The sequence below is a fragment of the Chitinophaga agrisoli genome (assembly GCF_008386695.1).
GTDB classification, from domain to species: Bacteria; Bacteroidota; Bacteroidia; order Chitinophagales; family Chitinophagaceae; genus Chitinophaga; species Chitinophaga agrisoli.
Genome location: NZ_VUOC01000002.1, coordinates 364,481 through 422,151 on the forward strand (window position 1 = coordinate 364,481; position 57,671 = coordinate 422,151).

Sequence of the window (57,671 nt, forward strand, 5' to 3'; positions counted from 1 at the left end):
GGGTGTCTTCTAAAGTAGTTTGGGTATCACCTATACCAGTAGGCGCATCATTGACGGCGGTAACCGTTATGTTAACAGTTACGGTAGTAGTGCCGCCATGGCCATCGCTGATATCAATTGTAAACTGGTCAGAACCATTATAATCTGCTGCTGGAGTATAGATGTAGTCTCCATTTGAGGCTACCACCACGCTACCATGAGCAGGGTCGCTTGCTTTTGTGAAGGTCAGTGCGTCTCCGTCCGCGTCTGTACCAGTGACGGTACCACTCACCGGGGTATCTTCTGGCGTAGTTTTAGTATCGCCTGTACCCGTCGGTGCATCGTTAACTGAAGTTACGGTGATATTAACTGTTACGGTGGTGGTGACACCATGACCATCGCTGATATCTATTGTAAACTGGTCAGGGCCATTATAATCTGCTACCGGCGTGTAAGTATAATCACCATTTGAGGCTACTACTACGCTACCATGAGCAGGGTCAGTTGCTTTAGTAAATGTCAACGCATCACCATCCACATCGTTACCGGTGACATTGCCATTTACAGGCGTATCTTCTAAAGTAGTTTGGGTATCACCTGTACCAGTAGGCGCATCATTGACTGCAGTAACCGTGATATTAACTGTGACAGTGGTTATACCACCGTGACCATCGCTGATATCAATTGTAAACTGATCCGCACCATTATAATCCGCTGCCGGGGTATAAGTATAATCACCATTTGAGGCCACCACTACGCTACCATGGGCAGGGTCGGTTGCTTTGGTGAATGTCAGTGCATCACCGTCCGCGTCGTTACCGGTAACATTGCCATTTACCGGGGTGTCTTCTAAAGTAGTTTGTGTATCACCTGTACCAGTAGGCGCATCATTTACTGCGGTAACCGTTATGTTAACAGTTACGGTAGTAGTGCCACCATGACCATCACTGATATCTATGGTAAACTGGTCAGAGCCAGTATAGTCAGCTGCTGGCGTATAAGTGTAGTCTCCATTTGAGGCAACCACCACACTACCGTGGGCTGGGTCCGTTGCTTTTGTGAAGGTGAGTACATCACCGTCCACATCGTTACCGTTAACTGAGCCACTCACTGGGGTATCTTCCAGCGTAGTCTTAGTATCGCCTGTGCCAGTAGGCGCATCATTTACTGCGGTAACGGTGATATTAACAGTCACTGTAGTTGTGCCACCATGGCCATCACTAATATCAATCGTAAACTGGTCTGGGCCATTATAGTCCGCTGCCGGGGTGTAAGTGTAGTCTCCATTTGAGGCTACTACTACGCTACCATGGGTGGGGTCAGCGGCTTTGGTAAAGGTCAGCCCATCGCCGTCCACATCGCTACCGGTAACTGTTCCACTTACCGGGGTGTCTTCCGGTGTCGTCTTACTGTCACCTGTACCGGTAGGCGCATCATTGACTGCTGTAACGGTAATATTAACTGTGACAGTGGTGGTACCACCGTGGCCATCGCTAATATCTATCGTAAACTGGTCAGGGCCATTATAGTCCGCTGCGGGGGTATAGGTATAGTCTCCATTTGAGGCTACTACTACGCTGCCGTGGGCAGGGTCGGTTGCTTTGGTGAAAGTAAGTGCGTCTCCATCTGCGTCGGCACCAGTAACTGTACCACTTACCGGGGTATCTTCCGGTGTGGTCTTGGTATCTCCTGTACCAGTAGGCGCATCATTTACAGCAGTTACGGTGATATTAACGGTTACAGTGGTGGTGCCACCATGGCCATCGCTGATATCAATCGTAAACTGATCCGGACCATTATAATCTGTTGCGGGGGTATAAGTGTAGTCTCCATTTGAGGCTACTACTACGCTGCCGTGGGCAGGGTCGGTTGCTTTAGTAAAGGTCAGTGCGTCTCCGTCTGCGTCGGCACCTGTAACTGTACCACTTACCGGGGTATCTTCCGGTGTGGTCTTACTGTCACCTGTACCAGCTGGCACATCGTTAACTGCTGTAACGGTAATATTAACTGTGACAGTGGTGGTACCACCGTGACCATCGCTAATATCTATCGTAAACTGATCCGTACCATTATAATCTGCTGCCGGGGTGTAAGTGTAGTCTCCATTTGAGGCTACTACTACGCTACCATGGGCTGGGTCGGTTGCTTTGGTGAAAGTAAGTGCGTCACCGTCTGCGTCTGTACCAGTAACTGTACCACTTACCGGGGTATCTTCCGGTGTAGTCTTACTGTCACCTGTACCGGTAGGCGCATCATTGACTGCGGTAACGGTGATATTAACGGTTACGGTAGTTGTACCGCCATGGCCATCGCTGATATCAATCGTAAACTGATCCGGACCATTATAATCTGCGGCAGGAGTATAAGTATAGTCTCCATTTGAGGCTACTACCACACTACCATGGGCAGGGTCAGTTGCTTTAGTAAAAGTCAGCCCGTCGCCGTCCACATCGCTACCGGTAACTGTTCCACTTACCGGGGTGTCTTCCGGTGTGGTCTTGGTATCCCCTGTACCGGTAGGCGCATCGTTGACTGCGGTAACCGTGATATTAACAGTCACAGTAGTTGTGCCGCCATGGCCATCGCTGATATCAATCGTGAATTGGTCAGTACCATTATAATCTGCGGCAGGAGTATAAGTATAGTCTCCATTTGAGGCTACTACCACACTGCCGTGGGCAGGGTCAGTTGCTTTAGTAAAAGTCAGCCCGTCGCCGTCTACATCGCCACCGGTAACTGTTCCACTTACTGGGGTGTCTTCCGGCGTAGTCTTAGTATCGCCTGTGCCAGTAGGTGCATCGTTGACTGCGGTAACGGTGATATTAACAGTCACGGTAGTTGTGCCGCCGTGGCCATCACTAATATCTATCGTAAACTGATCCGGACCATTATAATCTGCGGCAGGAGTATAAGTATAGTCTCCATTTGAGGCTACTACCACACTGCCATGGGCAGGGTCAGTTGCTTTAGTAAAAGTCAGCCCGTCGCCGTCCACATCGTTACCGGTAACTGTACCACTTACCGGGGTATCTTCTGGCGTGGTCTTAGTATCGCCTGTGCCCGTCGGTGCATCGTTAACTGCCGTTACGGTGATATTAACCGTAACAGTGGTGGTGCCGCCGTGGCCATCGCTGATATCAATCGTGAATTGATCTGGGCCATTATAGTCGGCTGCTGGAGTGTAGGTGTAGTCTCCATTTGGGGCCACTACCACACTACCATGAGCAGGGTCAGTTGCTTTGGTGAAGGTCAGTGCATCACCATCTGCGTCTGTACCGGTAACTGTACCACTTACCGGGGTATCTTCCGGTGTGGTCTTAGTATCACCTGTACCAGTAGGCGCATCATTGACTGCCGTAACCGTAATATTAACGGTTACGGTAGTTGTACCACCATGGCCATCACTGATATCGATCGTAAACTGGTCAGGACCATTGTAGTCTGCTGCCGGGGTGTAAGTGTAGTCTCCATTTGAGGCTACTACTACACTGCCATGAGCAGGGTCAGTGGCTTTGGTAAAAGTCAGCGCATCGCCATCCGCGTCTGTACCAGTGACTGTGCCACTCACCGGGGTATCTTCCGGTGTGGTCTTAGCATCACCTGTACCAGTAGGTGCATCATTTACGGCGGTAACGGTGATATTGACAGTTACAGTGGTTGTACCACCATGGCCATCGCTGATATCAATCGTAAACTGATCCGTACCATTATAATCTGCTGCCGGGGTGTAAGTGTAGGTACCGTCCGGGTTTACTACTACCGTACCATGAGCAGGATCAGTGGCTTTGGTGAAGGTCAGTGCATCACCGTCCGCATCTGTACCGGTAACTGTGCCACTCACCGGGGTATCTTCCGGTGTGGTCTTAGTATCGCCTGCGCCGGTAGGCGTATCATTTACGGCAGTAACGGTGATATTAACAGTTACAGTGGTTGTGCCGCCGTGGCCATCACTAATATCTATCGTAAACTGGTCAGAACCGTTATAATCTGCTGCCGGGGTGTAAGTGTAATCTCCATTTGAGGCAACCACCACAGTACCGTGGGCAGGATCAGTTGCTTTAGTGAAGGTCAGCGCATCACCGTCTGCATCTGTACCGGTGACATTGCCAGTCACCGGGGTATCTTCCGGTGTGGTCTTGGTATCGCCTGTACCAGTTGGCGCATCGTTAACTGCGGTTACGGTGATATTAACTGTGACAGTGGTTGTACCACCGTGGCCATCGCTGATATCAATCGTAAACTGATCAGGGCCATTATAGTTTGCTGCGGGGGTATAAGTATATGTACCACCGGGGTTCACCACTACAGTACCATGAGCGGGATCTGTAGCCTTGGTAAACGTAAGCGCATCACCGTCTACATCGCTACCGCTGACGTTACCGTTAACAGGCGTGTCTTCTAAAGTAGTTTTAGTATCTCCCGTACCGGTAGGAGCGTCATTAACTGCTGTAACGGTAATATTAACTGTTACAGTAGTGCTTCCACCATGGCCATCACTAATACCAATCGTAAACTGGTCAGGACCGTTATAATCTGCAGCGGGGGTATAAGTATATGTACCACCGGGGTTCACCACTACAGTACCGTGAGCGGGATCTGTAGCCTTGGTAAATGTAAGCACATCGCCGTCCACATCGTTACCGGTAACTGTACTGCTAACCGGGGTATCTTCCAAAGTAGTCTTAGTATCACCCGTGCCGGTTGGCGCATCATTAACCGGTGTAATACCCAGGAGCACCGTCTTGGTATCCTGCAACGCACCGCCACCTGTGTTCCCATTATCTGAAATATTCACCGTCAGCACTACGGATGCCGGTGGGTTCTGGGAGGATGAATAAGTTACTTTATTGGAGCCTAAGAATGCATTAATGTCTGCTAAGGTACCAGTCAGCACAAGTGAACTGCCTGTACCGCTTACGGTAACGCCGGCTCCGGAAACCGCGCTCACTAAGCCGTTCGGAACGGAAAACGTAACCGTAACAGCGCCCGTACCGGCATCAATATCTGCAAAAGAAATATCCTTAAGGGAGGCCGGCACATCTTCTGTAACCGCTATGCTGGTGGGCACGGTGATCTGCGGGCCGTCATTTGCCGGCTGGATAATGATGGTAGTTTGCGCTGTACCGCCTGAATAGGATGTGCCGTCAGAGGCCTGCCAGTTAAAGCTGGTGCTTCCGTTCCAGTTCGCAGTAGGGATAAAGCTGATATTACCCAGTTGGGCAGCAGGAATTTCCTGACCAACTGTAATAACCGTTCCGTTTAACCGGAAGCTGCCATTAAGCGGCAGGCTGGTGATCTTTATCTTGTTCAACGGCGTGCCGTCGGGATCGCTGAAATGAGTGGTGAAGTCTGTGCCTGCAAAAGCCAGGGTATTATCTTCAATGCCTGTCACTGAGCCGTTACTTATAACCGGCGGATTGTTGACGGTAGCAGATACAGTGAACGTATAATCGGCCCTGCCCGGATCTGCATCATTATTCCGGATACGGATCACGGCGGTATAAGTGCCTACAGGATGCCCTGCCGGATTAAAGGTCACTACGAAGTCTGTGCCGCCACCGGCTATGATAGAGCTGGAAGATGGCTGCGTAGTGATGGTAAAACCTGCATCGCCGGACAGTCTGCTTACCTTGGGCGTACCTGTAAGGTTAATTACGCCGGTACCCACGTTATTGATGGTGAAGGTATGCGCGATCGTGCCGGTAGTGGTCAAGCCAAAATCAGTTCCATCTACGGTGTTGACTGTTGTGCTGGCATCAGCGATCAGCGTACCGTTACCGGTAACATTAATACGCGGGTTGGTAAGCATCACAATGGTAGTGGTGGAGGCGGGGCCTGTTTCCACGCCATCATTCAGCGTAGTGGTAATGATACGGTTAGCGGTGTTAGGCGCGCCATTGCTATTCCGGTACTCGATCATCTTTATTGCGGCAATGTAAGCCGCCTGCGAAGCTGATCCGGATATTGTAATGGCGCCAGTGCCATTGCCGGTAACCATAAAGGCCGGCGGTAAGGTACCGTTTATAAAAAGGCCTTCATTACCGGGGTTCAGGATATTTGTAAGGGTGATAGTGGCGCTATGTATGTTGCCGCCATCGGGATCAATAATGTTCAGGTCTGCATCTGCGATCTTTGCGCCGGCGCTGCCCGCGTTAAAATAGTTCAGGTAGTTATACTTACCGGTAGCGCCGGAGCTGTTGTCCGGATCCAGGTCTACTATCGGACAGTTGTTTACGTTTACTGTTTTGGTGACCAGGTTGTTATCGTAATAACATTCCTTATAGCCAGTGTTCTGGTTAGCGAGCGACGCCAGCGTAAAAGGCGTGCCTACGGCATGTCCCACGCCACCGGGCACAAAGCTGCCATTGTCGTTAATGATAATAGTCAGGTCAACATCCAGGCTGGAAAGGCTGCTCAGGTCTATATCATAGCTGAAGGTCTTACACTCTCCCTCATGGATATCCTGGTCAAATGTGCCCTTATAAACGAGTACCGCGGCGGGATCCGTGGTAGGATCGCCATGATAGAAACACACCGGCATACCGCCGCTGCTGTTACCTGATCCGGGGTTACATACGTTCACATTGGCTTTTATGGTATTGCAGTTGCTGCCTTTGCTGAATGTGATGTTGCTGGTATTAAATGCAATATCCGGCCGTGCCCCGTAGTAGTCCATGGATAAAAGGATCTGGTAGTCTGGGTTGGCCAGGTCTGTTTTATTGGTAACTGTCAGCTGTGTTTTATCGGCTGACAGGGAAAAGGTAATATCATAAATACTAGGGCTTTTAAAGCCTACCGTATTTGCATGGGCACGGCTACTGCTGTTATTCAGCGGAACGCCTTTGAAAGCAAAGTTGTCATCCCTTCTGGCAGCGCCGTTAAGGCCTACCTGCTGATAGAAATAACCGGTGGCTGTTTCCGTGGTAAGGTCTATATACGCGTAGGCGGCAATGGAGTTCTCGTTACTCTCCCGGTCTGTATTACAGGCATTACCCGTCTCGTTCAGGTACATGGCGCTGGTACCCGGAGGAATGGTAAATACCCGGGTAACGCCGGCCGTGGAGCTGATACCTTTTGGGATGATCTGAATGTCCGAATTGATAAATTCCGCGCTCATCCCCTGCCCTGTCCTTTTATAGAATTCGAGTACATAAGCGTCATCAAAATCGCGGGCGTAGTTAGCATCACGTTTGATGACCAGGTTTGTACCGCTCACGTACATACGGGGATTGAATACCCCCACGGCGCCGGGGCTGGTCAGCTTTCCGGAGTAATCGCCGGCGATGGCGGCAGACGAAAGAAAATCCATGGTGGAGGAACTGGCCAGGTTATTGATCACATAGGTGGACCGTCTGTCCACAGAGCCTCCATTCGCCAGGGTAATGAAACCGTCTGTCAGCCCGGCATCCAGATCGATGGTAAAGCGCAGGTTCGAATAACCCTCTTCCGTACCGCTGGATGTATTCAGGTCAGTGGCATTTGTATTGGTGCCTTTGCCGGAAATGGAGATCACATTTGCCCCTGCGGGGATGGGCACTACCAGGTCTGTATTGGCGGTACCTGCACCGTGCAGCAATGCTTTTACCTGCGGATCCAGCAGGTTGAACGAGTTATTATAAGGTGATAAATATTCCAGGTAATAGGATGAGTGCGTGGTGGTAACATTTTCGGTGATGGTAAGCGTGCTGCCGGAGATCGAGAAGTTAACGTTATTCAGGTCCGGCGTAGCATCCCCCACTTTACTGGCAGCCGGTATAGGTGCGCCCAGCGGCACTTTCTGCCATCCATACACGTTTGTGCCGGAACCATTGGTATTGGTGTTCTTAGCATAGTTCACATAACCAGAGGAAGTATTGGCGGAAAGATCGATAATGGCGTTTATGGTGATAAAATCCTCGTCTCCCTGCGGGTTATCACTACCGGTGGTGAGCCCTGTTTCAGAGGAGATAAATACGCTGATAGAACGCGTACCCGCAGGAATGTTAAAAACCGGCGCAGGCGCACCTGGCGCCCTATATTTGGATTCCACGCCCAACAAATCCGCCTTTTTTCCCCCGCTGGGACTACAAGGGCTAAAAGGCATTTGGCCAAATACCAATAGAGAGCTAAATATCAAGCTGATGCTTAATAAGCTCCTTACAATACTTATTTTCATAGATATAGGATAGTCGGCAAATAAAGTTGCCGGTAATCATGTCAGGCACAGGACGTAACTCATTGTCACTAATTGAGAGGAGGCAGGGAATGGATGCGCCTATAATTCTACTTTTACACGTTAAATTGTTCTAATGGATATTGATCCTGAATATCCGTCTAATGTGATAATACGTTCTCTCTGTGCCTATGGGATGCAAATATATATAATATTTTTTGTTATGTTATGCTTATTTGGAATGTAACGTTTGTGTAATATTGTATTCCGTCGCAACCGCTTCCATTTCGGAATCATTCCGGAAATTGTTATATTGAAGCATCATTTAACCCGTTTTACTATCGTCCTATCCCCTGTTATCTAAGGATCTATTTTGTAATATAAACCCTCGTATATGCTAGTTACCAACAAGCACTTTACGCCGGTGATAGGACTGGATATTCACATTGTATTGTTGCTGGGTTTCCCTATCCCACTTCCTCATCCGTATATAGGTTTTGTAGTTGATCCAATGGATTATATTCCCTTTATAGGGGCTACTACCAAGATCAATCATGTACCGCGGGGTAAGAGTGATACCAGCGGCATTATTATTATCCTGTTCCACATTCCTATGGGTGGGCCTTTTCTGCTGGCGCCCATGATAGGCCATGATTCCGTTAACTTTTTTGGCAGTAAAACGGTAAAGGTGGAGGGTAATCTCATGAGCCCTTCCGGTCATATGTTAATGACCTGCAACGATATTGGCATTCCGCTTTCCCTGCAGCCTGGTAAGAAGTTCAAACCCATTCCCAGCATGTACCTGCCTACTTCCTTTTCCATTCCGCTTTCCTTTGGTAAACCGGTGATGGTGGGCGGGCCTTATGTGCCGGACTGGAGCGGGGCGCTCCTTAACCTGGTGATGTCTTTTGGTTTTGGCGCACTGATGAAAGGATTGGGAAAAGGTATGAAAAAGCTTGGCAGGGCTGCGAAGAAGCTCAAAAACAAACTAAAGGACTTTAACCTTGCCCATCAGAAAAAGATAGGCGGCAGTGATAAGCTCAGCCGTTTGCTTTGTAAGCTTGGGTTTGAGCCGGTAGATCTCGTTCAGGGGATCGTGATCTACGATGGCGTCGATTTTGAGCTGCCTGGCCCTATTCCGCTTAAATGGCAACGGTCATGGAACTCCGATAGTTCTCATGAAGGGCCATTAGGTCACGGCGTCCACTTCGGATACGATCTGCGGGTGCTGGAACTCAGTGATGAAAATGCCACTGGCGTATTGCTGGGAGACGGCCGGAGCGTCATATTTGATGAATTGCCCTATCCGGGCAATAGCGAATATAACCGCGCGGAAAAGCTCACACTTACCCGCACAGATCTGGACCGGTACGAACTGTTTGATCACCGGGAAAGGCTGGCTTACTGCTTTCACCGGTTACACCCGCTGGATGAACAGTACCGGCTGTATGCTATCCGTAATGAGGCCGGTTTTATGATCAGTTTTGATCATAACAGCAAAGGTCACCTGCAACAGGTAACAGACAGCGCCGGCCGGCAGCTGCAGGTTGATAACGACCAACTTGGCCGCATTATCGCCGTCAGGGCACGTCATCGCGGAGCTACCCGGCCCCTGATACACTACGGCTATAACGAAGCCGGCGATCTTTGCGAGATCACTGACGCGCTGGATCAAACCACCCGGATCCAATACCATGACCATTTAATGGTGGCCAAAACAGACCGCAACGGCCAGACCTTCTACTGGGAATATGACCATAAGGCCCGTTGTATCCATACATGGGGTGATGGCGGCATCCTGGAAGGATGGATCGAATACCACACAGACAAAGGTTATAACCTGGTTACCAACTCCCAGGGGCATACCACTACTTATTACTACACACCGGATTTTGTAGTTAACCAGATCAAAGACCCTCTAGGGAATTCAAAATTCTTTGCGTACACGGATAATTTTGAGCTGTACCGGGAAATAGATGAAGAAGCCAACGTTACAGGGTATAGTTATGATGAACGCGGTAACTGTACCAGCATTGAACAACCGGACGGCAGCGCTTATACCTTTCGTTATGATCCAGCTGACCGGCTGGTACTGGCCACAGATCCGCAAGGCGGCAGCCGTACCTATATCTACTATAAAGGCGCTAAGCATACCGGCCTTCTGCATACTATCACAGCGGCAGATGGCAGGATCTCCATTTTCCGCTATAACACGCAAAATCTGCTTTGCACCATTGAAGATGAGCAGGAAAATAAGATCTGCCTGAGGTATGACCATGACCTCAACCTTTGCATGGTTACGCTGCCGGATGGCGGGCGGTCCAGCTGGCAATATGATCATTGGGGCCATTGTATCCGGTCTGTCAATCCACTGCAGCAGGAACAATATTTCCATTATGACGCCCTGGGACGCGTTGCAGATGTAAAGCTGCCGGATGGCAATCAAATACAGCTGCAATACAATGCCTACGAAGATGTAGTACAGGCCCGGGACAAACACCACGATGTAAAGTTTTTATACAGCCCCCTGGGTAGCCTGAAAATGCGGGAAGAGAATGGCGCTAAGATACATTTCCTTTACAACAAAGATGAACAACTTACGGGGCTTGTCAATGAACATGGAGAAATGTACCGTTTTGCCCGGAACGGCCGGGGGGATATCATACAGGAAACCGGTTTTGACGGGCTTACCCGTCATTATAAGCGGGATGCCGCCGGTAAGATCATAAAAGTACATCGGCCGGCAGGACGCTATACAGACTATGAATACGACTACAATGGGCAGCTCATCCGCGCCGAGCATAGCGATGGCAGCTGGGAAACATACAGTTACAACCGCAACGGGCAACTCATTGAAGCGGTAAATGAATATTGTACCCTCAAGCTTGAGCGGGATATAATGGGCCATGTTGTGGAAGAATGGCAGAACGGCCACACCGTTACCAGCGTCTACGATAAAAACAGCCGGCGCAGGGCGCTGCAAAGCAGCTTAGGCGCTCAAATACAGATACAACGCAATGTAACGGGAGATGTAACGGGCATTCAAGCCAGTACAGCAGGCTTTGACAATCCCTGGTTTACCCATATTGAGCGCAACCTCTTAGGCCTGGAAATAGAACGTACCGTGCCCGGTGGCATAAAAAGCAGCTGGAACTATAACCACGCCGGCCAGCCGGACAGCCATACCGTCAGCAACGGCGACCGCAGTACCAGGCGGCGGCATTATCGTTGGGACGCCAATCAACAATTAAGGCAGATCGTTAACGGTATTGGCAACGGCGCCGTAAAATTTGCGCATGATGATTTCGGCAACCTCGCCTGGGCGCAATATGAAAATGGGGAATACGATTACCGCCTGCCGGACAAAGCCGGGAACCTGTATGAAACACAAACCCGGCACGACCGCAAATATGCCCCCGGAGGCAAACTCCTGGAAACCTCCAATGCCCGTTTTATATATGATGAAGAAGGTAACCTGCTTAAAAAGATCGTTCACGCCGCCCCCGCAGGCAGCGCCATCTGGGAATATGCATGGTATGGCAACGGCCTCTTAAAGCAGGTGACCTGCCCGGACGGGAAACCGGTAACTTTCCGTTATGACCCCCTGGGCCGCCGTATAGAAAAGGAATATAATGCCCGGCTTACCCGCTTTGTGTGGGATGGCAATGTTCCATTGCATGAATGGCACTACCCGGTTAAAGAACGGCCGGTTGCCATTATTAATGAACTGGGAGATGTGGAACAGGATCATCCGGAGCCCACACCACCGGAAACGATGATTACATGGGTATTTGAGGAAGGGTCTTTTATACCCATCGCTAAATTGACCAATGGCAGATCGTATTCCATCATTACTGATCATATGGGTACACCCTGCGAGGCCTATGATCAGGCAGGCGAAAAAGTATGGGAATGTGAGCTGGACATCTACGGCAAGGTGCGCAAGTACACAGGCAGCAAGGAGCTGGTCCCATTCAGGTACCAGGGCCAGTATGAAGACGTGGAGACAGGGCTCTGTTATAACCGGTTCCGGTATTATAGTCCTGAAGAAGGCGTATATATCTCCAAAGACCCGGCGGGGCTTAAAGGAGGCGACAGGCTCTATTCATATGTTTTCGACGTTAACGCGCTCCTGGATATATTCGGACTGAACCCGACCTATTATCCATTAGATGGTCTGGACCGTGCTACCGGCGCATTTGCGGAAGTAACCCCCTCATCGATAGGTACGGGATCCGGCGCCACTGTAGACCCGGTGGGTTTTGTAAGCGGTAACCACCCCACCCACCATCAAAGAAGCCATTTGATAGCTGCTAACCATGGAGGAGATGGAGGAATAAGAGAAAACCTTGTAACTTTAACAAGCGGATCTAACCATCCCGGCATGCGGAGGCTCGAAGACACTATTACGGCACACGTCCGGGATGGTAACACCGTGCTGGTAGAGGTTATACCTAACTATACGGGTAATAATCTGCTACCTGACAGCGTAAGCATATACGCTATTGACCAAAATGCGAATGTTATTGTAGACGACACTGTACCCAATGGGTTATTCCAGCATCACAGAGCATGCGGATGCCGATAAAAAACATTTATCATGTACGAAAAAATTGTCACTGTAAAGGAAACACCAAAGATATTCGCAGACGAGCGTTTTCTGCAGACCTTCCGTTTTGACAACGGCCAGCCGCTTCCCCCTTCTTACCAGGCATTCTGCACAGAGCTGGGATATGGCAGGTTATGTAATCTTTTCCTGGTGTATATTCCAATGGGAGACCATCCGGACTCATGGGAGGTTCAGTTTGAAGAAATGAAAGACCTGTTCGATTCCTATATTGATCCTCCTTTATATGCGGTAGAGGAAGTAGAAGGCGGCGTTGATCTGATAAAAAATGCCGCCCCCTTTGCCAGAAGTGAAAACGGGGAGTTCCTGTTTTGGGATATGCGCCACCCGCTGGCTGACGGGGAGTTTCCCATTTATTTTACAGATTTCTCTGCGGGCATTAGCCTTGCGGGCAATTCCCTCCCTGAGTTTATCAAAAATGTTTCCACCGCATCCAGCTTCAAATCCATTCTTAAGTTCTATTCCAAACCACTGGAAGCGTCTTTTGAAGGTTTTAAGGAGCTGGTTTGGTAGCAATCACTTCTCCCTTATGAGGGTAACGTTTTCTGTTTTGCCCAGGATCAGCGGTACCTGTTCCATCACTACATTATTGAAGTCCAGGCCGTAGGCTTTGTCATCCGGCAGGCTCAATTTATCCAGCACAAAATGTAGTCTCATTATAATGTTATCCCATAGGGACAAGTTATTTTCTACAGAAAGGAAACTTTTCAAGATAACGAAACGGAAATCGCCCAGCAGGTTGCCGTACTCCGCATCGAAGTATTTATTCTGGATCTGGATCTCTTTCCTGTTTACCATTTCGGCAATCACCTTTTTAAAGAGGATGTTAATGCGTGGCACCACCCTGAAACCCAGTTTAAACGTGATGTGCACGATCTCATCCTGCGCTATGACCTTGGATGTATAGGTAGCTGTATACGGCTTATCATCTACTTCCACATGCACAAACCAGTAAAGGTCTGCCCGTTTGGGTTGCTGATGCAGGATAGAATCTATCACCCGGTCCTCTACTTTATCCGGCGTATCGGCAATGGTCAGGTAAACGAGGTGTGTCGCATATTTGGGCACGTCGGTATCATTGCTTAATTCCTTTAATACAGGGATGTATTTTTTAAGGTCTACAAAATTACGGTACCTTCTCTTGAATCTTTTACCGGCAAACCAAATGTACATGGTACTGATCAGTATAAAGCCGATCAACAATGAAAGCCATCCTCCATGAGAGAATTTACTTAAGTTGGCCACAAGGAAGGTAACTTCAATCCAGGTAAACACCAGGAACAACAGCAGGACCAGGAGTTTAGGCACCCTATGCGTGTACAGGTAAATACTTAATAACATGGTGGTCATCAACATGGTGACGGTAACGGATAAACCAAAAGCGGCTTCCATGTTGGAGGATTCCCGGAAATGGAGCACCATGCCAATACACCCCAGCATCATGAGCCAGTTAACGGCAGGCACATATACCTGGCCCCGCATATCGCTTGGGAACTCGATCCGCAGCCTTGGCCATACATTTAACCTTATCGCTTCATTAAACAGCGTAAATGTACCCGAGATCAATGCCTGGCTGGCAATGACCGTAGCTACGGTAGCGATGATGATACTTGGGATCAAAAACCATTGAGGCACCAGCCCGTAGAAGGCATCCACATCGGTGAGATGCTGACCATTATGTTTTAACAGCAATGCCGCTTCGCCAAAATAACAAAGCAGCAGCGCCACTTTGATAAAGATCCAGGCCACCTGGATATTACGCCGGCCTACATGGCCCATATCCGCATACAGCGCCTCTGCTCCGGTGGTACATAAAAACACGCCCCCCAGTACCCACAGGCCGCCCGGATAATCTACCACCAGGTGATAGGCATACATGGGGTTCAGCGCTTTTAGTACGTAGAGGTTACCGGCCAGGTTCGTTACTCCTAAAATGGCGATCATTCCAAACCAGATCACCATGGCCGGGCCAAAAAACACGCCGATGCGGCTGGTACCTGATTGCTGGAGCAAAAACAAAGCCACCAGGATACCAATGGTGATAGGCATAATAGGCACGCCGGGGCTCAGTACCCGCAGACCTTCCATGGCGGAGGTTACGGAGATAGGCGGTGTTATAAGACTATCCGCTATCATAAAGCTACCGCCAATGATGGCCGGCCAGAGGATCCATTTGCCGTATCTGCGGATCAATGCGTACAAGGAGAAGATGCCGCCTTCCCCGTTATTGTCTGCACGCATTGTGATAAAGACATACTTTAATGTTGTTTGAAAGAACAGGGTCCAGCAAACGGCTGACACCCCACCCAGCACCAGGGTTTCCGATATTTCCCTATGTCCGATGATAGCTTTGAAGGTATAGAGTGGAGAAGTGCCCAGATCTCCAAAAACGATCCCTAAAGCCAGGAGTACGCCTCCCCATTTGAGGCGGTCAGGGCCATGGTCATGCGAGCCATTATTCATGGCTGTAAATAACGGATTATAATTTAAAAATAAAAGGCATATTATTTTGGGTGCGTAAAAACAGATCCGGGGGATCATAAGAACAGCCGGCAGCCATTTTTGGCTGCACGGCTGCATGAGATCAATAAGTAAATGACTACTCCTGCTTACGAAGGGTGTATTTCAGGGATACATCGCCATAAGCGGTGGCGCTGATCATGAAGTACTTCTTATCATCGCTGAGCATGACCTCGTAGGTGATGCCGCTCCTGTTTGTCAGCTCCACAAAGCCCTCTACATGCTTTTCATTGTACTTCCGGTTGATGGCCAGCTGTACTTTAAGCGGTAATTCGCTTTCCTGGCGGTATCTTAAAGAGTATACCAGGACGCCATCTTTATCGTACCATATCCTGCAGGGTGTATCATTCCAGGTAAATGATACGATATCAAATCCCTGGTCTTCCGTCCACCTGATATATTCCGCTCCGGGAAATGCGTGGTTGAACTGGCTGAGCAAGCGCTCATCCGGGGCCGCCATGGCTTTTGTCATCCAAAATGTGGCCAGTAGTGCTAAAGGAAGTATCCGCTTTGTAAAACGCGGTAAACGAAGGTGCTTTTTCATTGTTGATAGTTTGATGAACAGTATTTTTGGTTTCATGGTGTAAAATTAGACCGGGGGCCATCGCTAAAATTGTATAAAAGCGAACAATCTGCTAAACCGCGGTATTTAATCTCAATTGCTGATATTTCTCATATATTTTCTGACGGGTAGCGTATAGCTTTATTATTATCACCAGTGAATAAAGCTATGTTCTCTTTTGTACTGTTATTCTTCACCGGGCTGATTGCCGGCGCTATGAATGCGGCAGCCGGCGGCGGTTCCTTTATTACCTTTCCGGCGTTGATCTTTGCAGGCGTGCCGCCGGTAGCAGCCAATGCATCCAGCACCGTTGCTTTGTTCCCAGGTAGTTTATCCAGCGCGTGGAAATTCAGGGAGCATATCCAGCCTTTTCCGGATATCTCTATGCCAGCTATGGCGGCGCTTACCGCGTTGGGGGGCATTATAGGCGGCGGGCTCTTGCTGTATACGCCGGCTGCCAGTTTTAGCCATATTGTGCCGTGGTTGCTGCTAACGGGCTCCGTAGCGTTTGCGTTTGGCAGGCAGACGGGTAACTGGCTGCGGCAGCATGTACATATAGGCGCATGGGTGATACTGGCGGGACAGCTGGTGCTGGGCGTGTATGGCGGATATTTTGGCGGGGCTGTGGGTATTATGATGATGGCGACGTGGGCTTTGTTTGGGCTGTCAGATATCCGGGTGGTCAATGCGAATAAGACGTTGCTGGTGGGGATTGCGAATGTGATGGCGGTGGTGTTGTTTATAGTAGCGGGGAAAGTGTATTGGTTGCAGACGGGTGTTATGATGGCGGCTACTATACCGGGGGGATACCTGGGGGCGCATTATGCTAAGAAAGTGGATCCTGTGAGGTTGCGGAGGGCGATTGTGGTATTTAATTTTGGGATTACGGTGGCGTTTTTTATTAAGGAGTATTTTCGGGGGTGACTGTATTGCGGGTGGGACCATATTGCGGGAGGGCTCCTTAGCGATTTCAGGCAGGTGTGGCTCCGTCTGGCTGGAGGGTTCCTTAGCGATTTCAGGCAGGTGTGGCTCCGTCTGGCGGGAGGGCTCCTTAGCTATTCCAGGCAGGTGTGGCTCCGTGTTGCGGGAGGGTTCCTTGATTATTCCGCGCCGGGCAGGTTCAAAAGCGGCCTGCGCCTGCCGCGGGGTGTTCGTGTGAAGTGTTGGCTGTATGAGCCCGCGCCAGCCAAGGGCCGTTTTGAATCCTGCCTGGCGATGCTTGTATGCCGTAAGGATAGAGGGGGACAACGGTGGAATGCGGTAGTTCTTTTTGGGGTAAAGATGTGTTGGAAGATGTGTTGGAAGATGTGTTGGGAGATGTGTCCCGTTAACAAAATGATAATAGAACGGTAATATGATATCAGCTGCGTATGCATAGTAACCTGAAGGATGTGCGGTTCTGGAACCGTGCGCTAACGGAAGCGGAGATCAAACAGTTATAGGGATAAACCGCTGACCGGTACAGAAGATGGCCTGGTAGCTTACTGGCCCTTTGATCTGAATGTGGGTAACAAAGTGCCGGCTTCGTTGGTAATTTTACCGTCACCGGTACTAATATCAGCTGGGAATAGCTTCTTCCCTTTTTTTATATTTGATTAACGGTGGTTCCTGTCCATATGGTCAGGAACCACTTTTTTAACCGCGTAATGACACAACGTATGATCCGGAAACTAACTGCCCTGTGCATCCTGCTATTTTCTTTACTGTCCGCCCGGGCACAACATAAAACACCTGTAGATTATGCTGATCCCATGGTTGGCACTTCTGAATCCCGCTGGATACTGAATCCCGGCGCTACTATGCCATTTGGCATGGTACAATTAAGCCCTGACAATCAGAGTACGGATTGGAAAGCCGGTTATGAATATACGATCGGCAGTATTTCCGGCTTTAGCCATATTCATGCCGGGACCATGGCCGGCCTGTCTGTAATGCCCACCACAGGTATGGTGAACCCGGCTATCTATCCACCGGACGCGCCCAGCACTACCGGGCGTACAGCCGGGCACCGGTCGCGTATCAACAAAAGCACGGAGCAGGCCCGTCCCGGGTATTACGCCGCAGATCTTATCAACTATGGTATTAAAGCGGAGCTGACCAGCACTACGCGGGGAGGTTTCTTTAAATTTACGTTTCCCGAAACGCATGAAGCTCATGTATTATTCAACCTGCTCTTTCCTGCGGAATACCCTTTCAACGTACTGGACGCCCGGATCACCAAGGTAAGCGATACCGAGATAGAAGGATATTCCAGGCAGCAAAGCGGCAATTTTATGCGCGCCGGCGGCTTTAATGATTATACCGTTCATTTTGTAGCGCGCTTTAACAAACCTTTTAAGCTGTTTGGCGGTTGGAAGGGTCACGACATCAGCACCAACATCACACAGGTGGAAGGCAGCGGCGATATTGGCGCCTATGTTGATTTTGATACAAAAGCGGGCGAGGTAGTGCTGCTGCAAACCGGTATCTCTTACGTAAGTATCGCACAGGCCCGGCTGAACATGCAACAGGAAATGGATCCTTTTCAATGGAATTTTGCAGCCGCCAGGCAACATGCAACGGATACCTGGAATACACTGCTCAGCAAGATCAAAGTAGAAGGCGGCACGGAAGAGAATAAAAAGAAACTTTACACCAACCTGTACCGGTCTTATTGTGCCAGGAGCATCCTGAGCGATGTGGATGGCAAATACATGGACGTATGCGAGCAGGAAAGACAGCTACAAGATCCGGCTTCACCAGTGTTTGGCTGTGACGCTTTCTGGAATACTTTCTGGAACCTTAACCAGCTATGGACGCTTGTTAACCCGGATATTGCCAACCAATGGGCACGGTCCTTACTGGAAATGTATAAGACCGGCGGATGGTTGCCCCGGGGGCCAGCCGGTTTTGAATATTCCGGTATCATGGAAGCCTCTCATGAAATAGCCCTGATCGTGAGCGCTTACCAGAAAGGCATTTGCCGTTTTGATACGGCCCTTGCGTGGCAGGCCATGCTGCACCAGCAAACGGTAAATGGAGAAAAACACCCTTGCAGCGGTTTTGCCGGCAACAAGGATATACAGACCTATATGCAGCTGGGATACATACCGCAGCCAGGCAGGGTGTCTAATACGCTGGAGTACGCCTATGATGACTGGTGCGTAGCGCAAATGGCGAAAAGCCTTGGCGACACCGGCAGCTACCATCAATTTATCTGGCGGGCAGCCAACTATCAACATATGTTTGACCCGCAGACCCGGTACATGCGGCCCAAAGACAAAGAGGGACATTGGCTGGAAAACTTTAATCCCATCACCACTGGCGGTTATACGGAAGGTAACGCCTGGCAGTACAGCTTTTTTGTACCGCATGATGTAAACAAACTGGTGGACCTGATGGGCAGGGATACGTTCAATAACCGCCTGACATTCGGTTTTGAGCAGTCCGCCAAACTAAACTTTAATGCTATTGGCGACAAACCGGAACGGGTGTATATCAACCACGGCAACCAGCCTAATATGCAGGCCGCTTATCTATTTAACTATAGTGGTAAGCCCTGGCTCACCCAATATTGGGTAAGGGAGATCATGAATAAATTCTATGGCGCAGACCCATATAATGGTTGGCCGGGTGATGAAGATGAGGGCCAGATGGGCGCCTGGTTTGTGATGAGCGCCATGGGTTTGTTTGAGACGGATGGCGGTACGGCGGCAAAGCCTATCTATGAAATTGGCAGCCCATTGTTTGACCGGGTCACCATTGAGCTGGACCCGCGATATTATCCGGGAAAGACGTTTGTGATAGAAGCCAGGCAGGTGTCAGACGGCAACCGGTATATACAGTCGGCAACGCTGAACGGGAAGAAGTTGGATAAACCATGGTTCTATCATGCGGAGCTTGTGCGTGGCGGTAAGCTGGTATTACAAATGGGACCTGCGCCTAATAAGGATTGGGGAAGTAAGGCGGGTGATGCGCCGCCTTCGATGTCCGGGGCGGTTGAATGATTGATGATTGGCCGTTGGCCGTTTACCGCACGGTAGGTGGCCAGGCGCGATCAGTTAAAGTAAAGACGAGCGTTAATAATTTACTGTTTAGTTACTTAATTCTGTGAGTGTTTTAACGCCTGTGGCGAAGCTGGATATCAATACATCACGCCTCGTATCCTTTTCTTCTGCGGCGGACGCAAGTATTTGCAGATATTCCGTTTCTGACTTCTCCCCTGTCATGCTGGCCAATATCCTGGCCATTCTGCCCGCCGAGTTTTTCGTCCGCAGCTCCCGTTGCGCCAGCAGCGCCTTCCAGCTATCAATATGTTTTGCCGCATATTGCGTTCCATTTTGCTGATCCAAAAAGATCAGCGCGTACAAAACATGTTCCTGGTCAAAATACAATGTTGGTTGCGTCAGATAGTGGTCCAGATATCTGCTTAAATACTGCGTACCTGTGGCTGTATTGAAAAATGCAAGGACCAGTGCATACGTCTCCCCTGCATAACAGACCTCGCTTTTTAAAAGATGTACTCCTATAATATCGATCAGGTCTGTGTAACCCTGAACGGCGGCAAAATAAGCGCCTACTGATCTTGTCCGCCAGTTAAAATCGCCCAGTAACAGCAGGCAGATCTCCTTCGTGCAATCCTTTTTGACCTCCTTTATCGAGTTAATCCAATCAGCATCGTCGTAAGCGCCAATGCTCATGTAATACGGCGCTACCCACTTCTTCAAAAAATCGGCTGTGAGCGGAGCCTTGTTCTTATGTGATGGTAAGTTATCAAACGGCGTGGAATGTCTTACGGTGGCGCCCGCGGAGTGCAACCGGGCCATTTCATCCATATTGTCCATAGGTATTTTTTATCGGTTAAATATACTATTTTACAATATATCATCAAACTAACGGCTAACGCCACCACTAATGGTTGCAATCACCAACTACCATTATATAGATTAAAACTATATAAATATAGAATCAATTGTTTTTGTTTATGTCTTTAAAGCCATAACTTTAATACCCTGCATAAAGAGCCAGATGCAGGCAAAGTATCTATTCAATACCATAAACTCAAAAAAATGGGAAACGAATCAAAAGACATCAGTAAATGCCCCTTTCACAACGGCAGCATGAAACACAGCGCCGGCGGCGGTGGTACCAGGAACCGCGACTGGTGGCCCGACCAGTTAAAACTAAATATCCTCCGGCAGCACTCCTCCTTATCAGACCCAATGGGTGGTGAATTTAATTATGCCGAAGCGTTTAAGACCCTTGATCTGGAAGCTGTTAAAAAAGACCTGCATGCCCTCATGACGGATTCACAGGACTGGTGGCCTGCAGACTTTGGACATTATGGCCCCTTGTTCATCCGTATGGCCTGGCATAGCGCGGGTACTTACCGGGTGTTTGATGGCCGTGGCGGCGCCGGCTCCGGACAGCAACGGTTTGCCCCGCTTAACAGCTGGCCGGACAATGTAAGCCTTGATAAAGCCCGTAGGCTGCTTTGGCCCATTAAACAGAAATATGGCCGTAATATCTCCTGGGCTGATCTGCTGATCCTTACCGGTAACGTAGCGCTGGAATCAATGGGCTTTAAAACCTTTGGGTTTGCCGGCGGCAGGGAAGATCTGTGGGAGGCAAGCGAAGACGTGTATTGGGGCACTGAAAACACCTGGCTGGGCGGTGATGTGCGGTATGCGCATGGATCCGAAGGCGTGGTGGAAAACCATGGCGTATTGGTGTCTGATGATGATGCGGATGGCGATATCCATTCCCGCAACCTGGAAAAACCACTGGCGGCGGTACAGATGGGGCTTATCTATGTGAATCCCGAAGGGCCTGACGGCAATCCTGATCCTATTGCTGCCGCAAAGGACATCCGTGATACTTTTGGCCGTATGGCTATGAATGATGAAGAAACAGTAGCGCTGATAGCTGGCGGTCACAGCTTTGGTAAGACCCATGGCGCGGCGCCTGCTACCCATGTAGGCAAAGAACCGGAAGGCGCAGACCTGGAATCGCAGGGCCTGGGCTGGAGCAATAGTTATGGTAGCGGCAGGGGCGCTGACACCATTACCAGCGGTCTTGAAGTGATATGGACAAAAACGCCTACCCAATGGAGCAATAACTTCTTCGAAAACCTGTTTGGTTTTGAATGGCAACTCACTAAAAGCCCGGCTGGCGCCCATCAGTGGGTGGCCAAAGATGCAGAGAACATTATTCCTGATGCATATGACGCCGGCAAAAAGCATCGTCCCACGATGCTGACCACTGATCTGGCTTTAAGACTTGACCCGGCTTACGAAAAAATATCCCGGCATTTCCTGGAAAATCCGGATGCATTTGCTGATGCCTTTGCACGCGCATGGTTTAAACTGACCCATCGTGATATGGGCCCCCGCGCCCGTTACCTGGGGCCGGATGTGCCTGCGGAAGTGCTGCTTTGGCAGGATCCAATCCCGGCAGTTGACCATGCATTGATAGATGCCAATGATATAAGCGGCCTGAAAGCAAAGATCTTGTCATCCGGGCTGAGCGTAGCAGAACTGGTATCCACCGCATGGGCATCCGCCTCCACCTTCCGTGGCTCTGATAAACGCGGTGGCGCTAATGGCGCGCGGATCCGCCTGGCTCCTCAAAAATTCTGGAAAGCCAACAACCCATCCCAGCTGCAAAAAGTATTGGATGTGCTGGAAGGTATTCAAAAGGAGTTTAACGGCACCGGCAAAAAAGTGTCGCTGGCTGACCTGATCGTGCTGGCCGGTTGCGCTGCTATCGAGAAAGCAGCCAAGGACGCCGGCCAGGCAGTTACGGTTCCCTTTACACCCGGCCGTATGGATGCCTCACAGGAAGAAACGGATGTTGAATCCATGGGGTACCTGGAGCCGATGGCCGATGGTTTCCGCAACTACCGTAAAACAAAAGTCCGCGCTTCTACAGAAGCTTTGCTGGTAGATAAGGCCCAGCTGCTGACACTCACCGCGCCTGAGCTGACCGTACTGGTAGGCGGGCTGCGCGTATTGAACACTAATTTTGATGGCTCCAGACATGGCGTTTTCACAGAACGGCCAGGCCTGCTTACGAATGATTTCTTTGTTAATCTGCTGGACATGGGTACCGCCTGGAAAGCAGTGTCTGATGACAAGGAATTCTATGAAGGCAGCGACCGTACCACCGGCGCCATAAAATGGACGGCCACCCGCGCTGATCTCGTATTTGGCTCTAATGCCGAACTAAGGGCTATTGCGGAAGTATACGGCAGTTCTGATGGCCAGCAAAAATTTGTGAAGGATTTTGTGGCAGCATGGAATAAAGTGATGAACCTGGACAGGTTTGATGCCGCGTGATCGTAAAATTTTAATGATCTATACTAAAAAGCCTCCGGTAACCGGAGGCTTTTTATTTGCTACCTTCATCCTGTCATGAGGATGGTGTAACTTCTTAATTATTCATGTCATGAGAGTCCTCTCCGTAAATGTATCTATGCCCCTTGAGATCGAGTGGAAAGGCCAACTGGTAAAAACCTCCATCTTTAAATCCCCGGTAGCTGGAAAAGTAATAGTAAGGCGGTTAAACCTGGAAGGCGATCTGCAATCCGATCAGCTGGCCCATGGCGGAGAGCATAGGGCGTTGATGGTATATCAGAAAGAATCCTACGAGTACTGGCGCACAAAGCTTCAGCGGGAAGACCTGCATTATGGCCAATTTGGCGAGAACCTGACGGTAGAAGGACTGGCGGATGCAGATGTTTGTATTGGCGACCGGTACAAAATAGGTACCGCTATTTTTGAAGTAACGCAGCCCAGGGTCACCTGTTATAAAGTGGGCATCAGCCTGGGCGTACCGGAGATGCCTGCGTTATTAGTCTCCAATAAACGGCCAGGCTTCTATTTTAGGGTGATCCAGGAAGGCGAGCTGACCGCCGGCGACGAGATCTACAAAATTGCCGATGGGCCTGAAGGCATGAGTGTAGCGGAGATCGATGCCTTGCTTTATTCCTCTCAGCATCCCGCTGATAAACTCTCCCGCGCCTTAAAGATACCCGCCCTTAGCAATGGCTGGCAGTTATCATTCAGGGAGCTGGCTGCCGCCGTGGACCAGGGCGCTACCGGCAACGCCGGGCTGACGGGGGCTTTCCCGCCACCCGCATGGAAAGGCTTCCGGGAACTAAGGGTCAGGCAGATAAAACAAGAAAGCGCGGATGTACGGAGCTTTGTGCTCGAGGCTGCTGACGGCGCTGCATTGCCTGGCTTTCTACCTGGCCAGCATGTTACGGTGCGGATAACGGTGGGGCCTGATAAGCCCAAAATCCTCCGGACCTATTCCCTCTGCGGCCCGCCGGATGACGGCTATTATCATATTGCGGTGAAACTTGAAGAAGGCCCGGGCAGTATTTATCTTCATCAGCACCTGCAGGTGGGCGATATACTGGAAGTCAGCGCACCCAGGGGCTCCTTTACCCTGGCAGCCAATAATGATCCGGTGATCCTGCTGAGCGCCGGTGTGGGCATAACGCCCTTACTTGGTATGCTGTATGCGCTTGCCAGGAAACCGGACGGACGGGAGGTGTGGTGGATCCATTCTGCCAGGGATAGCGCCCATCATTCCTTCGCCCATGAGATAAAGGAACTGTCTGTTAGCTTGCCCGGATTGCATGCGGTTACCCTTTACAGCCGTCCGTTGGATATGGATAAGGCCGGCGGCCACTACGATTATGCCGGGCATTTAAATACCGATATACTCCGTGGCCTGCATATCCCGGCAACAAGTAACTGTTATTTGTGCGGACCTGACAGCTATCTTACCGCCACCACAGCAGCATTAACAGCAATAGGTATTGCCCCGGAAAGGATCTATAAAGAATTATTTGACAACATTGTAAGCCCAGGGAGTGCTAAAGCGCCCCATAAGCCTATAGGCGCCGAAGGGAACGGGCCCTTGGTAACATTTACCAAAAGCAAAATATCATTCGCGTGGGATAACCGGTTCAATAACCTGCTGGAGGCTGCGGAAGCCTGCGATGTGCAGGCGCGCTGGTCTTGCCGCACCGGCGTTTGCCATAGATGTGAAAGCGCATTGTTAGATGGGCAGGTGTCTTATTCACCAGAGCCGCTGGATGCCCCTGCGGACGGTAATGTATTGATCTGCTGCGCCCGGCCGGAAACGGACGTGAGTATTGATCTGTAGAGCCTGGCTACAGGTCTGGCATGCTTTTACGTGCAAAAAATAAAACCTTTGTTATGGCAGACAATAAACAAAACACCGGAAAGCAGGATGATATAAGAGTAGACGCTAATGATCCCAGCGAAGTAGAATATCTGCACCAGCAGTTCCCCGATAAAAGTCATGAGCAGATAAAGGAAGCTATTGCCAAAGCGGGCCCTATGAGGACCGCTATTGTCGAATACCTGCAAAAGAACAAGTAGGATATTAAAGGCATGTGAATGTTTTAACGCCTGGTAAATTATGGAACAGCTACAGAATTTTAAGATCGCGCAATTTGCGCACCGTATTCAATATAAAGACCTAAACGAAAATATTACCGACCAACTCAAGCGCCATCTGCTTGATTCCCTGGCCTCACTATTCCATGCTACGCAAAGGCCAGCCATCCATAAGCTGGTAAAACAATTACAGCTGCTGGGAGAAGGAGGGCATTGTAATGTGCCTTTAGTGGAGCGCCTGCCGATGGACAGGGCCGCTCAACTCTATACCGCATTGATCCGGTACCCGGATTTCATGGACAACTATCTTGGTAAAGACTCTACCTGTCATCCGTGCGATAATATAGGCAGCCTGCTTGCCGCCAGTCAATACCGGCCCACATCCGGCAAAGATTTCCTGCGGTCGATGGCCATTAGTTATCAGCTCCAATGCAGGCTGATAGAAGAGATACCTGTAATGACGGAGGGGATTGACCATACGCTGTTGCTCTCCTACTCTATCGTAGCAGGCATTGCACAGCTGCTGGAGCTTACCATAGAACAAACAGCACATGCCCTGGCCATAGCCGGCTGTTCTATTTCTCCCCTGGCCACCAGCCGCGCATCCTACACTTATGAATGGAAAGGTTTTGCCTCCTCGCTCGACGCGCTGACCTGTATTAATATTGCCCTATTGGCTAAACAAGGCATGACGGGGCCATTAGCCCTGTTTGAAGGACCGAAGGGGTTTAAGGAGATATTTAATATGAAACTGGACTATGATTGGGAGCATGAAAACCTTTCATTGATCCCCCGGTGCATATTAAAAAAATACAATGCAGAAGTACATAGCCAGGCGGTCCTGGAAGCTATCTATCAACTGCAACAGGACCATAGCATCCGGGTAGACGCTATAAAGAAAATAGACATCACCACATTCCTAACCAGCTATAACATTATCGGATCCGGTTCTTATGGTGATCGCCAGAAGGTAGCGTCCAAGGAACAGGCCGATCATAGCCTGTTTTACCTGGCAGCCGTATTATTATTGGATGGCGAGATCTATCCCTCACAATTTGAGCCGGACAGGATAAACCGCCCCGATGTACAGCAATTACTCCAAAAAGTGGAGGTGCGGACCGGCCTGCCTGTGCATAAACCTATGAAACTTGTAGAGACCATTGACCCCTACACCGCCCGGTATCCCGAAAAAATGCGCAGCAAAGTGGAGATCACTTTTGAAGATGGCCGCCAGATCGTTCAGGAGCAGGAAGATTATCCCGGCTTCTATACCCGGCCCATGGACTGGCAGCAGGTAGTAAAAAAATTTCATAAACTAACCGCAGACGCCATCAGCGAGAAGCGGCGTCAACAGGTGCTGGCTGTGGTGCAAGATCTGGAGAACAGGGAGATGACAGACCTCCTGCAACTGGTCAATAACCCGGATCACTGACCTGCGTACCGAAAACGGTGCGTTGTTTGTAATAATATCTAAAAAATTGTTATGAAACAGCGTACACCAAATAAGCTATCGGCCGTATTTGACAGGTTCTCCTGCAAAGTTACCAAGGCCACCGGATCATCCTGGGCATTCCTGATAGCATTGTTAGTGATCATCATCTGGGGCATCTCCGGACCGATATTCAAATTCTCCGATACCTGGCAACTCGTCATCAATACCGGCACAACCATTATTACCTTTTTAATGGTGTTTATCATACAGCAGTCCCAAAACAAGGATACGGTAGCCATTCATTTGAAACTAAACGAGATAATAGCCGCCAACCGCGCCGCCAGCAACCGCATGATCGACGTAGAAGACCTAACGGCGGATGAATTAGCTATTGTGAAGAAGTATTATGTAAAGTTATCTGAGCTGGCAGAGAAAGAAAAAGGCATACATAAGACCCATTCCATAGACGAAGCGCTTGCAAATCATAATGTGAAGATGCATAACTCGAATACGTAACAAACAAGGAACCCTAAATTTTCGCTCCTCAAATTGTCTTATCCGGGAACAATTGTGCCTGGTTCAAGGCTTAGCTGGTTTGCCCGGAACACCCCCCAGTATACCTTTGTTGTGTAATGAGCGCAATTGAGCAGCAAGAAAATATCCAACTAATTAATTTCAAACTATTATGAAAAAGAGCACATACTTCAGCCGCCGTTTTTTAGGCGCAGCCTTTGTCTTCGCAGCATTGCAATTCTCCACTGTGTATAGGGCAACAGCACAACAGCAGCCAACTGCTGACGCCAGCGCCGCATCATTTGACCACATTAAACAGATCAAGGCCGGTCTGCTTGACGTAGGTTATGCAGAAGCGGGACCCGCAGATGGCGCTCCTGTTATCCTGCTCCATGGCTGGCCATATGATATCTATAGCTATAAAGACGTATCTGGTATACTGGCTGCTAAAGGCTACCGGGTACTGATCCCTTATTTGCGCGGCTACGGTAGTACCCGTTTCCTTTCTGCAGCTACACCCCGTAACGGGCAACAGTCAGTGATAGCCGCAGATATTATCGCCTTTATGGATGCGCTAAAGATCAAAACTGCGGTAGTAGGCGGATTTGACTGGGGCGCCCGTACGGCGGATATTATGGCAGTATTGTGGCCGGAGCGCGTAAAAGGATTGGTATCTGTAAGCGGTTACCTGATCGGCAGCCAACAGGCCAATAAAGCGCCATTGCCGCCCAAAGCGGAGCTCTCCTGGTGGTATCAGTTCTACTTTGCCACAGAACGCGGTCAGGCTGGATATGCCGCCAACACCCGTGATTTTAACAGACTGATCTGGCAAACAGCTTCCCCGCAGTGGCATTTCAGCGACGCTACTTACAATCAATCCGCCGCCTCATTTGACAACCCGGACCATGTACAGATCGTCATTGACAATTACCGGTGGAGGCTGGGTTTGACCAGAGGAGAAGCAAAATATGATGACCTGGAAAAGAAACTGGCTACTGCGCCTGCCATCACGGTGCCTACAGTGACCCTTGAAGGGGAAGCCAATGGCGCTCCTCATCCGGCCCCTTCCGCATATGCCGGTAAGTTTACAGGTAAGTACGCCCATCATACCATCACAGGCGCCGTAGGTCATAACCTGCCCCAGGAAGCGCCGCAGGCGTTTGCAGATGCAATTATCGAGGTGAGCAATTTCACCAATTGACGAGGCTGTACAGCGCGCCCATTGGCACAATAATCGTGATCTCCATTATAAATCATGCATTATGGAAACTAAAACCAGCAACAGCAATACCACCGTACAAAACCCGGTAACACAATACCCGCAGCCTCCATATCCGCGACAGGAACAAGAGATGCCCGGTACGGAGCAGCGGATGAACCCAAAGCCGGACCATGGAGAAACGACCTATAAGGGCAATGGGAAGTTAAGCGGCCGCAAGGCGATCATTACCGGGGGCGATTCAGGCATAGGTAAAGCCGTAGCCATCGCATTTGCCCGTGAAGGCGCAGACGTGCTTATCTCCTACTTAAATGAAGAGGAAGATGCAAAGGATACGGAGAAATATATAACAGCGGCAGGCAGCAAGGCGGTGCTTGTGCCGGGGGATATCAGCAACGAAGCACATTGCAAGCAGATCGTGGAGCGCGCAGTACAGGAGTTTGGCAAGATAGATATACTGGTGAACAATGCCGCCTACCAGATGGCGCATGAGTCACTGCAGGATATTACCAGCGAAGAATGGGACTATACTTTTAAAACAAACATCTACGCCATGTTCTATCTCTGCAAGGCCGCAGAACCGCATATGGAGCCTGGCAGCACCGTTGTCAATACAACGTCTGTAAATGCGTATACGCCCAAGCCAACCCTGATACCCTATACCGCTACCAAAGCCGCTATACAGAATTTTACTTCTACAATGGCCCAGCTTTGGGCAGAAAAGGGAATACGTGTTAACTGTGTGGCGCCCGGCCCTGTGTGGACGCCGCTTATCCCGGGCAGTTTCTCCGCAGAACAGGTAGAACAATTTGGGGCAAACACACCCATGAAACGGGCTGCACAGCCCGCCGAAATGGCGCCTATCTATGTATTACTGGCTTCCCCGGATTCCAGCTACATGTCTGGCGCTACGGTACAGGCAACTGGTGGAACACCAACGATATAGGCTGATCCTATAAAAAAGGAGCAGCTGCTTTCTAAGCAGCTGCTCCTTTTTTATAGTAAAGACAGACCCATTCTCTTACGGTTCATTGCAGACCAACGCCGCTACACTCTCCAGTAATGCATTATACGGACGGTAGCCGGTTAACAGCAGTTTCTTATGGTTACTGGAATAGCTGATAAGCAAGGATGGGAAACGTTTAATATTACGCAGGCGTACCTCTTCCAGATCTTGCTTAAAGGCCGCGATTGACCGGGGATCAGACAACTGCTCCTCAAATAATCCGGCATCAAAACGGGGATCCTCCATAGCCAGCTCTTTTGCGACCATCAGCAGCGCTTCCTTTTTTGCGATATTGAGCCCAGCTGTCATCACCGCCATCCGTAGTTTCTTGAGATAAGCGTCCGCGGCGACGGCAGACTGCAGGGCCGCGCTCTTAACTGCCACGCAGGCCGGATACGACGAAGCAGGCGGATCCTTAAACCAGATCTTATCATCTATCACTGCTCCGGTGACCTGCTTGGTCTCCAGCCATACGGGGCCCATCTGTAACGGTTTGCTTACCGCACGCACCGTGTCATGATAGGTATCCCATTCCGGCAGCATACCACCCATGCAGTAACGCCACTGTACCTTTCCGTCAAATTCCAGCAGCAACTGGTCCCAGACAGGCTCAAAAGCCCAGCTCCAGCAGCAAAGAGGATCTGTGTAATAAACGATATCCAGCAGTCCTCCGCCTAAATGCTCCAATATCCTATCTCTTACGTGTAGTTCTGCTTTTATGTCCATTGGTGGAAGTTGTTGGTTCGCTTTCCTTATCTTTTTCTGACTGGCTCCATGCCTGCTGGCCTATGGGCACCGCCATATTGATCTCAGCGCTGCGCTCCTTGCTCAGGTCTTCGTCCAGCTGCTTAACGCCATCCAATGTACGTTCAGTACCGGTGGGATTCACATTGAGCAGTCCGTTAGTGGCCAGTACAAATTCAACCGGGTCTTCTACATACTGCCAGCTCTCGCCAAACTGGGTGCTTTCGCCTTCGTTCCAGGGCCCGCGTACGGAAGCGCCGCTGGACATGTTAAAATAAAGGTTGCTGTAGCGCGGATCGCTTTGCAGCACGCCCGGCGGGAAATTAGGCTGAATGGAGTCCAGCGCTGCTTCAAACATCTGGAAATGCGCTACTTCGCGCGTCATCAGGAAGTTCAGCGTTTCCCTTACATACGGATCATCTGTAAACTGCAGCAGGTACTCGTAGGTGATCTTTGCCCTGGATTCTGCCGCTATATCGGAACGCAGGTCTACGGTCAGGTCGCCATTGCAATCACCGTTAATATACGCGGCGCTCCAGGGTACGCCCTGGCAGTTGGTATAAGCCGGTCCGCCCCCGCTTGAAACCAGGGTCTGCGGCGCCACCATGGCCTTATGAATGAAGTCTTCCTTCGCTTTTTTGCCATCCAGCAGCGACATTATCTCAGATTCGTCAGCGGCTTTTTTAAGGTCACCGTTAATGCCTTGCAGTAACATCTGGATGGTAGCGCCTACAATCTCCAGATGGCTGAACTCCTCCGTTGCAATATCCATCAGCAGATCGTACTTGTCCGGGAAAGGGCTGCGGGCCCCAAATGCCTGCCCAAAATACCTTAGTGCGGCTGCCAACTCGCCATTGGCGCCACCAAACTGTTCAAGTAATAAAGTAGCAAATGCAGGGTCTGGTTTACTTACCCTTGCATTAAATTGTAGTTCTTTAACATGATAAAACATAACGCTTAATTTACGGGTTGATGGAATAGTTGTGTTTAACTGACGCAAAATGTGTTCCTTTCCTATGGCGTTATGGTAGTTAAGATGGGAGGGGCTGCAGGGGCGCATTTGCAGCTCTACAAAGTGCGCATTTAAATACATCTTTTGAGGAGGGTGCTGTTAACCGCTCAGCTTTCTTGATTAAATCGCTTTCAACCAGGCGTTATATGTGATTTTCAACAAAACTAATGCTGTTTCCTTCTTCGGAGCGCCAGTACAACATAGATGGTAAATCCGATCAGGAATAATGCTATCGGCATCCACAAGGGCGCCAGTGCCCAAAACCATGACCATGTAATGATGCCGTATATTTTAAGGACAATGAAAGCTGCGGGTACCACCCAGGAAATAAGGGCAAAAGAACGTTTCATAGGAAAGTAAAGATAATATTATTCCTGTTTAAAAGCAGGGTTAAAGGAAGCGCCTTCCATCTTTTTGCAGTAGGCTGTCAGTCTTTCACCCAGTTCTTCCAGATTGCGTAACAATTGCTCATAGATGGCCTCCGGTACCGGAGCCGGCCCGTTATTTAAAAAGCGGCATACCACCCCGCAGGATTGCTCATCCACCTTATTAAATGCAAATTCGTAGACAAGGGAAAGATCCATTTCAGGGATCCGACAGCTTTCCGCGTAGAAGATGGCCTCGTCAGACATGGTCATACGCAGGGGGGATACTATCGCCTGATAATCTTCAAAGGTGCAATAATGCACGCTTCCGATGAATACGGCGGGGATGTCCTGCTCTACCTTCAGCAAGCGGGGCGCCCATTCTACCCGGCCGGGGATATTCATCACCACCATATATGCGTCGCGGAAACCAGCGGGTATTGATAATTCCAGATAGCCGGTGTCGTCAACAGGATAATCATTCTGCAAGCCGGGCGGTTCCGGTACATTCTCGCGGGCCTTACTAAGCAGGGCAAAGCGATAGTTAATGGTACCGATAGATGCATAATCGTGCGATGAACTGGCCCATTCCAGTTCATCCTGGTCCGGCACGTTATCCTCTTCTCCGAAAAGCTTTTCTGTGATCAGCAGGTATTCGTTGTTATCAATATTATTCTTCAGCAAACGATGCGCGATGATCATTTCCGGTCCGGATTGTTTTACAAAACGCCCGACCGTTATTTCTGCAACTGGGCCATGGTGTACTACAAACTTCAATGTAAGATGGGTGATCGCCTGACAGGCGCCGCAGGTACATACCATGTGCTGTTGCATCCATTTACGCTGGTAATGAAAAGCGTTGAAGATGTTCAGACAGGTATTCATTATCTCTTTACGGGAGGGCGGCGCTCCTTTCCGGACGAGCAAGACGGCGTCTCCTTCAATCTCTGCTACTTCATATTCATCACCGACCGCCTTGATCATGGCGTCAATAAGCATATTAATGGCTTGTGCGCTGTGGTGGAGCTCCGTGGTTGTCATGAACTCCGTAAACCCGCTGATATCCGGGATAAGGATGGTTGCATTCGTGGTTGGCATAATTTGGGGTGGTTATGATATAAAGTTAAGAAATTTCGCCGTTTTCCAAAAAGTGGGTAAATTCAGGTAATACACCCCAAAACAGTTATATCTATGGAGAAGACTAACCAACAAGTTTACAGCCAGATCGACAACAACCTTTACAACGCAGCAGGAGACATATGGTGGAAACCGGACACTATATTACATCTTTTAAAGACCTCCATTAACCCTTGGCGGGTGGGATACTCCAGCAATATCATTAAGAAACGCGGCATTGTGCCTGCGGGCAAAACCGCGCTTGAAGTGGGCTGTGGCGGAGGGATACTGACAGAGGAGATCTGCAAAATGGGATTTACCACTACCGGCATTGATCCCTCGGAAAACTCGCTGCAAACGGCCCGTAACCACGCTGCGGTGGGCGGGCTACCTATCACTTACGAACAAGGCACAGGTGAACAGCTCCCCTACCCTGATCATTCATTTGACTGCGTTTTTTGTTGTGATGTACTGGAACATGTAAGGGACCTGCCTAAAGTGATATCTGAGATCTCACGCGTGCTTAAACCTGGCGGTATTTTCTTCTATGACACGCTTAACCGTACTTTCATCAGCAAACTGGTAGCCATTAAGATCTGGCAGGAATGGAAACGCTGGGCATTTATGCCGCCTAACCTGCATGTGTGGAAGATGTTCATTAAACCGGAGGAGATCAAACAGCTTTTGTCCCAAAACCGGTTGGAATGGGTAGAGCATAAAGGCTCGCAACCCAATGTCTCCATTCCAAAGATGTTAAGTTATCTGCGGAAACGGGTCAAAGGGGAATGGACCTATGAAGACCTGGGAAAGAATTTTCTGTTAATTGAGAGCAATGATATGAATATACTGTATGCCGGGTATGCCGTGAAACAGTAATGTTAATTGCTATATTTCCATAACCGCTAAAAGTTAGGAAATTTTGCTCAATAAGTGGTGGCTCTCCTATAGGCTTCTTCTTCGGCATCCTTTATCGCCTTTTTTGCTTTCAGATAGGCCATGGCTTCTGACACATAGCCGTACGTTGACGCTACCGCTATTACGAGCCAACCAATGCTCCAGTATAGCCTGGACCTTGACGAGGCGGCCGCTGTAATTCTTTTTATATCTTCTTCCGGTTCAAAGGAACTGTAAGAGTAGTCGGATTTTGCGTAGTACAATGGCATTTCTGCGGATGTTGGCTGCGTTGATAAGGCCCTTATTCCGCTATATGGCCCTGAGCCGTTTACCTGGTAGGTATAATTTACCTCGTAATGTTTTACCGGCACACCCAGGATCTTGATCGTCACCTCTTTGTACTGCGGATCAACATTGGCAATTGCCACAGAATTATCCTTTATCATGTCTTTTAGTAAGGGCAGGTATCTTGTTTCCGCACGGCCATCCTTGTAACTGGAATAGCAACCGCTGGCTAAGGAGAACATTATAACAATACCGATAATGGGCCCGATCTTAATTGGGTTTTTTAACGTTGGCCTTTCCTGGCTCATAGGTAGTGGGAATGTTTGCCGGCCAAGATACAATAAAATATATTATACAAATAATTAAAGTATTGCCTGGTTAAAAACACCCCTGAATTTTACGCAGATAGCCCCCTTTTCTGATAAACAGGTGGGCTATCTTTGGGTCGATCATAATGATAATCACAAAACTTGTAGTATATGAAAACAAAAAAGATCTGGGCCAATTTCAGTGTAACGGATTTAGAACGAACCACTAAATTCTATAAGGAACTGGGATTTAAACACAACGGAGCGTCAGAACAGCTGACCAGCTTCTTCTTTGGCGATGAAAACTTTATCATCCATTTCTTTTTGAAGGATGTACTTGAGCCCGCGATAAAAGGATCAATCATTGATACAACAACCGGGAATGAAATTATATTTACCGTTTCTGCTGATAGTAGAGAAGAAGTTGACCACTGGGCAAAAGAGATACAACAAGCCGGCGGCACATTAGTTTCCCAACCGGAAGTGTTTGGCGATAATTATTACGGTTTCGTGTTTGCGGATCCTGATGGTCATAAGTTCAATGTATTTCAAATGTAGGGTTTAATAAAAGGGGGCGTCTCAAAAGTAAAGAGGCGCCCTCTGTTTTTTTTATTATTGACGCTACCTGAATAAGTTTTAAGCTATTTAGAACCAAGGCCAATCCCAACCGCTACACTTTTAAAATATCCTTCCTTAGGGGTGCAAACGCGTTATTTCTGCCCCTCTTTACCTTTAAAATCCGTTATGGTGTTTCCATCATAACGATACACTCCGTTTCCGGATCCAAACCAAATACTTCCATCGTTAGCTTCCAATATCCCATAAAAATTCGTTCTTTCTTCCGATTTAATTTCTGTTACAGTGGGCATTTTATTGTACAAGGACTTTGCATCATAACGTGAAAGTGCCCAAGCCTGTAGATTTACCTGACCAGTAGTCCAGATGTTTCCTTTTTTATCTTCGATTATAGCATATGCCCCCCGCTGCGATACTTTAGTAAAGGTGCTGCCGTCATAGCGCCAAAGTCCACCCACTTCACCGAACCAGATGTTTCCTTTTTTATCTTCGATTATTGACCAAACGTTTTTAAACGCTTTACCATCTTTGTTTTTTAAAACGGTAAATGTTTTTCCGTCATAAAAACAAGGCTCGCCTCTTGTGCCAAACCATAATTTCCCGGTTTTGTCTTCCATGATAGTAGTAAGATCATTATTGGAAAGTCCTTCTTTAGTTGTAAAATTTTGAAAAGATTTCCCATCGTAACGGCTTAGCCCACCTCCGGTGCCAAACCAAATAATGCCGGCTCTATCTTCATAAATAGCCATAACCCGGTTATTTACAAGTCCCTCCCTGGTAGTGAAATGCTGAAAGGTTTTCCCATTATAATGATAAACTCCGGAATCATTGGAAGCAAGCCAAAGATTTCCGCGTCGATCTTCCAGAACATCCCAGAATCTGTGCGAACCTATTTTACTACTTGTGAGATTGGTAAACGATTTTCCATCGTAGCGAAAAACACCACCCCATGATGCAGCAATCAAAATGTCTCCGTTTCTATCCTGCTTTACATTCCGAACCATACTCACAGGCACCTTGGAGGCAGCCAACTCTTTAAGTTGAGACGCGGAGAAACCATTGTGTTCTTTACTGAAACTATCTTGTGGTACGTTTGTTTGGTTTTGCCCGCCACAGGAGGTGTGACAAACAAGCATAAGGAACAGGACATATACGTGTGCGTATTTCATCAGGAACAAAGCATGTTTGAGTAAGTATTTCATATTTTTTTTATAATCAGGAACAGAAACACTGCCAGGCCTATCTGCCGCATTAGTTTTTAGACATTGCAGGCTTGTCAAAACGGTTTCTTTATTTTTCATATCCTATTAAACTTTGATACAGCGAAACTACCTTAATCCATTCAGCTTGAAGGGTTAGGATTGTAAATTAAATTGTAAACTTTGTAAATTATTTCAAAAATGTCACCATACCACTGCTCATATCGTACATAGCGCCCACTATCATGATCTCTTTGTTCTTTTCCATATCAGCTAATATGGGACTGTTCTTACGGATCTTATCAATGGTCAGCTTTACATTCTGCTCACAGACCGCGTGCACAAAGTCCTTGTTCTTAGTGCTCCGTTCTCCATCAAACTGCACCGTTTTGACTGCAGGCCTTATTTTCTCAAGCAATGCGGTGATATTACCCAGTTTCACCTCATCAATGGCAGATTTGATAGCGCCGCAATGTTCATGACCAAGTACCAGGATCAATTTGGCGCCCGATGCCTTACAGCCGAATTCCATACTGCCCAGCATATCTTCATTCACGATGTTCCCGGCTACACGTCCCACAAAAATATCACCAATGCCCCGGTGAAAAACGTCCTCTACCGGCACCCGGGAATCCAGGCAGGATAATATTACTGCTTTAGGGTATTGTCCATTGGCAGCCTGTCTTACGCGCTTTGTGTAATTCCTAACAGTTAACCGGTCATTTACAAAATCTTCATTGCCTTCCTTAAGCAGGTCTATTACCTGTTCCGGTGTTAATGCCTGCTGTTGCTCCCAGGTTAGTACCTGGTTTTCGAGCACATCATCCAGGTCAATGGTGGTATCACCGGCTGTATGCAGTGTATCAGTTTTTGTGGCTGATTGTTTGTTGGTGGCGGTGTTGCAGGCGACCGCTGCTACCAGGAGCAGTATGCAAAGGAGTTTGGGGAAGTGATCTCTCATGACAATTAGCTTTTAAAGAACGTGGAAATATGTGGTTTGGGGATTATACATGCATAATAACAAATTTTTATGAAAGGGAAGGGAGTTACCCTTCCCTTTTTATTGGCATCAGTTTTTAACTAACTGCGGGGGAGCAATCAACTGTACGAACTGCTGTAACTCTGCCAGCGAGCTGAATGTTTTTATCCAGTCTATCGTATAGCTGGTTTCCCCGGAACTAATGTCCGCGACCTTGAACTGGAATGTTGACAAGGTCGTAGGCATGGTGGTTGAAAGCAGCGTATGGCTGGCTCCAAAACCGGTTTGGGTAAGATCGTAGTAGTAAATATCGTCTCCTATTTTGCCGGTCCATTTATTGGCGGCGTTCCCATAGGAGCCCAGGTTCGTATCGAAAGTGATATTAGCCACCAAAGGCTTTTTGAACTTAATGGCCAGAATGGGGTAATTAGGCGGATAGAGGATAACGCCGGCGGTCTTCTTCACATCTCCACGCCCTTTACCGTTGGATTGGTTAACAATGGTAATGTTTAGCTGGTCATTGCTTACGGTAGCTGTGGATCCGCTGGTAGCGGCTGCCCATCCGTCTGCCCCGGTTGTAAAGTTGTCATTGATCAGGCCCAGGCTGGTGTCTACCGGCGTTGTGGTGGTGTCAACAGGATGGTTGGGCGCATTATTCAGGTAAAAGAACAAAGAGCCATACCCCGGGTTATCTGCTCCAAAAGGCGCACCTTCGGGCCCCATAGCATTCAGCACTTTTAAGGTCCAGGGCATTGCAAGGCCCTTGTCATATACATAGCGGTTATACGCGATCTCAAATACCGCCCGGAATGATCCGCGGCCGTTGGCGGAGATGGCTTCCGGCGTATAATCCGTATAATTCTTTTCGCAGTAATCGTAAGCAGTCTGGTAATCTACATTAAAGCCCAGGTTGTATTGGGCGGTATATTCATACCCACGCATTATGGCATTGCCGGAGGCGGTGTACAGATCAACGCCTTGTTTCAGCGCCATCTCTGACAATTCTGCCAGGGAGCCGAGGGCCAGCATAACATGCGGCTGATCGCGGTTGCTTTCCTGTAGCTGGCCAGCAGCGGTTAATACATAATTGTCAATACTACCATTGCCTTCGCCATGATAAAAATAATTTACCACGCGGTTAAACATAGCGGTATCATTACTGTAGACGGATATGGCCATCAGCGCTTTCATGCAGATAATGTCCCAGTTACCGTGAGAGCAGGGTTTAAAATTCTGCAGCACTGGGTAGAATACGTTTTTCAGCATGGTTTCGCATTGCTGTTGCTTTTGCTGCGGCCATCCGGTATAGGTATAGCGCATTAATTCTGCCGCATTGGCCAGCATGAAGCCATACAGGCCGTTCAACTCAGCGTCTGCCCCAACGATGGCCGTGGTGGTAGCAGCATAGGCATCCAGGATCTGCGTGGATTTTAAGGCATGCGCTTCCTGGCCGGTGATATTGTACATCAGCGCATTGTAATATGCCGCCAGCACATCGCTCTCCACGCCGTCCTTGATCGTGCCTCCCGGTATGCCATTCAGTGTGAGCGAGGGATCGCGTGTAATGGAAGGGAACGGGCCCGCCATCGTATAAGTGGCAGCGGAGCGGTCAGCGGCGGCGAGCAGCTGGTAGCTTTGATAAGGCCGCCCATACTGGCTATCCACGAACCCTTTTATCCGTTGCAGGTCTGCGGTATTGTGCAGTAAACCGGGATGGGTAAACGTGCCGTTGAAGGAAAAGGTAGGCGGATTGTTGACGCCTACAAATGCCCGTAGTTCTGCTACTGATGTAAAGGTTTTCACCCAGTCCACTTCGTATTGCGTATCGTTGGCCCCTATTTCCGCCTGCGTTAATACCACATCCGCCATCTTGAATTGCAACAGGGTAAGCGTGGTGGGCGCTGTTTTTGATAAAGCAGTGGTTCCCAATGTGCCGGTGGAGAGATCCCAATAATAGATGTTACCACTTGCGGAGGCAATTTTGGTGGCGTTATTATTGGTGTTATTGTAAGAACCCAGGTTAGAGTCAAAAAAGAAGTTGGCCCTGGGTGGCTTCTTCATTTTAATGGCGATAATAGGATAATCGCCCGCATGCAGGGTAACGCTGCCATTCTTTTTGAAATCTCCCCGGTATTTTCCGGACGACTGCAGCGCCATGTTCAGCACAAACTGCCCGTTGAGCACCTGCCCGGTACTGCCGGCGGTAGCTGCCGTCCAGTTGAAAGTGTTGCCGGTGGAGAAATCATCGTTCAATAGGCCGGTCTGGGCTTTTGTTTGCCCCAATAGGAGCGTGAACAATACCAATAAAAGGGTTGTCCTGGTTTCCATAGGATAGTTGGTTTATTCGGTTATTGAGAAATAGATATGGTTTGGTTGGGCTAAAATATGATTGTTCACTACCTGATCACCGTCACCGCGCCCCTGAACAGAAAGACGGTACCATCCTCACACACGGTCTCTATCATATATACATAACTGCCGATAGGCGCTACCCGGTTTTTCCAGGTACCATCCCAGCCAGCGGCGGCGGTGTTGATCTGAAAATGCGTGCGTTCAAATACCAGGCTACCCCATCTGTCGTAAACACGCATACCCTTTACTTCTTTTATACCGCGCCCCTTGGGATAGAACCACTCATTCTGCCCATCACCGTTAGGAGAAAAAGCGGTGGGCAGGAATACAGCGCCTTTATCGCAGGTTACCTTCACCAGCACTTCGTCCGTAGCCTTACATCCGTAACTGTTCTCTACCTCCACCGTGTATTTGGTGGATAGGTTAGGCAAAGCCATCGTTGTGGGACAATCAGCGCAGTCCAGGTACTCCGGCGGCGACCAGCTCCATTTAGTAATATCCGGGCTACCCTGCCCTGCCAGCGTTACCGGCGATCCTGCCATGCCGGTGAGATCAGGCCCTGCATTTACGGTGGGTGAAGGCTGTACATTTACTACCAGCGAGGTATCATGCGTAAAGCAACCATCAGCATCATAACCGGTTACATTATAGGTATAGCTGCCCAGCGCTTTGATAGTAGCATGCGGCGCAGGGTTGTCATCATCATCCAGCCCCTCTCCTTTCCATTTGTAGTGGTCCGCGCCCTGTACCCATAACGGCAACAGGTGCCCCAGGCATATGATAGTATCCGGTGTGGCCTGTATGGTGAATGGCTGGGCCACGCGGATGTTTACGTTATCCGTATTGATACAGCCGTTGGCGTCCGTCACGGTTACCTCGTAGGTAGTGCTTAGTTGGGGAGACGCCACAGGATCCGGCGCCTGCGGATCGCTCAGGTCCAGGGCCGGCGACCATTGATAAGTGATACCGCCGCCGGCGCTCAGCGCGGTGCTGGCGCCCAGGCAGACAAAGGAGGACGCGGCCGCAGCGTTGATCACCGGTTTAGGTTGTATGGTAATATTGTGATGCGCCGTATCACTACAGCCGTCTTTACTGGTAACGATGAGCGCTACGTTAGTAAGACCGGCCTTGTTGTAGACCTGGTCTGCCGGTTGCTGTATATTACCGGTGTTACCATTAGCAAAATCCCAGGTCCAGCTAACATCATCTACCTTACTTACCGTTCCGCCAAAGCTTACCGGCGTTTCCACGCAGGCTTGCAATGGCCCGGTTATAGCCGCTGCCGGTTTGGGATAAGCATATATCGTTTTGCTGACTGTTTGCGTACAGCCAAAAGCGGTAGTCGTGGTAAGGGTGAAATCATATCCCTGTATCTTATCCAGGTAAAAACGGGGCGTGGCGGTGGTGTCCCCTTCCGCCGGCAGCCCGGCGTCATAGGTCCAATTGTATTTCGCCTCCGCTTTAAGCTCGTCAATGGAATAACTGTTGAATTTGGGCGCAAAACTGATCCAGCCTTCATCACACACAAAAGCCGGATCCGCTGCCAGTTGTACATCCAGTTTGTCTATCACAATAGGGTCCTGCAGGAAGGCCGTGCCCTTACAGCCCGCCTGGTCTGAGAGGATAAGGCGGGGCTTGTAAATGCCCGGCTCTTTAAAAGTATGTTTGATGATGGAGTCCCTTGTTTCCATCACTATGCCATCCGTAAAGTCCCAGGCAAAATTAACCGCCGCCGTTGCGCTTACATGGAACGCTATCTCTTTTGTAAGGCAACCGCCGTTGGAGGAAGTGGTGATGGTGGCATAAGGTCCTTTTACTTCTACTTCTTCTTCGTACTCATCCTCTGTATCAGCATCGCCTGTTACTTTCAGCTTTACTTTATACTTACCGGCGTAGGTATAGGTATGGGAAGGATTGCTGATGGTGGCAAAGCTGCCATCTCCAAAATCCCAATATGAGCTGGTGTAATTAGCGGATGTATTCGTGAAACGGGCTATGACCGGCGGGCAGCCGCTGTTGTTTACGAATGCGGTGGTAACCGTGAAGGCGGCGCTCACGCTGGATACCTTGATCTGCTTTTGGGCGCTGTCCATACAGCCATTCTCATCCTTTGCGAGCAGCTTTACGGTGTATACGCCTTTGTTAGGGTAGTTTTTGTATGGGTTGTCATCGGTAGCGGTAGTATTATCCCCAAAATCCCACAAATAGGTAGCATAACCGCCTGTTTCACTGGTGTAATTATAAAACCATACATCCCCGCCCGGCGGTATCAGCGTAGCGCTGGGCATAAAATCCGCGTTGGGCCCATTTACCTGCAGATTGGAACCGTCAGCAATGCTGGTGCAGCCGTCTTCGTCTGTGACAGTAAGCCTTGGGTAGAAATAGCCAGATTTATTGTAGGTGTATTTAAAAGGAGGCGCGGTAAATACTTTTGCGGGGTTGCCATCGCCAAAATCCCATGACCAGGTCTTTATGGGCTTGCCTTTGGAAACGTCTGTCTGGTCAATGAACGTAAGCTCCGTGCCCCGGCATTCCAGCACATCCGGAGAAAGGAATTTAGCCACCGGTCCGTGTACATCCACCGGTATGTAATTACTGGTGTCCGGGCATCCCTGCCAGTTGTACGCTATCAGGCTGATGGTATCTTTACCCGGTTGCAGGTTGGTATAGGCAGCATGCTCATAATCACCGTACCAGCTGCCGTAGGCGCCATCTGATGAGCGCCACTGATAACCGTAGCCCCAGGTGTTATATAGCGCCCTGTCGATAGTTGTTACGTTGGCGTTCACCGTTTCATTGCCGCATAAAGATGTCCGGTCTGTGGTAATGGTAATACGCCCCGGCGTATACACCTGAACATTCAGCGAGTCTGAGCTGGTGCAGGTCCCGTCTGAGACAGTCAGCATTACCTTGTACTCTCCTGTTTTATCATATTTGTGTTTGACCGGGCTTGTTTTGGTGGTGTATACGCTCTCCTTTCCATCGCCCCAGTTCCATTTCCAGCTGGTAATATTACCTATTGACTGCTCTTCAAAGCCCAGCTCCGCGCGGTGATCACAGTCAATACCCTGGGCGGTAAAACGCGGGAAAGGGTTCACCGCCGTGATATAGGCCGTTTTGGTGACCGGTTCACTCCTGCAGGTTTCATTGTAAACGGTCAGCGTTACCGTATAGGTTCCTGGCTCCCTGTAGCTATGGGCGGGGTATTGCTCATATGAATTACCGGTATTGTCACCAAAGTCCCACACCCAGCCGGTACCTGCATCTGTAGTGCCGTTAAAATGCACCCAGTTATTGCCGCAGACCTGTGGCGCTTGCGGGGAGGAAAAATCAGGCTTCGGCTTTTTGAATATCCGGATGGTCGTATAATTTTGCACATCTGTACCTATACAGCCATTGGCCGTGGTATATTTCAATCTTGCCGTGTAGACCCCCTCTTTATTATAGGTATGAGAAGGCGCCGCCTCTGCCGATTTAGGGCTGCCATCCCCAAAATCCCATTCATAAGCCGTAATTACATCATTGGTGCTGGAACGGGCCGTAAAATTGGCGGTTTGCCCTTCGCAGCCCTCTGTACCGTCTATGTATATATACACCTCCGGTTTTTCCACATGCACAGTGGTCTGTGCGGAGCTGGAGCAGCCGGCTGCATTCCCTGCCGTGAGCGTTATATAATAAAATCCCAGGCTGGTATAAGTAGCGGAAGGATGCTGCTGGGTGGATGATTGCCCGTTGCCAAAGTCCCAGTTCCAACTGGTAGCGCCCTGCGACTGGTCAGTGAATTTTACCGTGGCAGGCGTGTTGCAAATTGCTTTGTTATCAAGCGTAAGGCCAGCCTGTGGCGCGGGTTTTACCACCATATCCTTTGTCACCGATTCCGGACAGCCATCATAATCTGCCGTCATGGTCACTTTTACGGTACCAGCGCCGCCGGGAGAATAACTGGTAGAAACGCCGTAGTTATACACATAACCTTTGTCAACGGTCCAGGTAATGTTATTGGTCTGCGGGCTGTTAGCAGCGTCGAAAGTGGCATTGCTGTTCTCGCAGATGCTGGCCGGCAGCTTGAAATCCGTTTTGAAATTGGCCACGTTGATATCTCCGGAAGTCTGGGTGGCGGTACAGCCTTTATCACTGGTAAGCGTAAGCTTTACCTTGTAAACGCCCCGGGCGCTATAGGTATGCGGGCCAGGATTAGCGCCGGCAGCGGTTGTGCCATCCCCAAAATCCCATTTATAAGTAAGGTTGCCAGGGCCGGCAGAGGTATTAGCAATGGTCAGCGCTCCGGGAGCGGTGCACAAAAACTGGTTAGACACGTTGAAACTGGCCGTCAGGGAGGCCGCTGCATCCACTATATTGCCAATCTGTTTTGACGCCGTACAGCCGTTGCTATTTGTAACGGTAAGGGTAATGACAGGCGACAATACATCATTATAAGTATGCACCGGGTTGCTGCCGGAACCCGTTCCCCCATCCCCAAAATCCCAGCTATAGGCAGTAATGGTCCCGTTCACGGGGTTCGACCGGTCCGTGAAGCTAACGTCAAAGGGTATACAACCTTTTGCGGGACTGGCGGTAAAATCCGGTTTGGGTTTGTCCCATACCGTAACCGTCTTCTCCGCGGTGCTGGTATTGCCGGCGGCATTTTTTACGGTGAGGGTTACCTTGTAGGTACCGGGAGCCGTATAGGAAGCGCTGGGACTTTGCTGCGTAGAGGTAAAGCCGTTACCCAGGTTCCATTGCCAGGAAACAGGGTTGCCGGTGGAATTATCAACGAATTGGGTGATCAGGCTTTCGCAGTCGCTGGCCTTACTGGGGGTAAAATCCGCTTTTAGCTGTGCCTGGGCGGACATATTCAGCAAAAGCATTATAACATAGGTAAACGCAACGACTCGGGTTGCCTGGGTATTTAGGGACATAACATGCAGTTCGCGGCGGGAAATTAAGGAAAAAATTGAAATAAGGGAGGTTACAGTTACGGCTATGTTAAATTAATATGAACTATCCCTGGAAGCTCTGAAGTTATTGGAAAAGATATTTATGTTTGATATTCAATTTATTCGGACTATAACGCTTTGTCTAACCCGGAAAGATATCCCTGACGTCTGTGATTTATAACAAAGTTTTGTTGCCCGTGATCTTCCGTTTTACCTGTAAGTACTGTGAACAATATCTGATAAAAAATAGTAAGCCGTCTATACATATGAAATCTGCAGCCATTTACATTTGTTTGTTGCTTTGCTGCTTCCATGCGCATGCACAACTGGATCTGAAAAAACAAGTGAATACGGACCCCCCTAATGTGGCCTCTTTCGAAAAATATGGTAATACTCCCATTAACTACAGCACAGGGCAGCTGGACCAAAGCATACCGTTATATACTTTAATGATAGATGAAAATGTAAGCGTGCCCATTGATCTGCGGTATAGTAACATAGGTATGAAGCCCAGCCAGGTACCCACCTGGGTAGGACATGGCTGGGACCTGATGCCGGGAGGTTATATTGTCCAGGAGATCAGAGGGGTGAATGATTTCTTTCCGGTGGGCATGCGTGATGCCAGCGTACGTCAAGGATTGCTGGACTACATGGGAGGAAATATGCCTGATCCTGCCACCAGATATAATTATATCAGACGTGCACTGCAGGGGAACATCGATACCCAGCAGGATATATTTTCCCTGAACATCATGTCTCAGTCCGCAAAGTTCTTTTTTGACGGAACAGATGTGAAATTTATAAAATACACTCCCTATAAGGTACAATATGATCCCGTAACAGGATTTACGGTAACGGATGAAAAGGGATATAAATACATTTTTGGAAGATCTGTATTTGGATCTGGCTCCATTGATAACGATCCATATGAATTTCCCAGCCTGGGCGGGTCTGTTACATGGTATCTGACAAAGATCGTAACACCTTATAACGATGAAGCTACATTTGAGTACGACCAGGATGTTAATTATATCACTACCATTAGCAACGGATACTACACGTGGGGCGCCCAATCTGCGGACGCTGTGCAGTGTTTTTACGGTTTCAGCGGGCCGGAGCAAAGCCAATCCAGCTCTTCTGTTGTCCAGATCGTTCCCAAGCGCATCACCTTTAAAGGCCGGAAAATTGACTTCCTGACCATACCCAGAAATGACCTGAAGAGCCAGGACAATACACCGGCAAAAGCGTTGTCTGTTCTCCAGGTCACCAATGAGCAGAACCAGCTGGTAAAAAAGATCAGCTTTTCCTATACTAATACCACAAGGCTAAAATTAGATAGCCTGACTATATTGGATAACGTATCCGGCCAGGCCATACAGCGTTATAAATTTGCCTATTACCAGAACCAGGGTACGGATCTTACCAATATACCGCTTATTACCAGTCCTAACCGCACCTTTGCCTATGATTATTGGGGCTTTTACAACGGGGCTACAGCCAATACGTTTAAAGGTGTTCCAATGGCGGACTATAGTAAAATGCTATCGGGCTTAACTTCTTTTAAGGGTGCTAATGACCGCGATGCAGATAGCGCGTCCTCCCGGATAGGGATGTTGCAACGGATCACGTATCCCACAGGAGGATATACAGAGATGGAGTATGAGTCTAATAAGATGATATATCCTACACTAAACAGCATTCCCGACTTTCTTAGAAGAAAAGTTGACGGCACCCTGCAAACAGTCGCATACGCGAACGTCCATTGCCCCGGCCCTTCGCAGACTACCGGCAATTTTACGCTCGCCGGGCCTATCAATGCAGTGCTTACATGGGAATTTTTTACGGATGATCCGAGCCAGCTTAGCGCGATCACTATAAAAAACCTTACCACGGGAGAGGAGATTTATCGTATTGGAGATACGAATGCAGGCACTGACCAGTTCAGGCTTGAGGCCGGCCCTTACCAATATACATTGCAGGCGCCTTGTTCATTTGCAGAGGAAGGGTCGCCCAACTATGCATTTTTTGACCTCAGCCAGTTTATAACGCCTGTTTCTATTCCTGTGCAGACAGGCGGCAACAGGCTGCTACGCATTAAGGACTTTGATCCGGTTGCGGGTAAAACAACTATACGCCGCCTGGCGTATGAAGAGCCGGAGTTAAATGAAGTGCCATATTTCATAACTACCAGGCGATTGATGACTACGGCGGAGCCTCAAACCAACCCCGCGAGTCTGGATTGCGGTCTTCAATATATTATAGGGGCCACTAACCAGGTAACTTTTGATGGCCCGCATATGGACTACCGAAAAGTGACAGAATATATGGGAGAAAATGGGGAAAACGGCAAGAACGTTTATACCTACGATAGCCAGCGATTTGTATCCGGTGATTATACGCAGGCGCCCTTTCCGCCAATCACTAATTTTTCAGGACGTAGCAGCGCTTTACTTAAACAGGAAACCTATAGAAAGAATGGTACAGCTGACATGCTGCAGCAAGAAACATCTATAGATTACACGCCCTCTCCCGGCCCCAGTATATTTGATTTTATACAAGGCGTGAAGTTTGCGGTATCGGGCCAGGTGATAATAGGTCAGGAGATCCCCGGGGATTATAATAAATATTATACCAGCGCTCAGATATACCTGCCAACAGACAAGTTTAAACAATCCAGTGTTAACAGTATTGAGCATGGGGATGACAACAGCACCCTTACAAAGCAGATAGATTACACCTACAACGACCCGTATTTTCTGCCGTACAAAACGGTTGAAACAAATTCCATGGGTAAAAGTGTTGAAAAGTATACCTGGTATGCAGGTGATTTTAATAATGGGGTAGCCAATGTTCAGACACTGAAGAATAATAATATGATTGGTCTGCCGCTAAAAACTTCCACTTCTGTAGCAGGAAAGATAGTGAAGGGAGAGATTTTCACCCGTGATGACAAGGGCAATATTGCCAATGTTTATGAGTATGAGAATGATCTGATGCCTGCAATGCCGGCGCATGACCCCGCCACCTATATAGCCCAGGGGTTCAAGCAGCGGAATGCACTTACCTATAACACCAATAACAGGCTCACAGAGTTTAAAAAAGACGATGATGCGGCTACCATCCTCTGGGGATATAACAGCACCTATCCCGTTGCGGAAATAACCAATGCCACTTACCAGGAAGTGCTGACCGTGTTAGGCCAGACCGTTATCGACCAGCTGGCATCTGCCAATCCGGGAACAGATGCGCAGGTCAGAACCGCGCTCAACGTGTTGCGTACCGATGCGCGTCTTAAAAAAGCGATCGTTAAAACGTTCACCTATAACCCGCTGGTAGGTATGACCTCACAGACAGACCCTATGGGCATCATTACGTTCTATGAATATGATGGGGCGGGCCGGTTAAAACGCACAAAGGATAAGGATGGAAAGATCCTGAAGCAATATGATTACCAGTATCAGCAACCTGTTAACCAATAATCCCTGACTAGTTGTAATAAATTATTATGTGCAATATATTCTCACATATAGCTAAAGGCATAAGCATATTGATGTGCATTGGTACCGGCAATGCGCTGTATGCGCAAAATGCTCCGGATGCCAGCACCCGGCCTGCGGCAACGGCCCAGACAGTGCCTGTCGCCTATGCGACGCCTACTATCAATTATACCCGCACCTGGGAGCCCAATATGCCGGCAACAGATCCGGCTGCAGTGAGCGGCTCCACAGATATAAAAGCAGTAAAGCAAACCACCCAGTATTATGATGGGCTTGGCAGGCTTATACAAACGGTTGGCAAAGGCATCTCCCCTGCCGGCCGTGATATGGTAGACCCGGTAGTGTACGACAATTTTGGCAGGGAACAGTACAAGTATCTGCCCTATGTGCCCCAAGCAGGCAATACCAATGACGGTAAGTTTAAAACGGATCCTTTTAACGGGCAAAAGGTCTTTTATCAATCTGCCACATTAAACCCTGGCGCGGTGGGAGAATCAATTTACTACAGCCAGACAACGTTTGATGCCTCTCCGGCGAACCGGGAATTGTTATCCTATGCAGCAGGCAATACCTGGGCCAAGGAAGGCGGTCAAAAACCTGAAGAGCAACAACTCTTTATGAATACCGCAGCAGATGGGGTGCGGGTATGGGAGATGCCCGCAAGCGGTATTACGCCTGTGAGCACCCGTGCATATGGCGCCGGATTACTGTATAAGAAAGTAAAAAAAGATGAGCGCGGGAACCGGATTGTAGAGTTCCTGGATAAGGATGAGCATGTAGTGATGAAGCGTACAGAAATAACAGGAAATTCCGCAGATGGCCATAGCGGCTGGCTGTGCACTTACAATGTATTTGATGACAAGGGTAACCTGCGTTGTATTATTCCGCCCAAGGCAGTGGGGCTTATACAGCCAGCCTGGGTATCGGATGCCACGACCGCCAAAGAGCTCTGTTTCTTTTTCCGTTACGATGCACGTAACCGGGCGATCAGCAAGAAGCTGCCGGGAGTTGACTCCATAGAACTGGTATACGATACCCGGGACAGGCTGGTATTTAAACGGGATGCAAACCTGAAAGCAGGGGGAAAATGGCTGGCTATATTTTACGATGGTCTTAACCGGGAAATAATGACCGCATTATACAATTCCGCATCCTCACGCGATGCCCTGCAATCCAGTATGAATGCGGCAGTTGCCGGCACCCAGACCATTACCACCACCACTCCCGCACCAGCAGACCTGGTGATCAATACGCATGATGGCAGGGCTGCCTATACGGCACGGAACAGCATTACCTTTGAGGATGGCTTCGATGTTACAGGTGGAGAGACGTTAGCAGAGATCAACCCCACCGCAAACCAGGAAACGCTGAATACCATAGTCACCAAACCGCTCCCTGGTTTAACCGCAGCCAACCTGACGCCATTGACATACACTTTTTATGATAAATATGGCTTCCCCGGCGCACAATCAACAAAAACAGCCGACTTCAGCAAGCCGCAGGCTAACAGCAACCCTTATGCGGAAAATGTGGCTGTTACCGCTAACCTTCCCCAGGGACTTGTTACCGGTAAAAAAGTGCGTGTACTGGGCCCTATTGAACAGTGGCTTACCACTACCACCTACTATAACGATAAAGGACGGGTAACGCAGGTAATTGCGGACAATATAGGCGGCGGGTTGGACATCTCCACTAATATGTACGATTTTGGCGGTAAACTGCTGAGCGCTTACGTGCATCAAACCAATCAGCGCAGCAGCGTTACTCCCCAAAGTACCCTGCTAACCATGATGCATTATGATGCTGCAGGCCGCCAGGATTCATTCAAAATAAAATATAATGACCTGGATACGCTGTTACGCACAGTGTCCCTGAACGCTTACGACGAATTGGGACAGCTGAAAAGCAAACGGTTGGGAGTAAAATCGGCTACGGCACAGCTGGAGACACTGAACTATGAATATAATATCCGCGGTTGGCTGAAAGCTCTTAATAAAAGCTTTGTAAATACAAATAACAGCACCAGTAACTGGTTTGGAGAAGAATTAAGCTATGATTACGGGTATAAGAAAAACCAGTACAGTGGCGATATTGCCGGCATCAAATGGAAAAGCCAGTCAACCGGCATTCCCCGGTCATATGGCTATAGCTATGATACAATAAACCGGCTAACAGCAGCGGACTATACCCAGCAGAACCAGGCCGGAGCGCAATGGACACGTGATAAAGCGGACTATTCTGTCGCCAACCTGGCCTATGATGCAAATGGCAACCTGCAAAGCATGAAGCAGGTAGGGATGAACGGCACTACGGCGCAGACCATAGACAGTCTGAAATATGGCTACCTGTCCAACGGGAACAGGCTGCAGTTCGTAACAGATAAAAAGAACGTTCCGCAGAGCCAACTGGGAGATTTCAAAGAGATCAACAATAATGAAACCGCGGATTATGATTATGATGGGAATGGAAACCTGTTGAAGGACCTGAATAAAAACATCACAGTCATCAGCTATAATCATCTAAACCTGCCGGAAACGATCACTTTGCCGGATAAGGGAAGTATTCAATACAGGTATGACGCCTGGGGCAACAAGTTGCGCAAGATCGTTACAGATAGCACCGGGGCTCAGCCCAAGATCGTTACCACGGATTACCTGGCCGGGTTGGTATACCAAAATGATACCCTCCAGTTTGTTCCCCATGAGGAAGGGCGTATCCGGGTGATACTGGACGCCGCAAAGCCTGTAAGATATGTGTACGACTATTTTATAAAGGATCACCTGGGTAATGTTCGCACTGTGCTTACAGAAGAACCCGATCTGAGCGTTTATGCCGCCACGATGGAAGTAACGCCCGCGCCAAAGGAAACAGCCTTGTTCAGCAACCTGGATGAAACCCGCACCAATAAACCGGCCGGTTATCCGCAGGATGAGACCACACCAAAGAACGATTATGTGGCCAGGCTTAACGCGCGCAATGGCGGCAAAAAAATAGGCCCCTCCCTGGTATTGCGTGTAATGGCGGGAGATACCATACAAATTGGCGCAAAAGCCTTTTATAAATCCACCGGGCCTAAAGACGGTAAACCGGCAACACCGGAAGACATGGTGGCCTCCCTGCTCAGTGCTTTTGGCGGCGCTTCCTCCTCCATTGCCGCCCATGGCGCCCGGCAGGCAGAGAACCTATCACCATTCCGTAACTTTAACAGCAATGATTATCAACGGCTGAAGGCGAAAGACCCGGACCAGAACCAGGCAGACAAGCCCCGCGCCTATCTGAATTTTGCACTATTTGACGATCAGTTTAACTTAGTGGAGGATAATAGCGGCGTACGGCAGGTGAAAGGTGAGCCGGATCAATTGCAGACCCTGGCGGTAGATAAGCAGGTCATGAAAAAAAACGGGTTCCTGTACGTATATACCAGCAATGAGACTGCCCAGGATGTATTCTTTGACAATGTGGTCCTGGCGGTAGCCTCCGGACCGTTGCTGGAAGAAACCCATTATTACCCGTTTGGCTTAACTATGGCAGCCATCAGCAGCAATGCGCTGAAAGGCACCAAATACGTGGAAAACCGGATGAAGTATAACGGAAAGGAACTGCAGAATAAGGAATTTAGTGATGGAAGCGGATTGGAATGGTATGATTACGGTAAACGCATGCAAGACCCGCAGATTGGAAGGTGGCATGCCATGGATCCGAAAACGGAGAAATTTGTTGATGAGTCGCCGTATGTTTATGCTGGTAATAACCCGGTGGTAAATATTGATGTGGACGGGCAGTTTAAGTTTCCGTTGGGGCTGGCTGGGCAACAACAAGCGCAGAAATACAAAGTGTTCACTAATTACCTGAAATCCGGGAACCTGGAAACGCTGTTGGAAAGTAAAACATTGGTAGCCGCATTTGCCAAATATGGAAGGTTTAAGCCGGAGCAGCTTGAGCAGCTTAAGCAGGATCTGAGATGGGGAAGCGGGGCGACGATTAAGGTGGTGGAAAACCTTGATGGCGGTGGTGAAATGCTACGCAATGTAAGAGGCCATACCTCAGGCGATGGTAACGAAATTGAAATTTCGTCAAAACTGGTAGACTGGCTGGAGCATTCAGAAGGCGAACAGCGTATAGCCGCTTTATGGTGGGTGGTTAAGGTGTTATTGCATGAAGAGGTGCACAGAGGGGACTTAACACATGACAGAAATCCTTATGTAACGAAATGGGATGAAGAACCAGGTATTTATTTTGATGATGATGTATGGTCTCGTCATAGTGAGGAAACAGGTGTACCTATCACGTATGTTGAGTGGCCGGGATTTGCCGATGCTAACTGGAAACAGACAATGACAGCAAGAGCAAACGAGGTTATAAAGGATAAGCAGCAAAATGATGACACGAATAAAATGTTGCCGCAGTTTATTAATTTAAAAAAGTCTGTTGACGCCTGGATGCAACAGAATCAGAAAACCAAAGCCATACCAATACCTTGATTATGAAACACATCTGCTTTCTAATATTATGTATGATTGTTTATCAGCACGTTCGTTGTCAAACAAGGGACAAATGCGGAGTACTTAAAGAAGCTCTTGGCGACTCAACTCAGAATCGTGTTTATAAATTTTATCTCAGTAGAATTCCTATCATAATTTTTGACAAATCCGGCTTTTTTGAAGGTTGTACTATTGATAAGATAATGGAAAGAGATGTTCAGATTGTACCTGATACAACCGGGTTTGATAAACAAAACTACTACCGCATTATGGCCTATGTGTCCCCTAAACCGCATAAAAGGTATCAGGTTTCGTTATATTCAGAACGAACACATGGCCTTTGTACGCTCGAATTGGAGAAGATTAAAGATGAATTTAAAATATTGAACAAGAGATATGGAATCCTGGACTAAGTTAGCCAGGTGATAAGATAAACGGTGTTTTTTCTTCACTATCCGAAGCTGAATATCTCGTAACCAAAATCCCCACAGGAAGCTAAGATCCTGTGGGGATTTTTAACTCCTTACAGCAAATTAAAACTCCATTTCATTATCATCGCCGCTCCAGGAATCCAGCAGGATAACTTTTATGCCATTATTCTCCGGTGCACTGCCGCCATACAGGTAGCCGCTCAGGATGGTTCTGCGGTTCTTGTAACAGGATACGTTATTGATCACCTTCGTTTTATGCTGTCCTGTAGCCGGATCAACATAATTGATGCTAACAGCAAAAGACGATACCGTATTCAGGACATACGCAGAGAAAGTATTCAGGCCAATTCTTTTAACTTTTGCGCTGACAAAATCAACAGGGTCAAAAGCGGGCTCGCCTGACACTGCAAAAAGGTTGACTGCTTCCGGGGCAATTTCTATTGACATGGTGGTATCACCGCTACCCGGCTGCGGCATGTCCAGAATGTTGACCTGCAGGTTACCTACTACCCGGTCTAAAGTCATATTGAGCTCCATTGCATCAGATCCATCAGTCACTGCAACGTTTGATTTCGTGAAGAAGATATCAGGCGTGTACTCGATCTGGCCCCGGCTTGCCCATTCTAACGAAAAAAAGCAATTATTCAGCGGCTCAACGTTGCTGACAGAAAGAGGGGTCTGAGAAGCCAATATGACCATTGTGTAATTACCAGGCGCCGCGCTATCAGTAATAGTTCCGAAGTTCTCATCATCCGCTTGCTGAAACTTCATGCTATAAACGTGATTGGAGGCGTCATACAACAGATAGCTCAAAAATGATACTTTCGAGGTCAGCACGGAGTCGCGCAGGGCGCCCGTAGCGCCGGCAGTTCTGTTATTGGAAGCAGGGATGGGCTCCACCTGTTGCAGGAAATCTTTCGCCCGGATATGGAGGGCTACTTTTTTACCGGTACCGGGTGTTTCGGGGTTTACAGGCGCTGTGTCTTTCTTACAGGCAAAAAGGGATAAGGACAGTGCGCACACTGCCAGGAACAATTTTCTCATAGATAATTATTGAACATTTAATAATGACAACTGGAATACGATCACAAACTCATTGTTAAAACAGGGGATTGATCAGTTCATACGTAGCTGAACGGCGCCGGATGCACCGCCAATAACGAACATGCAAGCGCCTCTTTTCAAGCCGCTATCACTGATAGACAATTTTTTTTGTGAAACCCGGTTAACTCACGACAACTGGAATTGGGATCATTCCAATCATATTTCTAGGTATAACATTTTATTCATAATCAATATTGGCTAACAGGCTGCAAATTGAGGAAAGTTTTAATACAAACCAACATTGTGGATAATTTCTCTAAAACGGACATTGGTTGTTTGCAGATCTACGATTTTATGGTTATTTAATTGAAAGCTGGTTGTGTTGCAGTCTATCAGACATAGCAATCCCTTCTGTTTCTTTTGAAACAAATTTTTGTATAAAACAGACAGGTTGGTTTTATCTATAATAAACCTATGCGCTTACCGGGTGTTGTTCACTGTTGCTCATCTCATATACATTGTTAACAAAAAGTCCTCAGGCATGCGTTCTTATGGCCATTTGTGCAGTATTTTCCCATACAGCGCCCTGGCTACAGATGCTGCCGGTTTGTTCACTTTATGCGTTAAGGGTAGAAACAATTTCTAAAACAGACAAGTTGGTTTATATGTTTTCATAAAATATCTTTACGCCGGATATTTTACGACTACGGAAAAATGGAGTCGGCTTATAAAACCAACATTCTACATATGTCTACAGTAGTATAATACATCGGAAGTTCCATTTTCTATCAACAATCAGCGCAATAAAATCAGTATCAGGGCAATTTCAATATAAAACAAACTTGTCTGTTCCTGATAAAATCTGTACTAAAACCAAGAGACACTTCAGCATTAAGCCAACAACCATTTATAACTAAACCAAGCAAACAATGAAAAATTCGGAATTAGCTGCCGGACAGCAGACCAACCAACATCGTCAGCACCTGGTGCTTAAATTTTCTTCCTGGGTGAACCAGAAAAAGCTACCTTTTTGGGTGATCAGCATCGGGATGATCGTGATGCTTTTATGGGCCGGGTCTTATAAGATGACCGTTCCAGGCGCAGATGGTATTGTGCCATTAGTTAATAACAGCCCCCTGATCAGCTGGCATTTTAAATTATTTGGGGTCTATCATGGTTCTGACCTGATCGGCTTAACAGAAGTTATTGCCGCTGTGCTCATGATCGTAGGCATGCTTAAACCGCAGGCGGGGATCGTTGGCGGCGCTATTGCGGTGGTGATGTTTTTTGTGACCAGCACTATGGTGATCACTACACCGGACTCGCTGGTTAATGTAAACGGGGTTAATTATATGAGCTTTTTAGGCTTATTCCTTTATAAGGACGTCATCAACCTGGGGGCGTCCCTTTATTTAATAACCCGGTATGGCCATATGGCGGCTGAGAAGAAGGGGAAACATTAATACAGGTTAAGAAAAAGTTGTAAGGCTTCCCTTACAACTTTTTCTGTGTTTATTTTACCCAGTAACGTATATTATTAACCTTGCCGGTTCTCAGATCCCATACATAATAGATAGCCTGTGCATCGCTTACTGCCCATATCTCCCATTGATCGCCTGTTGTTTTATGCGTATAGTGCTGTACGCCATACAGGCCGGCGGCGCTTGTACGCTTTCTGAGGTCATTGGGCCCCAGTTCAAAATACCCATTGGCAGCGTTCCCGATATGGACCTCCCACTGCTCCGGATAGATAAAAGCATGCGCGGGATATACAGTGTCAGTATTCCGCAGCACGGGCATGTCCGGCGTGGTAAGCTCCTTGTACCCGGTAAGCGCCGGCGCATCCTTTACATATAGCTGCAGCCGCGTGGCCCTGACGTTTATAAACCGTTCCTGGTTCTTTTCATAGAAGCTATCCACTACCGTATTCCGCTGCTGGCGGTAGGCCGTTTCGCGCTCAGGGTTATATGATCTGTATTGGTCCCACGTTAACCGCATCTCCTCTGCCATTAAACTGGCGGCATCGTCCATTGGTTTTATAACGGATGCCGGCCACTGGATAGGATGGACCTGTGCAAACTTTAAACTACCCAGCTTACCAGTGCGTAGATCGAAATGAAAGGTCATGGCATAAGTCCGGTCTGCGCACCATACCTGCCACTCATCCTCCGTAACCGGCGCCGCATACAGCTGAAAACCGAAAATATCCCGTTTTTGGTAATACGCCATGAATTCGTCTGTAGGCAGGTTATTCATCGCCGCTATACCGGTAGACAAGATACTTGTTACCACCTGGGCAGGCAGCACAGGGTCGAAAGACCGAAGGAAAGCAACGGATAGCAGGCCGATCTCCTGTTCCAGATCTTCCATGCCGGACCCGGTCTGCCAGTCAAACGCCTTCAGTGCGGCAGGCGGGGGCGCATATTGGCGGAACCTGGCTGTACGCAAGGCCGTGTACTGATCGCCGTTGTCTTTCAGGAACACGTTCAAAGCCCTGAAGAAGGGATGCTCCTGGAAACGCCTGCGCATGGTGCTATCTGAGAGCCTTAGTTCCAGGTCGTCCCACTCCGTTCTATGCTTTGCCATAAAGGTATCGGCTTTCTGTCTCAGGGCGTCTTCCTGGGCGAAGGTATGGAGGACTATCGCGCAACAGGCTAACATCAGGCAGGTGATTTTTTTCATAGCCGCTTTTGAGCAAAATTCAGTCCAAAAAGGGAGGGCCCGCAACCGCAGTTCCTGATATTTCTATGAATTATTCTATTATTTGGTTATTTTAGTCTACACATCATCTTTAATTCCACGTACGGGGGGAGACGTTACCAATACATGCACTACGACTCACATACTGAGCAGGAGCTGCTGTGCCTGTTGGCGCAAGACAGCGAATATGCCTTTACGATCATCTTTGACCACTACCGCAGCAAGGTCTGGGGCACCGCTATGCGCTTGCTGAAGGACCCTGTGATGGCGGAAGAGATCGTGCAGGACATTTTCATGAAGCTATGGGCCAGGCGGCGGGAACTGGCGCCCGTTACCCACCTGCAGGGCTTTATTGCTACTATGACCAGGAACCTGGTATTTGACCGTTTTAAGAAAATGGTGCATGAAAACGAGTACAGGAAATCGTTACAGCGTGCAGAACCGGTGGTGGATGATACGGACCACCGCGTAAGGAGCGCTATGGCCCATAATATTTTACAGCGCGCCATTGACCGCCTGCCTCCCCGGCAGAAGCAGGTATATGAAATGCTGCGTATACAGGGTCTGTCAATAGATGAGGTATGCGCCGCGCTATCTATCTCCCGCAGTACGGCCAAGGGCCATCTCACCGCCGCGCTCCATGCCATCCGTAACCATCTGAATGCTTACCCGGACACTTTTGTGTGCCTTATTGGTTTAAGGCTGTTGATCGCGCTTTTTCAGTAAGGCCTCATCCTTCCCCAAAAAAAATTTTCCAACAGACCCGTACTCCCCTCCTTTTCGATCGTCCTTATAGTAACAGGGGATATTGTCCTGTTATTTTCCCGTTATGACCGAAACAAGGTTTCAATTATTAATGCACCGCTATATTGCCGGCGAAATAAGCCCGGAGGAGTGGGCGGAACTGTCCGCGATGATCAGTTCAGGGCGCTATGATCCCCTGCTGCAACAGCTGATAGCCGATACCTATGAGGCTGCTGAAGCCACTGGCGATATGCCTGCTGAAAAAAGGCAGGAACTGCTGAACAGGATCCTTACTGCCGATCCGGCGCCTGCCTATCCGTCACCACGCCTACAATGGCGCATAACCCGCCGCTGGTGGGCAGCAGCAGCTGTACTGGCCGTGCTGGCAACAAGCGTCATTTATTTTACCAGGCAACAGCCACCGGCCGCGGCTCCGCCACTCGCAACCGTTAAATCATCTCCCTTAAAAAGCAACGACGTGCTGCCAGGCAGTGATAAGGCCACGCTTACATTGTCTGACGGTTCTACCGTTACATTAGGCGCGGCGGGTCATCAGGTGATCCGTGAGAAAAACACGGCTATCC

The 57,671-nt window shown here is 48.8% G+C and carries 32 protein-coding genes (1 of these 32 cut by a window edge); 18 read left to right on the forward strand and 14 right to left on the reverse strand.

The window, feature by feature from the left end; genetic code table 11:
• On the reverse strand, positions 1-8,008 hold an 8,008-nt coding region (locus F0L74_RS08935), incomplete at its 3' end, for a beta strand repeat-containing protein (protein WP_188315925.1).
• Positions 8,009-8,525: 517 nt separating this feature from the next.
• Between F0L74_RS08935 and F0L74_RS08940 the strand changes: the two genes are divergently transcribed.
• Complete coding sequence (locus F0L74_RS08940) at positions 8,526-12,719, forward strand: DNA/RNA non-specific endonuclease (RefSeq protein ID WP_188315926.1); 4,194 nt, start codon at positions 8,526-8,528, stop codon at positions 12,717-12,719.
• Between the two features lie 12 nt (positions 12,720-12,731).
• Positions 12,732-13,271 (forward strand): SMI1/KNR4 family protein, encoded by a 540-nt coding sequence (locus tag F0L74_RS08945; protein ID WP_149837519.1) that lies wholly within the window; start codon positions 12,732-12,734, stop codon positions 13,269-13,271.
• Between the two features lie 3 nt (positions 13,272-13,274).
• Here F0L74_RS08945 and F0L74_RS08950 read toward each other — a convergent pair whose 3' ends face one another.
• Both F0L74_RS08950 and F0L74_RS08955 read right to left on the reverse strand, forming a co-directional pair.
• Positions 13,275-15,221, reverse strand: coding sequence for a KUP/HAK/KT family potassium transporter (locus tag F0L74_RS08950; protein ID WP_149837520.1), 1,947 nt, complete (start codon positions 15,219-15,221; stop codon positions 13,275-13,277).
• Between the two features lie 136 nt (positions 15,222-15,357).
• On the reverse strand, positions 15,358-15,822 hold the full coding sequence (locus F0L74_RS08955) for a glycoside hydrolase family 71/99 protein (protein ID WP_149837521.1): 465 nt from the start codon (positions 15,820-15,822) through the stop codon (positions 15,358-15,360).
• 186 nt (positions 15,823-16,008) lie between these two features.
• Here F0L74_RS08955 and F0L74_RS08960 point away from each other — a divergent pair, with 186 nt between their 5' ends.
• Positions 16,009-16,764: a sulfite exporter TauE/SafE family protein gene (locus tag F0L74_RS08960; RefSeq protein ID WP_149837522.1), complete on the forward strand. Its 756-nt coding sequence runs from the start codon at positions 16,009-16,011 to the stop codon at positions 16,762-16,764.
• A gap of 734 nt (positions 16,765-17,498) precedes the next feature.
• The gene (locus tag F0L74_RS08965) at positions 17,499-19,826 is read left to right on the forward strand and encodes a GH92 family glycosyl hydrolase (protein ID WP_149837523.1); all 2,328 of its coding nucleotides are present in this window, start codon (positions 17,499-17,501) and stop codon (positions 19,824-19,826) included.
• Between the two features lie 87 nt (positions 19,827-19,913).
• Here F0L74_RS08965 and F0L74_RS08970 read toward each other — a convergent pair whose 3' ends face one another.
• Positions 19,914-20,663: a DUF6000 family protein gene (locus tag F0L74_RS08970; RefSeq protein ID WP_149837524.1), complete on the reverse strand. Its 750-nt coding sequence runs from the start codon at positions 20,661-20,663 to the stop codon at positions 19,914-19,916.
• 225 nt (positions 20,664-20,888) lie between these two features.
• Between F0L74_RS08970 and katG the strand changes: the two genes are divergently transcribed.
• The 7 genes from katG to F0L74_RS09005 all read left to right on the forward strand — a co-directional run bounded on the left by katG (position 20,889) and on the right by F0L74_RS09005 (position 29,363).
• Entirely contained in the window at positions 20,889-23,156 is a 2,268-nt protein-coding gene (gene katG / locus F0L74_RS08975; protein WP_149837525.1) for a catalase/peroxidase HPI, read from the forward strand.
• A 109-nt stretch (positions 23,157-23,265) separates the two neighbouring features.
• Positions 23,266-24,996, forward strand: coding sequence for an MOSC and FAD-binding oxidoreductase domain-containing protein (locus F0L74_RS08980; protein WP_149837526.1), 1,731 nt, complete (start codon positions 23,266-23,268; stop codon positions 24,994-24,996).
• Between the two features lie 53 nt (positions 24,997-25,049).
• Positions 25,050-25,235, forward strand: a complete 186-nt coding sequence (locus F0L74_RS08985; RefSeq protein ID WP_188315927.1) for a DUF3606 domain-containing protein — start codon at positions 25,050-25,052, stop codon at positions 25,233-25,235.
• Between the two features lie 40 nt (positions 25,236-25,275).
• Positions 25,276-26,685: an MmgE/PrpD family protein gene (locus F0L74_RS08990; RefSeq protein WP_149837528.1), complete on the forward strand. Its 1,410-nt coding sequence runs from the start codon at positions 25,276-25,278 to the stop codon at positions 26,683-26,685.
• A 51-nt stretch (positions 26,686-26,736) separates the two neighbouring features.
• Entirely contained in the window at positions 26,737-27,201 is a 465-nt protein-coding gene (locus F0L74_RS08995) for a low affinity iron permease family protein (protein ID WP_149837529.1), read from the forward strand.
• 169 nt (positions 27,202-27,370) lie between these two features.
• Positions 27,371-28,399: an alpha/beta fold hydrolase gene (locus F0L74_RS09000; RefSeq protein WP_149837530.1), complete on the forward strand. Its 1,029-nt coding sequence runs from the start codon at positions 27,371-27,373 to the stop codon at positions 28,397-28,399.
• 61 nt (positions 28,400-28,460) lie between these two features.
• Positions 28,461-29,363 (forward strand): SDR family oxidoreductase, encoded by a 903-nt coding sequence (locus F0L74_RS09005; protein WP_149837531.1) that lies wholly within the window; start codon positions 28,461-28,463, stop codon positions 29,361-29,363.
• 75 nt (positions 29,364-29,438) lie between these two features.
• Here F0L74_RS09005 and F0L74_RS09010 read toward each other — a convergent pair whose 3' ends face one another.
• From F0L74_RS09010 to F0L74_RS09020, 3 genes are all read right to left on the reverse strand, one after another.
• Positions 29,439-30,149: a DsbA family oxidoreductase gene (locus F0L74_RS09010; protein WP_149837532.1), complete on the reverse strand. Its 711-nt coding sequence runs from the start codon at positions 30,147-30,149 to the stop codon at positions 29,439-29,441.
• A complete protein-coding gene (locus F0L74_RS09015; RefSeq protein WP_149837533.1) occupies positions 30,115-31,119 on the reverse strand; it encodes a manganese catalase family protein in 1,005 nt (334 codons plus the stop codon). The genes F0L74_RS09010 and F0L74_RS09015 overlap by 35 nt, the downstream gene beginning before the upstream one ends.
• A gap of 428 nt (positions 31,120-31,547) precedes the next feature.
• The gene (locus F0L74_RS09020) at positions 31,548-32,642 is read right to left on the reverse strand and encodes a DUF2652 domain-containing protein (protein WP_149837534.1); all 1,095 of its coding nucleotides are present in this window, start codon (positions 32,640-32,642) and stop codon (positions 31,548-31,550) included.
• 93 nt (positions 32,643-32,735) lie between these two features.
• Between F0L74_RS09020 and ubiG the strand changes: the two genes are divergently transcribed.
• A complete protein-coding gene (gene ubiG / locus F0L74_RS09025) occupies positions 32,736-33,536 on the forward strand; it encodes a bifunctional 2-polyprenyl-6-hydroxyphenol methylase/3-demethylubiquinol 3-O-methyltransferase UbiG (RefSeq protein ID WP_149837535.1) in 801 nt (266 codons plus the stop codon).
• Positions 33,537-33,583: 47 nt separating this feature from the next.
• Here the strand turns inward: ubiG and F0L74_RS09030 are convergent, their stop codons facing one another.
• Positions 33,584-34,081 (reverse strand): hypothetical protein, encoded by a 498-nt coding sequence (locus F0L74_RS09030; protein ID WP_188315928.1) that lies wholly within the window; start codon positions 34,079-34,081, stop codon positions 33,584-33,586.
• Between the two features lie 237 nt (positions 34,082-34,318).
• Here F0L74_RS09030 and F0L74_RS09035 point away from each other — a divergent pair, with 237 nt between their 5' ends.
• Complete coding sequence (locus tag F0L74_RS09035) at positions 34,319-34,705, forward strand: VOC family protein (protein ID WP_149837537.1); 387 nt, start codon at positions 34,319-34,321, stop codon at positions 34,703-34,705.
• 152 nt (positions 34,706-34,857) lie between these two features.
• On the opposite strand, the gene F0L74_RS09040 is transcribed toward F0L74_RS09035, so the two are convergent.
• The 4 genes from F0L74_RS09040 to F0L74_RS09055 form a co-directional block, all read right to left on the reverse strand.
• Positions 34,858-36,024 carry a ligand-binding sensor domain-containing protein gene (locus F0L74_RS09040; RefSeq protein WP_246197666.1) on the reverse strand — a complete coding sequence of 389 codons (1,167 nt, stop codon included), beginning with the start codon at positions 36,022-36,024 and terminating at the stop codon, positions 34,858-34,860.
• Between the two features lie 88 nt (positions 36,025-36,112).
• Positions 36,113-36,883, reverse strand: coding sequence for a carbonic anhydrase family protein (locus F0L74_RS09045; protein WP_149837538.1), 771 nt, complete (start codon positions 36,881-36,883; stop codon positions 36,113-36,115).
• Positions 36,884-36,991: 108 nt separating this feature from the next.
• Positions 36,992-39,229, reverse strand: a complete 2,238-nt coding sequence (locus F0L74_RS09050) for a DUF4979 domain-containing protein (protein WP_149837539.1) — start codon at positions 39,227-39,229, stop codon at positions 36,992-36,994.
• 68 nt (positions 39,230-39,297) lie between these two features.
• A complete protein-coding gene (locus F0L74_RS09055; protein ID WP_149837540.1) occupies positions 39,298-44,121 on the reverse strand; it encodes a PKD domain-containing protein in 4,824 nt (1,607 codons plus the stop codon).
• A 335-nt stretch (positions 44,122-44,456) separates the two neighbouring features.
• On the opposite strand from F0L74_RS09055, the gene F0L74_RS09060 reads away from it, so the two are divergent.
• A complete protein-coding gene (locus F0L74_RS09060; RefSeq protein WP_149837541.1) occupies positions 44,457-47,669 on the forward strand; it encodes an RHS repeat domain-containing protein in 3,213 nt (1,070 codons plus the stop codon).
• 26 nt (positions 47,670-47,695) lie between these two features.
• Positions 47,696-52,168 carry a DUF6443 domain-containing protein gene (locus tag F0L74_RS09065; protein WP_188315929.1) on the forward strand — a complete coding sequence of 1,491 codons (4,473 nt, stop codon included), beginning with the start codon at positions 47,696-47,698 and terminating at the stop codon, positions 52,166-52,168.
• Between the two features lie 533 nt (positions 52,169-52,701).
• Here F0L74_RS09065 and F0L74_RS09070 read toward each other — a convergent pair.
• Positions 52,702-53,643 carry a FimB/Mfa2 family fimbrial subunit gene (locus F0L74_RS09070; RefSeq protein ID WP_149837542.1) on the reverse strand — a complete coding sequence of 314 codons (942 nt, stop codon included), beginning with the start codon at positions 53,641-53,643 and terminating at the stop codon, positions 52,702-52,704.
• A gap of 929 nt (positions 53,644-54,572) precedes the next feature.
• On the opposite strand from F0L74_RS09070, the gene F0L74_RS09075 reads away from it, so the two are divergent.
• On the forward strand, positions 54,573-55,106 hold the full coding sequence (locus F0L74_RS09075) for a DUF417 family protein (RefSeq protein ID WP_149837543.1): 534 nt from the start codon (positions 54,573-54,575) through the stop codon (positions 55,104-55,106).
• 49 nt (positions 55,107-55,155) lie between these two features.
• Here F0L74_RS09075 and F0L74_RS09080 read toward each other — a convergent pair whose 3' ends face one another.
• Entirely contained in the window at positions 55,156-56,325 is a 1,170-nt protein-coding gene (locus F0L74_RS09080; protein ID WP_149837544.1) for a hypothetical protein, read from the reverse strand.
• 144 nt (positions 56,326-56,469) lie between these two features.
• Here F0L74_RS09080 and F0L74_RS09085 point away from each other — a divergent pair, with 144 nt between their 5' ends.
• Together F0L74_RS09085 and F0L74_RS09090 are read left to right on the forward strand one after the other, a co-directional pair.
• Entirely contained in the window at positions 56,470-57,069 is a 600-nt protein-coding gene (locus F0L74_RS09085) for an RNA polymerase sigma factor (protein ID WP_149837545.1), read from the forward strand.
• A 103-nt stretch (positions 57,070-57,172) separates the two neighbouring features.
• Positions 57,173-57,671 carry the 5' portion of a FecR family protein gene (locus tag F0L74_RS09090; RefSeq protein WP_149837546.1) on the forward strand. It continues 680 nt past the right edge of the window, so the window shows 499 of its 1,179 coding nt (coding positions 1-499); the start codon lies at positions 57,173-57,175; its stop codon lies off the right edge, out of view.

Excerpts from the sequence above, each read along its gene's own strand:
- F0L74_RS09015 (WP_149837533.1), bottom strand. The coding sequence starts at position 31,119 with ATGTTTTATCATGTTAAAGAACTACAATTTAATGCAAGGGTAAGTAAA.
- F0L74_RS08990 (WP_149837528.1), top strand. The coding sequence starts at position 25,276 with ATGGAACAGCTACAGAATTTTAAGATCGCGCAATTTGCGCACCGTATT.
- F0L74_RS08995 (WP_149837529.1), top strand. The coding sequence starts at position 26,737 with ATGAAACAGCGTACACCAAATAAGCTATCGGCCGTATTTGACAGGTTC.
- F0L74_RS09070 (WP_149837542.1), bottom strand. The coding sequence starts at position 53,643 with ATGAGAAAATTGTTCCTGGCAGTGTGCGCACTGTCCTTATCCCTTTTT.
- F0L74_RS09020 (WP_149837534.1), bottom strand. The coding sequence starts at position 32,642 with ATGCCAACCACGAATGCAACCATCCTTATCCCGGATATCAGCGGGTTT.
- F0L74_RS09045 (WP_149837538.1), bottom strand. The coding sequence starts at position 36,883 with ATGAGAGATCACTTCCCCAAACTCCTTTGCATACTGCTCCTGGTAGCA.
- F0L74_RS09010 (WP_149837532.1), bottom strand. The coding sequence starts at position 30,149 with ATGGACATAAAAGCAGAACTACACGTAAGAGATAGGATATTGGAGCAT.
- F0L74_RS09035 (WP_149837537.1), top strand. The coding sequence starts at position 34,319 with ATGAAAACAAAAAAGATCTGGGCCAATTTCAGTGTAACGGATTTAGAA.
- F0L74_RS08945 (WP_149837519.1), top strand. The coding sequence starts at position 12,732 with ATGTACGAAAAAATTGTCACTGTAAAGGAAACACCAAAGATATTCGCA.
- katG (WP_149837525.1), top strand. The coding sequence starts at position 20,889 with ATGGGAAACGAATCAAAAGACATCAGTAAATGCCCCTTTCACAACGGC.
- F0L74_RS09030 (WP_188315928.1), bottom strand. The coding sequence starts at position 34,081 with ATGTTCTCCTTAGCCAGCGGTTGCTATTCCAGTTACAAGGATGGCCGT.
- F0L74_RS09005 (WP_149837531.1), top strand. The coding sequence starts at position 28,461 with ATGGAAACTAAAACCAGCAACAGCAATACCACCGTACAAAACCCGGTA.
- F0L74_RS09000 (WP_149837530.1), top strand. The coding sequence starts at position 27,371 with ATGAAAAAGAGCACATACTTCAGCCGCCGTTTTTTAGGCGCAGCCTTT.
- F0L74_RS08940 (WP_188315926.1), top strand. The coding sequence starts at position 8,526 with ATGCTAGTTACCAACAAGCACTTTACGCCGGTGATAGGACTGGATATT.
- F0L74_RS08965 (WP_149837523.1), top strand. The coding sequence starts at position 17,499 with ATGATCCGGAAACTAACTGCCCTGTGCATCCTGCTATTTTCTTTACTG.
- F0L74_RS09060 (WP_149837541.1), top strand. The coding sequence starts at position 44,457 with ATGAAATCTGCAGCCATTTACATTTGTTTGTTGCTTTGCTGCTTCCAT.
- F0L74_RS08960 (WP_149837522.1), top strand. The coding sequence starts at position 16,009 with ATGTTCTCTTTTGTACTGTTATTCTTCACCGGGCTGATTGCCGGCGCT.
- F0L74_RS09050 (WP_149837539.1), bottom strand. The coding sequence starts at position 39,229 with ATGGAAACCAGGACAACCCTTTTATTGGTATTGTTCACGCTCCTATTG.
- F0L74_RS09040 (WP_246197666.1), bottom strand. The coding sequence starts at position 36,024 with ATGAAAAATAAAGAAACCGTTTTGACAAGCCTGCAATGTCTAAAAACT.
- F0L74_RS09085 (WP_149837545.1), top strand. The coding sequence starts at position 56,470 with ATGCACTACGACTCACATACTGAGCAGGAGCTGCTGTGCCTGTTGGCG.
- F0L74_RS08980 (WP_149837526.1), top strand. The coding sequence starts at position 23,266 with ATGAGAGTCCTCTCCGTAAATGTATCTATGCCCCTTGAGATCGAGTGG.
- F0L74_RS09080 (WP_149837544.1), bottom strand. The coding sequence starts at position 56,325 with ATGAAAAAAATCACCTGCCTGATGTTAGCCTGTTGCGCGATAGTCCTC.
- F0L74_RS09065 (WP_188315929.1), top strand. The coding sequence starts at position 47,696 with ATGTGCAATATATTCTCACATATAGCTAAAGGCATAAGCATATTGATG.
- F0L74_RS08985 (WP_188315927.1), top strand. The coding sequence starts at position 25,050 with ATGGCAGACAATAAACAAAACACCGGAAAGCAGGATGATATAAGAGTA.
- F0L74_RS09055 (WP_149837540.1), bottom strand. The coding sequence starts at position 44,121 with ATGCTTTTGCTGAATATGTCCGCCCAGGCACAGCTAAAAGCGGATTTT.
- F0L74_RS08955 (WP_149837521.1), bottom strand. The coding sequence starts at position 15,822 with ATGAAAAAGCACCTTCGTTTACCGCGTTTTACAAAGCGGATACTTCCT.
- F0L74_RS09075 (WP_149837543.1), top strand. The coding sequence starts at position 54,573 with ATGAAAAATTCGGAATTAGCTGCCGGACAGCAGACCAACCAACATCGT.
- F0L74_RS08970 (WP_149837524.1), bottom strand. The coding sequence starts at position 20,663 with ATGGACAATATGGATGAAATGGCCCGGTTGCACTCCGCGGGCGCCACC.
- F0L74_RS08950 (WP_149837520.1), bottom strand. The coding sequence starts at position 15,221 with ATGAATAATGGCTCGCATGACCATGGCCCTGACCGCCTCAAATGGGGA.
- ubiG (WP_149837535.1), top strand. The coding sequence starts at position 32,736 with ATGGAGAAGACTAACCAACAAGTTTACAGCCAGATCGACAACAACCTT.